We start from the raw sequence: 57,671 nt of genomic DNA, 5'->3' as shown, positions 1-57,671 counted from the left end.
TGGATTTAGCTTAGCCAAAGATGGAGATAATGTCTTAATTTTTTCTTATGTAGGAACCAACGATGGCGAAGTAGCACTCTTTGACATCGATGGAACTCTATTACGCACCTATACAAACCCTAGTCCAGCTGCATTTGATAACTTTGGTCGCCAGTTATCAATAAGTGGAACAAATGTTCTTTTGGCATCCGAAACCGATGATACTCTCGGATTCGATATAGGACAGGCTTACCTCTTTGATACTAGTGGCAGTTTATTGCGCACATACAACAACCCAAACCCAGCACCCAATGCCAGTGACAATTTTGGTCGCGCATTGGCTATAGAGGGAGATAATCTTCTCATTGCGGCTTGGCGTGATGATACAGATGCAATAGATGCTGGAATCGCTTACTTATTTGATACGAATGGTAATTTGTTGCAGACATACAACAATCCAAATCCCGCCTTTGAAGATAATTTTGGTATCACCCTAGATATTGATGGGGACAACATTCTTATTGGCTCCCAACGTGACGATATCGGAGCTACGGATACAGGCTCTGCCTATCTGTTTGATAGGGCTAGTGGAAATTTACTACAAACCTTTAATAATCCCAACCCGGCAAACGCAGATTTGTTTGGTCGAGCTGTCGCGATAGATGGCACCAATATCCTTATTGGCGCCATCTTGGACGATGTTGGAGCTGTAGATTCCGGAGCAGCCTACCTATATAGCTTAGATACAACTCCGACTCTTTTTAACGATAATCCAGACGGTAGTTTCACCTTTGATGCCGATCTAATTACCAATGTCACAAACACTGGCACCGCCTTTTCCCTCCAGGCAAACAACGACATCTCCATTAATGAATCAATCATCAGCAATAATCCCGTTGGTGACGGTGGGGCTCTTACCTTTCAAGCTGGCCGCAGTATCATCATTAACGCCAATATTTTTACGGACAATGGCAGTCTCACATTAACCGCAAATGATCCGAATGCTCTACTAACCTCTCGCGATGCCGGTAGTGGAGACTTAACTATTGCTTCCGGGGTGACACTCGATACTGGTAATAGCGTAATGAATCTTTCGGGAGAAACGCTTTCGGGTGATGGCAACCTTCAAAGTACATTCGGAAATATTAATCTCAACTTTAGTGATACGAGTTCTGTGGATTCCGTTATTACTGCCGGAGGGAATGTCGATATTAGTGCGACCAATAACCTAGCAGTTAATAGTATTACGACGGCAGGTGGAAACATCAATCTCACAAGTAGTCTTGGGGAAGTAATCGCTGGAACTCTGAATACCTCCAGTGGCAAAGGAGGCAACGTATCGCTCATTGCGCAAGAAGCCGTCACAACAGGAACCATTAATACGAATGGCACTACTGGTAATGGGGGAAATGTTTTTATTGATCCAATAGGAGATGTAGAAGTTGCTTATATCGATGCCCAAGGGGGAAGTGGTGGAATTGGGGGCACAGTGGACATCACGGCAGGACAATATTTTCGCGCAACTGGGACATTTATAGATCAGAATGGACAGCCTGCAAGTATTGCAACCATCGGTAGTTTAGGTAATGGTTCAGTCACTATCAGGCATGGTGGCCAAGGAGTGATTCCCTTTGAAATTGGGAATTCAAGTACCAATGGCACAGCAGGAATAATTAGCAGCGGTGCTTTTAGTTTTTTGCTTTCGGAATCATTTCTATCCTCGATAACAAGAGGGGATTTGATCTTGAGCACAACTTCCTCTGCCACTCCTCAACCAACTACACCACCTTTAATCTCAACACCCTTAGTCACAAACCCTGTCCTAAGTTTTGATTTCTCGAATATCACCCTGGATTTAGATGATTCTATTTCTAAAATTCAAGAAGGAGTTGATCCGACTTTTCAAGATGCAATAGTCTTCGTTCCTCTGTCAAAAGTCAAGATTCAAGAGAATTCATCAGTGATTGCGGAACGAGCCGATAATTTTTTCACTAGTGCTTTTAATAATTATTTTGCCTCGGGTAAAACTGCCACAGCGCAAACATCAAATATTGCGACGAATAATACCAATAATGGTTCTGGGGCGATCGCCAATAATTCTTCTACACCGACCTCCAGTAATACGATTAGTAATGGAGGGGCGATCACCAACAGTATTGCAACAACAGATTCTTCATCCTCTGCCTCGACTCAGTCTAATGGATTTACTAATGACCCGAATACAATTACTGATGGCACCACTCAGGCTAATGCTGCAACCAACACACCGGCAGAAGAGTATCACTCAGAAAGCAATAGCACCATAGCCTCAACTGCCAATGAGGAAATCACAGAAAGCAGCTCTGGCAAAACTTCACTGAATGACGAAACTTCACCAAACGCGAGCAATCCTTCTGGTTATAGCGGCATTGATTTACAACAATCAGGGACCTCATCCAACGCAATAGATGAGGAAGAATTATCCACTGCGGCCAAGACAGCAGATGATGACGATGATGACGATGAGGGATTATCCATTGCAGAAGCCCAAGCTCAATTCAGAAAAGTCCAAGATTCAACAGGTATAACGCCAGCAATTATCCACGCTATTTTCATCCCCACGAAAGGCGAACTCAAAAACAAGGATCAACTCCAACTAATCTTGACGCCTACTGAAGGAGAACCATTGGTCTTTCGTGTCGATGCCACAAGAGAAGAAGTTTATCGTCTAGTAGCAAAATTACATCGAGCCGTTTCCAACCAACGTTTGCCAGCATCTCAGATTTGGAAACCCTCTCAAAAACTTTATCAATTACTCATCGAGCCTCTGCAAGCTGATTTAGAACGTTTAAATATCGAGCATATTGCGTTGTCCGTCGATCATGGACTGCGATCACTTCCTTGGGCTGTATTGAATGATGGCACAAACTTTTTGGTTGAAGACTATAGTTTGTCTCTAATGCCATCTTTGATGCTTACTAATCTGGAATATACAGATGTCCGCAATCTAGACATTCTTGCTATGGGAGCTAGTGAATTTGCCGATGCGAGCCCTCTACCAGCTGTCCCGCTCGAACTCAATATCGTGAGTGACGTGCTTTGGGAAGGGCAATCATATCTCAATGACGGCTTTTCCATTGACAATCTCAAAACCATTCGTAATGAAATCCCGTATCGCCTTCTCCATCTCGCAACTCATGGTGAATTTAAGCAAGGTTTACCCAATAATTCATACATTCAATTTGGAGACCAAAAATTAGGACTTAACGAATTGCGAGAATTAGGGCTCCATAAGCCACCTGTAGAAATGATGGTACTTAGCGCCTGTAAAACAGCCATTGGTGATTATGAAGCAGAGTTAGGTTTCGCAGGCTTAGCGGTGATGGCAGGAGTGAAATCGTCGCTGGGAAGCCTATGGTACATCTCCGACGAGGGCACGTTGGGATTGATCGCAGATTTCTATCAGCAGTTACAGGAAGCACCGATTAAGTCAGAGGCATTACGGCAGACCCAACTGGCAATGCTGCGGGGTGATGTGCAGCTTAAAGCCGGGGAGTTAGTCACTTCAAATCAATCTTTCCCACTCACTGACGAACTAAAGGAATTCGGCGATCGCCAACTGACTCACCCCTACTATTGGAGCTCTTTCGTAATCATCGGAAACCCTTGGTAAATCAAGAGAACCATCTCAAATCCAAAGCAAATCTAAAGCCTTATGAGAACAGCTTTACAAAACTAAATATTTTCGTTAACATAACCACATACATAAAAAACAGTTCTGAATTTATTCGGAACGTACCTTGAAAATTTCATAGCAATCATAAACATATGACTACTACTATCCAGCAAAGCAGCAATGCTTCTTTGTGGGAGAAGTTCTGTCAGTGGATCACTAGCACCGAGAACCGCATTTATGTCGGTTGGTTCGGCGTTCTCATGATCCCTACTCTTCTCACTGCAACAACTTGCTTCATCATTGCGTTCATCGCAGCTCCTCCCGTTGACATCGACGGTATTCGTGAGCCCGTAGCAGGTTCTCTTCTTTACGGTAACAACATCGTCTCTGGTGCTGTTGTTCCTTCTTCTAACGCAATTGGTCTCCACTTCTACCCCATCTGGGAAGCTGCTTCTCTTGATGAGTGGTTGTACAACGGTGGCCCTTACCAGTTGGTAATCTTCCACTTCCTCATTGGCGTTTTCTGCTACATGGGTCGTGAGTGGGAACTTTCCTACCGTCTCGGTATGCGTCCTTGGATCTGTGTTGCTTTCTCTGCTCCCGTAGCAGCTGCAACTGCAGTCTTCATGATTTACCCCATCGGTCAGGGTTCTTTCTCTGATGGTATGCCTTTGGGTATCTCTGGTACGTTCAACTTCATGATCGTATTCCAAGCTGAGCACAACATCCTCATGCACCCCTTCCACATGCTCGGTGTGGCTGGTGTCTTTGGTGGTTCTTTGTTCTCCGCTATGCACGGTTCTCTCGTTACTTCTTCTCTCGTTCGTGAAACAACTGAGACTGAGTCCTTGAACTACGGTTACAAGTTTGGTCAAGAGGAAGAGACTTACAACATCGTTGCAGCTCACGGCTACTTCGGTCGTTTGATCTTCCAATACGCTTCCTTCAACAACAGCCGCTCCTTGCACTTCTTGCTTGGTGCATGGCCTGTAGTTGGAATCTGGTTCACTGCTCTTGGTGTATCCACCATGGCATTCAACCTCAATGGTTTCAACTTCAACCAGTCTGTTCTTGACAGCCAAGGTCGTGTAATCAACACTTGGGCTGACATTCTTAACCGTGCAAACCTCGGTTTTGAAGTAATGCACGAGCGTAACGCTCACAACTTCCCTCTCGATTTGGCTGCTGGCGAGCAAGCTCCTGTTGCTCTTCAAGCTCCCGCTATCAACGGTTAATATCCGCAAGGATTTAATCTAGTCGAAAGGCTTAGTTGAAATGCAAATTAATTTGATTGCTCTGAAAAGACAATAGAATACTTTTGCTAAGCAAGAACCCTCATCCGTAACGATGGGGGTTTTTGCTTTTTCGATATTTTTTCAAAAACCAGATCAAGCACTATGGCGATCGCCAGATAACAGGTGACAGCTTGAAATAAAAATTGTTTAACCGAAAATAGCACTCACTACGACATTAGTGCTGAAGAACATTGAACTAATCAATAGCAAAAGAATACGAGAACTCGCTAAAGGAATGGTACCCCTAACCAAGATTAAGAGCACCATGATGAGCATCTAGAAATCATTTGCTAATCTATCGCATTACAAAGCCAAATAAAAGCTCTTAAGTGAGAAATATTATTATATTAATATCCGATTTCTTGATAGAGATACTGAATTCAAACTATTTCAGACGCAAACATTTATTGGTTACCAATTCTATTTCCTGATATACACGGGTGCCAATCTTTTTCCCTCTATACTCTAAATCTCTTTCTAAATAAGATTTTCAAGACAATCCCGCCCATTCCTTTTCGCACAAAACCTCCAACAGAGCAAAGTAAGCCCCGCTCCCAAAAAGCTCTCAATATAAGTTAATGTTTTTCTTAATGCGAAAGATTCTGATGTATTGTGAGATCACTTTATTGAAAATAAAGGTCAATAAAGAGTCTGAGACTATGTTCTGCTCACAGTGGAATGCACAAAGCCATTTGAGTTTTGTGATGTTTTGGGCTTTGACTATAAGGAGCTGATATGGCTGTAAATGGACTCTTCTGGAATCCCTTTATGCGATCGCTGGGCTGGTCTTTTAGGGAAACATCTGAGACACAGATTTCTTTGTTCTCAGGTAATGACCAATTTAAAGATCTCTCTGGTCGTTTATTAGGGGCACACGTTGCTCATGCAGGTTTAATTGTGCTGTGGGCAGGGGCAATGACACTGTTTGAACTGTCTCGCTTCGACCCGACAGTGCCAATGTTTGAGCAAAATCTAATTTTGTTACCTCACCTCGCTACGTTAGGTTTTGGGGTTGGTGCTGAAAGGGTGATCATTGATACTTATCCCTACTATGTCATCGCTATTTTGCATCTTGTCAGCTCTGCGGTATTGGGAGCAGGCGGGTTATACCATGCGGTTCTGGGTCCTGAGAAACTCAGTGAACAGGCTTTCGGATATGACTGGAAAGATGGCGGCAAGATGACGTCAATTCTTGGCATTCACTTGGTAATGCTAGGCATTGGTGCTTTGTTACTTGTTCTGAAGGCAACGCATTTTGGCGGTATCTATGATCCGCTCGTTAATGATGTTCGTCTCATTAATCCGAATTTAGATCCTGCACGTATTTTTGGGTATTTGTTTGGTCTTGATGGTACTGGCTGGAATATTGCTGGTTTAGCGAGCGTCAATAATCTCGAAGATGTGATCGGTGGCCATGTCTGGGTCAGTGTTCTCTGCATTGGTGGTGGTATTTTTCACATCGTCACTGAGCCATTCGCTTGGGCAAAGGAAAGATTAGTTTGGTCTGGTGAGGCTTATTTGTCTTATAGCTTGGGCGCTTTGGCGATCGCCGGATTCAGTGTTGCAGTGTTTGTTTCCGTGAATGAAGTTGCTTACCCAAGCATATTTTATGGCGAAGTAGATGCGATCGCCTCAACTCGAGCCGCTTTATCTAGTGTCCATGCAGCCTTTGGATTTCTGGCATTGCTCGGACATTTATGGCATGCATATCGGGCCATATGTGAAAAGCAAGGTGAGCCTCAAGGCACATTCTTTGATTTCGCAGCAGATCGGCAGCCTAGCACCGTCACTAGTTCGAATTAAGTGCAAGGTTTTTCAACCAATGAGTTGAATGTTGGGCTATTTCTAGCAGCATTCCATCACATCCAGTTTTTACAAATTTTCTATATGAAAGGAGGACTCTGTCATGGCGATCGCCGCAGACAGTATTAACTCACAAATTCCATGGCGAGCCGGAAATGCACGGCTAGTCGATCTTTCCGGTAAATTACTTGGTGCCCATGTGGCCCATGCTGGTCTTATCGTGCTTTGGGCAGGCGCAATCACATTGTTCGAGCTCAGTAATTTTGATACATCCCAGTCAATGTTTGAGCAAGGTTTGATTGTCCTGCCGAACCTCGCAAGATTGGGTATTGGAGTTGGCGAAGGCGGTATGGTGACGGATACCTATCCCTACTTTGTCATTGGTGCAATTCACCTCATTAGCTCTGCATTCCTCGGTGCTGGCGGAATTTTTCATGCTCTTAAAGGACCCGAAAAGCTAGAAAGAACTTCTGGATTTTTCGGATATAAGTGGGACGATACCGATAAGATGACCACTATTTTGGGTATTCATCTTGTTTTATTAGGCGTTGGTGCTTTTATGCTTGCGGCTAAAGCAATGTTCTTTGGCGGTTTGTATGACTCCAGCATTGAAAATGTACGCATCATCACCGATCCAACCCTAAGCCCAGCGAAAATCTTCGGATATTTCTTGGGTACAGAAGGTAACTTTTGGTTAGCGGGCGTTGACAGCTTAGAAGATGTTGTTGGTGGTCACATCCTTCTTGGTTTGACCTTGATTGCTGGTGGTTTCTGGCATATCAAATCAAAGCCACTGTCATGGACAAAAAATCTATTTGTATGGTCCGGTGAAGCTTATCTTTCTTACAGCATTGGGGCAGTCAGTTTGATGGCATTCATTGCCACCTTATTCGTCTCAGTTAATTCTCTTGTTTTCCCCACAGAATTTTTTGGCCCAACATTAACCCTTAACTTTGACCGCTTCCCGGTATTCCTTAGTCCTGACGGCGTCAATACAAGTCGTGTTTGGTTGGCGAATGCTCATTTTTGGCTTGGTTTCTTCTTCTTACAGGGACATATTTTCCATGCACTCCGGGCAGCTGGTTACAGCTTTAAGGAAGGTCGTGTGATCGAATCTACTCGTGGAAAGGCTGCTTAATTATGACAACAACAATTGATAAAAATCCGCTTCAGCCGCTCGGGTTTACGGCAGATAAAGCGGATCCGAATGCATTCGTTGCAACCTCTCAAGATCCTTATTCTTGGTGGGCGGGGAATTTTCGCTTTGCAAATCTCTCCGGTAAACTCCTCGGTGCCCATGTGGCCCATGCTGGTTTGATTGTCTTGTGGGCTGGGGCAATGACACTCTTTGAGCTGTCTCGCTACGATGCCAGTTTGCCGATGTACGATCAGGGCTTTGTGTTGTTGCCCCACATCGCAGCATTGGGTATTGGTGTGGGTGCTGATGGTGCCATTGTGAATACCTATCCTTATTTTGTGATCGGTGCAGTTCATCTCATCAGTTCTGCTTTTCTCGGTGCAGGTGGTATTTACCATGCTGTTTTAGGGCCTGAGAAGCTTGATATTAAAGGCTTTGGTTACAAATGGGAAGATGGCCAAAAAATGACCAGTATTCTCGGTATTCACCTTGTCCTGTTAGGTATTGGGGCATTATTCCTTGCCCTCAAGGCGAGTCTATTCGGAGGTCTCTATGATCCGGCGATCGCCGATGTACGGTTAGTGACAGATCCAACCTTTAATCCGCTACGCATCTTTGGATATGTCGTTGGTATTACACCTGATGGTTGGACACTCCAGGGAATGGCTGCGGTTAATAACCTTGAGGATGTTGTCGGTGGACATGTCTGGATCGGTGCGATCTGTGTTGTCGGTGGTCTCTGGCATATTCAAACCGAGCCAACAAAATGGGCAAAAGGTTTATTTGTCTGGTCTGGAGAAGCATACCTCGCCTATAGTCAAGCGGCGATCGCCTACATGGGATTTTTCGCAGCTTATTTTGTGTGGGTGAATGACACTGTTTTCCCTGAAGTTTTTTATGGTCCCGTCGGTACAACCACAGCCCACGGCATCATTACACCCCGAACTTGGTTAATGCTGTTCCAATTGATTTTTGCTTGTTTGCTGATGGCGGGTCACTTCTGGCATGGTCTTCGTTCTCGGGCGATCGCCGCAGGTTACAGCTTTAGCAAAATGAGCTTTAATCCCGATGCACTCTATGGTGATCGGCAATTTAGCGGTGATGCCACTGTGCTTGAAGGCCTTGTATTGCCTCCTCAAAATGACCCACAGCTCGGCACATTCGATACACCGATTACGGCTAGTCCCCTGACTAAAACTTGGATTAAAAATCTACCAATCTATCGTGATGGCCTTGCACCGATTGTCAGAGGTCTCGAAATTGGCATGGCTCACGGTTACTTTTTGCTCGGCCCTTTCCTCAAGTTAGGCCCATTGCGTGATAGTGATCAGGCCTTTATCGCTGGAGAAGGTAGTGCGATCGCCCTCGTTGTGATTTTGAGCTTCGGTCTATTCCTCTACGGAATGGCGATGTTCCAAGAGCGCGAAGCACCAATAGGAGTCTTGCCAGAAAATCTCCAGAACTATAAAGGCTGGAGCTTCTTTACCTCAGGCTTCCTGGTTGGTGGCGTTGGCGGCGCAATCTTTGCAGGATTTGTACTGATGGAAATTGTCCGTGCAGGACTCGTTTAAGCCACGTTTCATTTTTTATAGTTTTTAAGTTTTGCCAATCCATTTGGTCGTAGAGGCAGAGGCAACTTTGTCTCTACAGCCACTTTCTTTTACTTGAACTTTTTAGACATTCACATTTTTCCCATGACTATTCCTACACTGGCATACAATCCCACAAGTCGAAATCACAGGGTCAAAAGTTTTGATAAGCAGTGCGGCGAAGAACAGCCGATCCAATACACACTCGAAACCTCACCCTCCAATGCAGAACTGGACAACATGATTCGGGTTGCTTATCGTCAAATTTTCAACGAGCAACAACTGCTCAAAATCACTAGACAAAGGGAACTCGAATCGCAGCTACGTAATCGGCAAATTACGATGCGTGATTTTATTCGTTGTCTCCTTTTATCAGATTCATTTCGCCACCTAAATTTCGATACCAATAGTAACTATCGTTTTGCAGAGATCTGTATCCAGCGGGTGTTGGGTCGAGCTGTTTATAACGAGCAAGAGAAATTATCTTGGTCAATTGTGCTGGCAACTAAAGGGATCCAGGGCTTTGTTGATGCGCTGCTCTCAACAGATGAATATTTAGAGGCTTTTGGTGAAGATACAATTCCCTACCAACGCCGTCGGGTTTTACCGCAACATGAAAGCGGGGAATTACCTTTTGCTCGGATGGCTCGCTATGACAGCAACCACCTCGATCAGCTTTATCTAACAGGTCAATTGCGGCCAATCAGTCGTGGCCCAATTGATCGTAGTACGGAGATCTATCGTCGTGCTTTAGTCGGTGTTTCGGCAGCTGCAACGGCATTGTTATTAACCACAGTGGTTCTTATCATTTCAGTGTAGTTAGAGCCTAGTTTTCAAGTTTTCTGCGATCGCCTTATTCCAGTAAAGGTATGCTCAAATCGGCGATCGCTTTTCTTATTTTTTCGTACGTCAATTTTGCGAGTGAAATTCAACTATGAGCCAACCTATCGCCGTAGTTTGCGGTTTTTTAGGCGGTACAATTTTATCGGTTCAGGGAGGTTACCGTGTTTTAGAACATCCCCGTCCAGACAAAGTCTTTCCACGTATTTCTGAGGCGCGTTGGTTTCTAGCAGTGCGATGGTGCGATCGCCTTGCTGAGCCCGCTGCTATTTTGACCCATGATGGTCAATTTTCGTTTCAAAACCAAGCAGTACTCTATGATGCCGCAGACTTTTTATTACCGATTGAACGAACTGAAATTTTTCAATATAGCAGCCAGTTAAATCTTGGTGAAAGCGCCACTTATACAGTGACTGTCACCGGTGATCGTCCTGCATTGCAAGTACAACTCATGCCCTTAGAAATCGATCCGCGTTATGGCCGAGTAACGCTGGTATGGCAAATGACACAGACTGCGGCGATCGCTTAATTATTGTAGTTACGAAAAAGAATGAATCTAGGCTTAGTACTTTACTCTCACAATTTCAAACGATTAGCGAAATTTTATAAATTTGTTTTCCGCTTGGCGATCGCCGATCAAAATGACGGCCATATACGTTTGGCGAATGATCAAATGGAATTAGTCATTCTCCAGGCTCCCCGAAGATTTCAGGATATCTCTGGTACACAACGCATTAATGTTGCGATTAAACCTGTCTTTTTTATTAATGTGCCGCTCGAAAGGGTCAGAGCACGAGCGCTAAAACGTGGTGGTTCCCTCAATGCCGTGACAGCAGAGTGGCAATTTCAGTCGCATACTGTTTGCGATGGCCATGATTGTGATGGCAATATTTTTCAGGTGCGATTTCCTTTACCTGAAGATTGAGTCTTCCTTAATCTTCAGCTCTCTGCCATGACAATTACTGCTTTACTGAGGTTTTTGCCAGACTGTCAGCAATACGCCAAACATTAAATATTCATGGGAGACCGTTTCAAGCCCTGCGATATTACCCATTTCAGTGCGTTCTTGGCGAGAATAAAATCGAATGCCGCCTGGGGAGAAAGGAGTTCCGCTGCCTTGAAATAATTCACCTTTGGCATAGTCCGCTAAATAGAATTTGCCACCAGGTTTAAGAACACGGGCGATTTCTTCTAAGACCTTTTGAGGATTTGGATAGTGGAGAAAGCTAATAGTATTGAAAGCTGCATCAAACGTATTCTCTTCAAAGGGTTGGGATTCTGCGTTGCCTTGTTTGAAGGTTAGGCGATCGCCCCACAGATTTTTCTCTCTCGCTTGCCGCAACATCTCAGGCGATAAATCGAGACCCACTCCCGTCAACTCCGGATAAAGCTTACCCAACCGTTTAAATAATTTCCCTGTGCCACATCCCAGATCGAGAACATGACCATCCACTGGAAAATCAGTATATTCCAACATTCTTTTGTGGACAGCCTGATAAAACGGTGTCGTGAAAATGATGTCGTAGTTTGGGGCCCAGCGGTCAAAAAAAGTTTGTTTTCTATCAAAAAAGAGGCGATCGCCCATCATCCAAAAATCCCACTCAATATTGCTTACGACTTATCCATCATCGTATCTGTAGTCAAAAAAAACTCCCCAGAGAACTGAGGAGAAAATAGACCTTTTTAATTAAAATTTAGACCTTTGAGATTTTATACAAACCACTCATCCATTGCTTCTTCCTTCGTATTGGTATTGCGAGAAGGTGTTTCTCTGTCGAAGGTCATGTGGATAGAACGAGTTTGCTCACCATCTGCCGCCACTGCAACGATTGGGTAATCGATGTTGCCGTCTTGGAAAGACATTTGGAAGCGGAAAGTACCATCGGGGTTGAGCTTAATAGGCTGACCACCAATTGTGACTTCTGCATCAGGCTCAGTCGCACCGTAAACGATGAGTTCAGCATCTGCAACCAACCAGAACTTCCGGGGACGTGCAGGAGGCATAGACGCAAAACCAGCACCAGACATATTGAGACCAGAGACGTTGCTGAGACCAGAAACGTTTGGCACAGCCCACATACCCATGCCAGAAGGGAAGACATAGGAACTGATGGATTCTTGGGGAGGAACAGAACCAGCAACATGCTGCATCGAACCTGCTATGTGACGTCCTTCGAGAGACGACATATCACCAAAGATTTCGTCGTAGATAGCGTTTTTCTTGGATGCTGCCGCTGCTGCCGCTGCTTCCTCAGCTTGCTTCTTCGCAGGGGGAACGAGATTGTAAACCGTCTTGCCTTTAAGATCTTCGTCCCAATTTACGGTGACAAAAACGTCTTCTACCCAGTCACTGGGGTAAACGGGCGGTACACGGATAGTTGTAGATTTCGCAAGGCTTAACCAGCGGCCATCAGCACAGCGGTAACCAATATCAAGAATGTAATCGCGATCACTCACGGGGATGGGGAAATACCATTCACGAGCCATCTCATCACAGAGATATTCCTGCACGTTGTGGGGCGATTGATGGTTAATGTCAATGTCGGTTACGTCATAGAGGCGCAATGCGATTTGTTGACCACCTTGATTGCGGAGGTATTGCTTGTGATCGTTGGGGATGTCCCAGTAAGCGTAAGCCCATTGAGGGTCACGGGGAAGCAAAACGATGCGGCTTTGACCATAACCACCAGGAAGATCACCAAGATCTTCATCAGCTGTTGCTAAATCTGTTTCAACAGGATTGTCTTGACCAAGCTCAAATTTTGCGGCTTCCACTAGGGTTTCCTCCTCTTCACGATTAACGGGATTAACAGTTTCTTCTGTGATTGCTTTCGCGGCTACTGGGCTAGGGCTCGTGTAGTTCGCTTTTTGTTTAACTTCTGCAAGAAGTTGATCCTTACGCATGCGGCTATAGCGACTAATGCCAAGCTTGCTTGCTACTTTACGTAGCTGCCTTAGGGTCATTTCTTCGAAGTTATCTTCGAATCCATTGCTATTTGCGATGGTCATTTGGTTGCTCCTCCGTTGCGCTTCGGATTGAATGTCGATGACGCATAGTTTGACTTCGACGCACGGCGATCGCCTGCTTACAAATGTTGTAACAAAGAACGAGAGTCATGGATCTCCCAATTATCATATATCCCTGACATTCAACGCAAAACCTTCATTTCAGACATTTTTTAAGTCATGAGATTTTAACTTTTGAGTTCATTTGAGTGTTTGTACTCAACGAAAAGTGTTGTGAGATCACAATATTTATCATCGTGAATAGTCAATACTTGGTGAAATTCGGTAATATGACATCGCTCATTTCAGTACAAGGCCAACATGATCCGTCTCGACGAAGTTTCTTCCCATCAGCAGCTTGTAATTACACCGCCTCAGTCTGGCTTGAGCCTTCAAGGAACAGTCACTATTCCTGGTGATAAATCGATTTCTCACCGTGCACTCATGTTGGGGGCGATCGCCGAAGGGGAGACAGTCATCGAAGGATTACTTTTAGGAGAAGATCCTCGGAGTACAGCAGCTTGTTTTTCAGCGATGGGTGCAGAAATTTCAGAGCTCAATTCCACGGAAGTACGAGTAAAAGGCGTGGGTTTAGGTAATCTTCAGGAACCGGACAATGTATTAGATGCCGGAAATTCCGGGACAACGATGCGGTTAATGATGGGTTTACTAGCTTCATCCTCGGATCGATTCTTTGCGGTCACTGGTGATGGCTCATTACGATCCCGGCCCATGTCCCGTGTGGTTAAACCTTTACAAGAGATGGGCGCTCAGATTTGGGGAAAGAAAGGTGGGTCACTCGCTCCCCTCGGTATTAAAGGTACGCAACTTAAAGGAATTCATTACCATTCGCCTATAGCCTCAGCCCAGGTGAAATCATGTGTTTTATTAGCAGGTTTGTTGGCAGAAGGCAAAACAACAGTAACGGAGCCTGCTCTTTCTCGCGATCATAGTGAAAGAATGTTGCGGGCATTTGGCGCAAATTTAGAGATTGACTCCGAAACGAATAGCGTGACGCTTGAGCCTCATCCAACATTAGTTGGCCAAAAGGTGGTTGTGCCGGGAGATATTAGTTCAGCGGCATTCTGGATGGTAGCGTCAGCAATCGTGCCTGATTCAGATTTACTGATTCAAAATGTCGGCGTTAACCCAACTCGTACAGGCATTATCGAAGCGATGCAATTGATGGGGGCAGATATGACTCTTGAGAATTCTCGTGAAGTAGCAGGTGAACCTGTGGCAGATTTGCGGGTGAAATATTCTCAACTTAAAGGTTGCACTATTGGTGGCGAAATTATTCCGCGTCTAATTGATGAAGTACCAATTTTGGCAGTGGCGGCTTGCTTTGCAGAGGGAACCACAATTATCAAAGATGCCGAAGAGCTAAGGGTAAAGGAGAGCGATCGCCTCGCAGTAATGGCAGCAGAACTCGGCAAGATGGGCGCAAATATTATCGAGCATCCCGATGGTTTAGAAATTACGGGTGGTGCCACATTAAATGGTGCAGAAATGGATAGTTATACCGACCACCGCATTGCCATGAGTTTGGCGATCGCCGCGCTGAATGCGAAGAGTGAAACTAAGATTCATCGAGCTGAAGCTGCATCGATTTCCTACCCAACCTTTGTCGATACTCTCAAAGATGTATGTCAGATTGCTTAAATTTTGATGCCTAATTCTGAGACTCTAGCCTTGGTAAATATTGCCCTGAAGCGAAATCTTTTGGGCAAGGCTTTCCACTGCCATTAGCAGCGAATTAGATAAAGCACGTTTTTCCTCAAAGTTTGCCGGGACAAGATTTGAGACACGACCATCTTCCACAAAACCCCATGCCCTTCCCCAGCGATCGCGCCGTTCATTATCGTAAACTCCTATCGCAATCCCTCCACCTTTTCGCACGAGAGAAAAACAAGGAATATCGGTATAGCCATCCCCCACAAAAATCATTTGATTCAAAGGGATACGCGATCGCCCCGAAGGTATTTTTCGATTAACTTCAAAGGGTTTGCCTCGCACCGCATCCGCCGATAAGCCTTTTTTAATGTGAAAAATATAACGAGTTTTATCGGTAAAGCTCACCACTTTCTTCGGGTAGGCGATCGCCTCGTTTTCGTCATAGGAAAAATTTGACGCCCAAATATCATGGAATTCATGGGCAATTTCTGTGTGATGAAGGACATCTTCGATGCCACTACTAATCAAATAAAACTCAATAGAAAGACGTGGGTTAATCTTTTTCGCGTGGTCACGAATCCGCTGAAAAATAGAGTTCACTCCAGTATGAAGCGGTAATTCTTTCCCCCAATCTTGCAATACTTTTTTTGTGATTGTGGGGACTTCACCATTGCGAGATTTTTGGATCATTTTCACAAGATAGGCTGGCACTGGATCCCAGTCATCACGAATCAATGGTTCGACTTCATCACGCCAAAACAGTTCAACATCCACCCCTAATTTCTGTAATAAACCTGAAGTACTATCTGGCGCAAGGGTATCGTCAAAATCGAAAATGACAGCGATAGTTTCTCGCATAATGTCTACTGTATTGATGAATTTTTGAGGAGAAAAAGCCTTATTTCTACAGTTTAACCTTCGCTACTAAGTCGAATCAGGCTGCATAGTAGGAAATACTCAGGCTTACTCATTTTTTCTTGAATTTATGTTCTCGACAGATTTAAAGAAAAGCATTCGGGTCAATTGTGCTGGGAATAGTAGCTGCAGGCACATCATCTCCAGCATCCCGGAAAACGACATTGAGTGCTTCTTGGAGTGTTTTTTCCATCACAATTTGATTGTCATAAACGACGATAACGCGCGCTAAAGTTGGCACACTATTCTCATCTGCTTCAAGGTATAAAGGTTCTACATAAAGTAGCGATTGCTCAATCGGAATCACAAGTAAATTTCCCTGTACAGCTCTCGAACCTTCTCGATCCCAAAGAGATATTTGTTGAGAGATAATCGGGTCTTGTTTAATCAGTGCTTCGATTTGATCAGGGCCATAAATCAGCTTTTGTTTTGGGAATTGGTAGAGCAATAATTTTCCATATTGATCACCGTCAGAACGTCCCGCTAACCATGCAATCAAGTTTGGACGACTGGTGGGTGTGTAGGGATGCAACAGAATAAATTCTTCCGATTCTGCGGTTGGCAAACGCATAATCAGGTAATAGGGAGAAATAGCCTGAGATTCATTACCATAGGTTTCTTTGGGGATCTCCCATTGATCCTCGCGGTTATAGAAAACCTGTGGATCGCGCATGTGATAAGTGAGAAGTCTTTCCGACTGAACGCTAAAGAGATCCTTGGGATAGCGCAAATGATCACGCAATGCTTCCGGTAAATCAGCAAGAGGTCGATAGAGACTCGGAAAGACTTTTTGCCAAGTGCGAATCATCGGATCGCTCGCATCCGCCACATAGAAATTCACGTTGCCGTTATAAGCATTGATTACAACTTTGACTGAGTTGCGAATGTAATTAAAACGGTTCTCCCCCGGATCTGAATAGGGATAATGATCACTTGTGGTGTAAGCATCGAGAATCCAGTACAAATAATTTTTGTCGCCCAGTTTATTGGTCTCTCCTACATCTGCACTCACCAGGTAGGGATCACGGTCAAAATACAAAAATGGGGCGATCGCCCGTACCCGCTCATTAATATTGCGACGCATGAGCAACTTAGTATCTGGGATTAGATCATTTGAGAATAAAATCCGCCAATCCTTGAGATAGCGCGCAAATAAAAGGCGTTTAAACGGATTGCCAAACGTAATGCCGCCCTTGCCATCATAGGTGTTGTAACGATTATCTTCACCACTCGGATAATCCAATTCTTGGAGCTTCGTGGAAGTCATCACATACGTATTTGTCAGCTCACCGTAATAAATACGTGGCTGTCCGATGGGAATCGCATCACGGATTTCCGGCGTGAGAGTCGTTAAATTTCCAGCTTCTGCATCCTCACCAACCCCAATATCCTGCACATAATATTGCGGCAAGCCTGTCTCTTCCGCTTTGTTCACCGGACTAACGGTAAAACCATAACCATGGGTATAAACGAGATGTTCATTTACCCAAGTTTTTGCTTGCTCTGGCACCGCCTCATAATCGAGTTCGCGGGGCGCCATAATCAATTGTTCTTTAGCAAGAGGCATCTCTGGTTCTAAACGGAGAGTGTAGCGATCAATATCTGCGTCAGAAAAACGATAATACAGTCGAATTTGTTGCAATTGACGGTTGGTTTGGAGAACAGGGCGAGTATCCCAAAGCCGAATATTATCGATGGTGAGGTGATTTTTATCGATATCGGCAGCAGTGAGTTGGCCTTCGGGATTAAAGGTTTTGGATTCGATCTGATCTAGGCCAAAGGCATCGCGAGTATATTTAATACTATGTTCGAGGTAAGGGATTTCCCGTACCAATTCGTTTGGCTGCACTATCAATTGCTGGGTACCGGTTTTCAACAAAAGTGCCGCGACCATCACACAGATATAGAGAACCACACCTTTTAAGACTTGAGGTTGTCGACGACGGATCGACACAGTTCGGCGGTAAGGGTAACGCCAAAATTGCACCAAACACCACACGGCGATCGCCACAGCCATCAGCGTGAGGATCTCTTCGGTATGCTGTTCAACCTTGATATTGGTATAGCTGGCACCGTAAACCACCCCGAGTTTGGAGTAGAGCAACTCATAGCGCATCAGCCAATGGCGACCAGCCACCGCTAAAAATAAGAGACCTGAGAGGAAATTCAGATGGCGCAGTTGGGCGGGACTAAAACCAGGGAATTTGCCCTGGGAAAAGCTATTACCAGAAAGCAGATAACTGAGGGTGACACTGATCAGACTGTAGAGAAATAATCCCTCAAACCAAAAATCGAGGATTTGCCATAGGGGCAGAGTAAACACAAAAAAACTAATGTCTTGCCCATAAATTGGGTCTACTTGTCCAAATGGAGTCGCCGACCACCCTTGGAGCACCCGTACCCAATTACTAGAAAGGACAATACCAAAACAGAGGCTCAGAATTACGGCGATCGCCCGCAAAGCCCACCACCGCCGCCAGAGCATCATCGCAAATAAAAACCCTGCAATCCCAATGCGCCAAAATTGCTGTTCGAGCATCGTAAAAATTGACCGAACAGAAACGAGAGCCAAGGGGTCGGGCAATGCTGGTGTAATCAGTGGCAAACTCAAATCGAGTTGTCTCGTTTCCCAAACGACAGAGCCATAATGGAACAAAATCAAGACAATCAGTAGCCCAAAACCCAGCATCAACAACAGTAGCCAACGGAAGCCAATTGTGGGAGACTCAGGAATTTTTGTGTGGTAGGGAATCGGTTGCGGCAGGATTCGTTGCCACCATTTCATCGGGAGACGGGGAACATTTTCGAGACGATCATCTCCCGATTGATCCGGTCGCTCTTTCCAGTCCTGACGATCAACCACTCGATAATTGACCCAGAGAAAACCGAGAGAACTGACAAAACCTAAGCTCCATAAGCCCAGTCGAGTAAACACTTGTTTCACGAAAACGGTTTGGTAGCCGATTTCATCGAACCAAAATTTTTCTGCAAAAAAAGTCGACAGCAGACCGGAGAGTCCCCAAATTACGGCTAAGGAGAGACCCAAATAAATGAAGAGTGACCGTTTTTTTCCCATGTTGCCGATTCTATCGACTTAAGGGGAATTTCTGTTGGAAGATTTTTTGCGATTAATTATGGTCATTTGCATTGTGGTGAATGCGAGATCCTTGCCATTGAAGCTTTTCACGGATAGTCCGGTAAAAAGAATAGCTTTTTCGCAGCACAATAAATTTGCAATAGCAGCGCGCTTTACGAATATTGACCCACTGCCCTGGCCAAATCGATGTACCCAATGACCCATCAGCCCATAATTTATTATTCAGTTCATAGGGACCCAATGGCCAAATATCGACGCTTGTTCCCGCAGGTAACACAATCGGCCGACTGGATAAGCTCAACGGACAAATTGGTGTGACGGCGATCGCCTCCAAACCAGGGTGCATAATCGGGCCATTAGCAGAGGCTGTATAACAAGTTGAACCAGTCGAAGTAGCCACTAATAAACCATCACCATGATATTGGTCAACGATGGTATTATCCGCTTCCATCTCGAATACCGCTGTGGGCATCCGGTCTACGGCAGCCGGTTTTACACACATTTCATTCAATGCAAAATATGGCTCACTAACAATCTCAGGGTCGTGGCGATCGCCTTCGCAAATTGACGCTTCGAGCATCATCCGTTGCTGTACAGCATACACATCAGTTTGTAAGCGTTCCCAAAGCTTTTCACTATCTTGAATTTGCTCAATTGGCTCCGTTAAAAAACCCAAATGCCCACCCACATTCACCGCCAAAATGGGAATCCCTTCAACGGATAAATGTCGCGCTGCGGCCAACACAGTGCCATCACCACCGAGCACAATTGCGAGATCAATGGGTTTGGTGACAGAGGCCAGAAAAACAGGATAGGGATTATCTTTGAAACCACTCGGCCCCATCAAAACCTTACAGTCAAGGGCTTCAAGCTCCAATGCACATCGTTGCGCCCATGTTTTTGCGAGGCTATTGCCTGCCTTATAGGCGATGATGACTTGACCTAATTTCACAATTTATTCTGACTCAGTGAGAATCTCGACGCTATAACTGATGCGCTCAATTGTGTTTTCTGCGAGCGACTCACCACCACTATAGGTGAGAACCCAAAAGTCTTCAGTGCTGGGATAGACATAAATTATTTGCTGTTGGTCTGTTCCAGTCAGACGCAACTCTCCAACCTTGCCGTCTCTCTCAACTATCTGTGACTCAACCACAATCCCTGCTGCTTCGAGCCTTGAGACCTGTTGATCTAAATAGTTTTCTAATGTTTCTTCTGGCGATCGCCCAGCACGAACAACATTAAGGGTCGCAAGTTGATCGCCACTTTTCTGAAACGCTAACAAATCAATCTTTTCTGCGTTTTGCGCTAACCAATCTGTACGATCATCAAATCCTCCAGCAACCAAACTTGCCTGTAACTCTTCCAGCTGGAGTCCAGGCACACCCGCCACAAACCCTGGTGGAATTTCTAGCTGAATGCCTTCATTCTGCAAAATTTGCCATTGCTCATTAGGGGCGATCGCCAAAGAAGAATCAGGAGGACTCATACTTCCAGCACAACCCCAAAGACTTCCAACTAGAGCGACAGCCGCAACCCACTGAAAAGAAACACCGTTCTTCATCAGCTTACATCCGCTCTTCTAGAGGAATATAGGGCTGATCATGGACACCCGTATATTGCTGCGTGGGACGGAAAATACGATTCACACCAAGCTGCTCTTTCCAGTGCGCTAACCAACCAGCTACTCGGGCGATCGCAAACAAAGGCGTAAATAAATCACTCGGAATTCCTAATTTCCGGTACACCAAACCAGAGTAGAAATCGACATTGGCATAAATACCCTTTTGACCGTATTTCGCCTCAACAACTTTTTCGAGCTCTAAAGCAACTTTGTAGTAAGGATCTTCACCCTCTAGCTCAAACAACTGCTCTGCTAAACCTTGCAGAATGACCGCGCGGGGATCTTTCACCTTATAAACACGGTGACCAAAGCCCATAATTTTTTGCTTATTTGCCACACATTCATCGACATAGGACTGCACATTATCAATGGAGCCAATCTGTTCGAGCATCAGTAACACTTCTTCATTCGCACCACCATGAAGCGGCCCTGCTAATGTGCCCACAGCCGAAGCCATTACCGCATAAGGATCAGTTAATGTCGAGGCTGTCACCATCGCGGAGAATGTCGAGGCATTCATCGTGTGTTCCGCATGGAGCGTTAGACAAGTATCAAAAATTTTTGATTGATAGTCATGGGGACGTTTCTCTGTCATCATGTACAGAAAATTTGCCGCATAGTCCAAACTGTCATTTGGCTGCACTGGATCGTTTCCCTCGCGCATGAGGTTAAATGCAGCGACCATGGTCGGAATCTTTGCCAGTAGACGAACGACTGCATCGTAAATATAGTCGGGTTTATCAAGGGCACGTCTCGAATAAAATAAACCTAAAGCCGCCGCAGAGGTTTGGAGTGCATCCATCGGATGTCCCGTCTCAGGAAAACATTTCATCATGTCCCTAATCCGGTACTTAATCCGTCGATGGTTCAAAATATCAGACTTAAATTGTTCAAGCTCGCTGTCGGTCGGTAATTTGTTCCAGATGAGGAGGTAAGCAACTTCTAGGAAAGAGCTTTTTTTGGCAAGTTCTTCGATGCGGATGCCCCGATATTCAAGGATACCCTGTTTACCGTCAACAAAACTGATACTGGATTGGGCGGCAGGAATCCCTTCCAAACCGGGTTTAAATTCACAACCAGTTGTCATATGCGATACCTGTACTTGGTCTTAATAATAGATGGCTTCATAAGCCTGACTGCTCAGTGCCTGTGGCTCAACTAACCCATTTTTCCTTATATTAGCCATTTTGGCGATGTGAGCAAAAAGAGTTCATGACATGAGGCGGGTTTCGTCAGACGGTCGAGATGAATGCCTATAATGCCTGCTTTTTTCACCACGAGGCGATCGCCCATTTGTCCCCACAGAAGTTGTTCGGCCCAATTCCCCAGGTTCGGTTGATGTCCAACACAGACAAGATTAGCGAATTCTTGATGGCGATTTTGCCATTCCTTTAACCACTCAAGACCTTCTACAAATGATCCCGTGGGTGCTAGAGGCGGGAAGGAAATGGGGCGATCGCCGAGCTTTTCCTCATGAAGAATATCTGCCGTCTGCTGGGCACGCAATAAAGGACTCGTCACAATCTCATCAAACTGTACCCCAATTTGCCGCAACCGCTTTGCAACTTGCCGAGTACGACGCTGACCTTTGGCAACCAGAGGTCGTTCCGCATCATGAATCAGCTCAGAACGCTCCGCAGCAATCCCATGGCGAAATAAATATAAATCCATAGTTAATGATGGCCTTGGCTAAAAATCATCAACAAAAAATCCCCGTGTATTGCTAAACAGTCATTACAACAGGGATATCATTCAAACTTGACTTAAAAAATAGTTCTGAAATTCTCAGACAAGGCGATGGAATAAATTCCTATGCTTCAGACTCGATGTACTTGAAGAGAAGACCCAAGACAACAAAGTTAAGAACAGCCATCATGGGAACCATCATAGCGGGAAGAAAAGAGGCTGCATATGTTCCAGTCATATCAAAATTACCTTATTTAAATAAGTGGATATCAAGATACTTTTGAATGGTACTTTAGGGCGCTTCGAGATCAGAAGGACATTACGATTCTTTACAAAAGATAAGCAAAAACCCTTTAAATACAACTAATGTTGCCATTTACTAAGAACGCCTGTAATCCTCGCAATATCTCTTATAATCCCTTACAAGTATTCATTTATATGAGATACGAAAGCTCTTCTGAGTTTGTTTGTTTTGAGAGGAATCTAATCGTTCAATGGATGTTATTACACATGGTGGCGACCCCCAAGTGGGCAACCTCGCAACCCCTGTCAATGCTTCTGCTTTTACTAAAGCTTTTCTAAATAATTTACCTGCTTACCGCAAAGGTCTCTCGGCGCAACGTCGTGGTCTGGAGATTGGTATGGCCCATGGCTTTTTTGTCTATGGTCCTTTTGCTGTGCTTGGTCCTCTACGGGACAGCGACTACGCAAGTATTGCTGGTCTTTTAGCGGCAGTAGGTCTAGTTTCTATTTTGACTGTGGCTCTGTCCCTTTACGGTAGCGCTGGTGTTAGTACTCCCGCTGCGACTTTGACAAATCCTAACCCTCCTGAAGATCTCGGAACAGATTCTGGTTGGAGTGAGTTTGCGAGTAGTTTCTTACTCGGCGGTTGTGGTGGTGCGTTCTTCGCGTACTTCCTCTGCGGCACACCTTTTGTTGAGCCTCTAGTACAAATCGCTAGTGGTGTTTGGTCATCATAGTTTTAGGATAATCTGCGGCTTAATTCTTTTTAAGTCAAAATATTCGAGCTTTAGATAAGCCTATTTAGGTTAATCATTATTTTTATTGAGTTTGCTGTTTTACTGAGCCTAGCGGATTTCTGCTGGGCTTTTTCACGGCGATTCGATCTGGATGAGATAATAGGGACAATTCATTTTTATTTTTGCTTCGAAAAACAATCATTCTGTTTTTTTGTCTGAAAGTAAGGCGATCGCCAGATATTTTTTGAAGAATCATAAGTTCCGCAATAATTTGGAAAGATAGAAACAGTCATTATGATGAGTCAAACCAAAACCACCAAAAAGTGGAAACAGGTAGGTCTATGGCTGGCATCAATGGTGCTAGCTTTTGGCGGCTGGGTACTGCCGGCCCATGCAACAGGTGTTTATGATATTCCTTATGCCACTCCGGAGCAGCCTATCTGGCTAGTGGATCAAGCTGATTCGATTAGTCGTGCAAATGATAGTCGTCTTAACCGCGAACTAGAAGAACTCGCAGCGTCAACAGGTAAAGGTTTGCATCTTGTTGCTATCCGTCGCCTTGATTATGGTCAAACCATGTCTGAGTTTGCAGAGAAAGTTTTTGCAAAGTGGTTCCCTGATGCGGCTGATGGTGCAGATGAAATGGTGATCACCCTCGATGTACTCACAAATAATGTGGCGATCGCCCTCGGAGAAAATCTCAAAACAGACTTCTCCTCCGAAATCATTAAAAGCATTGGAGAACAAACCGTTGGTTATCCTCTGCGCAATAGTGCCTATAACCAAGCATTGCTAGATGCTAAAGCACGAGTGGGTACAATCTTTGCAGGACAGGAAGATCCTGGTCCTCCACAAATTGCGGAAATCAATGTCGAAAGCACCTTTACAAAAGCAGAAGATACAAAAACAACCAGCTCAACTATTTGGTTAATTGTTCTGCTTGTACTAGCAACAGCAATTCCGATGGGAACATATTGGTGGTATGTCCGCTAAATTTCTTAGCACAGATTCCAAAGTTGGTAGAGAGAGAAGAAAAAACTTCAACAAAAAATTTTCTCTCTTCCTATTAGCTCAATATCCAATAATCTACAAATAAACACTTAATTACGATTCTTTTGCATATCTTATCCATCTTGGTTTCTTGTTAAGAGCTTGCTCTCAGAAAGCAGATTTATTATGTTTAAGTAAATCAACAATACCAAAATCTTAGAGGATGTCTGAAAAGTCTTTATGTACGCTAAATACTGTGTGATTTCCACTAGATTGATCGCCTGAAAGACTTGTTTTTTCGTTCAGGTCATTCCGATAAAAGTTACGACTAGACCCTTTTCAGACATCCTCTTACTGTATATATCTAATGATCTACACATAGAGGATATATTTCCCTGAGCAAAGAATTTACTTAAAGCGATTTTTCTCACTTGTAAATACAAACTTAGCTTTAGTGTTTAAACGAAGAAATTCATGAAGATCAATACAAATAGTTCTATCCTCATTACAGGAGGTACAGGCTCTTTTGGCAAACAATTTGTGGCAACCATCCTTAAACAATTCCCCGAAATCAAACGTTTAGTTATTTATTCCCGGGATGAGTTGAAACAGTTTGAAATGTCTCAAGTTTTTTCACCTAAGCAATACCCAGGGTTGCGCTATTTCATTGGTGATGTTCGTGATCAATCTCGTCTGACTAGAGCGTTTGAACAAATTGATATTGTTGTCCATGCAGCTGCTCTTAAACAGGTCCCAACTGCAGAATACAATCCGATGGAGTGTATTCGTACCAATGTGCTTGGTGCCGAAAATGTCATTCAAGCAGCTCTAGATACCAGAGTGAAAAATGTAGTGGCACTTTCCACTGATAAAGCGGCTGCTCCAGTGAATTTATATGGAGCAAGCAAACTTTGCTCAGATAAATTATTTATCGCTGCGAATAATGTATGTGGTGGTAGAGATATCCGATTTAGTGTAGTTCGCTATGGTAATGTTATGGGCTCTCGGGGTTCAGTAATTCCTTTTTTCCTGAAAAAACGCAGTGAAGGCAAACTACCCATTACAGACAGACGTATGACCCGCTTTAATATTTCCCTTGAAGAAGGAGTCAAGATGGTTCTATGGACGATCCTCAATGCTTGGGGAGGAGAAATATTTGTTCCTAAGATTCCATCCTATCGAATCACTGATGTAGCAACAGCGATCGCCCCGGATTGTGAACAAGTGGATGTTGGCATTCGTCCAGGAGAAAAGATCCATGAAGAAATGATTACAGCTTCTGATTCCTATACAACAATTGATCTAGGTAAATATTACGCAATACTTCCTATCACTGAACGTTATACCGTCGAAGATTATTGCCATCACACAGAAGCTAAGCCAGTGCCATTGGGCATGAACTATAATTCCGGTGACAATAAGACATTTTTAACTATTGAAGAGTTACGAAGCCTCATTAGAGAGCATGTAGATTCTAATTTTATAGCCTAGTTACAAAGTATAAAAATAGATGAAAAAAATCACTAAAAAACAATATTATTCTTTGCTCGAAGAGGCGAGAAATATTTATCGAAATCAAGGTAATATTACTGAATTTTTGAGAGAGACTTTAGACTTATCTGAGAACAGTCCAGAAATCATTGAAATAGCATATGATTTGCAAGCGGGTAGTTACGTTCAACACATCAAGAAAAACCCATCACAAAATCATGCTTACTGTGAAGAAATCGCGAAACATATAGAGCCTTTTTTGGAAGAAGATTCGCTATTAGAAGTAGGTTGTGGAGAAGCAACCACTACATTTGGGGTTATTCAAAATCTGATTAAAAAGCCATCTAAGATTATTGGTTTCGATATCTCTTTTAGCAGAATTCAAGTAGCTAAATCTTTTTGGGAAGAATCACTTAAACTCTATCCTTTCGATATACCGCTCAATATCTTTGTGGCTGACTTATTCCACATCCCTCTCAGAGACAACTCTGTGGACTTAGTGTATACCTCTCATTCAATTGAACCAAATGGTGGAAAAGAGCTAGAAGCTCTTAAAAGTATTTTCCGGATTGCTAAAAAAAGAGTTCTTTTATTTGAGCCTTATTTTGAAGGAGCAACGGTTCAAGGACAGGCTCGCATGAGTAGTCATGGTTATATCAAAAACTTACCTACTTGTATTGAACAAGCTGGCGGCATACTACAGAATATCATTAAAATAGAAAATACAGGAAATCCATTAAATCCCACATACCTATTTGATATTGAAATCACAGACAGTCAAACAGTAAAAGATTCATTATTTTGGGTCGATCCAGTTACTTTATTTCCTCTAGAACAGCGGAACAATTATTTTTATTGTCCAAAATCTGGACTTGCATATCCAATACTCACTGGCATTCCTTGTTTGAGACCAGAGAATTCAATTCTTGCAACTGGCCTATCAGCTGATTAAACAATGAGTTTTTATATTCCCTATGGCAAACAAAATATTAACCAAGAAGATATTGATGCTGTGGTCGATGTCTTGCAATCTGATTGGTTAACCCAAGGCCCAACGATTAAGAGATTTGAACAAACAGTTGCCAATTATTGTGGAGCAAAATATGCAGTTGCGGTATCTAGTGCGACAGCTGGTTTACATATCGCTTGTCTCGCCGCAGGCCTAGGGATAGGGGATTATTTTTGGACTTCGCCGATCACTTTTGTTGCTTCTGCAAATTGTGGCTTGTATTGTGGAGCGACAGTTGATTTCGTAGACATTAACTCAAAAACTTATAATTTAAGTGTTGATGAATTAGAAAAAAAGCTGTTTCAAGCAAAAAAAGAAAACAACTTACCGAAGTTAGTTATTCCAGTACATCTATCAGGACAATCCTGTGAGATGAATCGTATTCATCAGCTTTCACAACAGTATGGATTTCAAGTTTTGGAAGATGCATCTCATGCTATTGGTGGGGAATATAAGAGAAAACCAATTGGGTGCTGTGAATTCTCAGATATGGCGGTATTTAGCTTCCATCCAGTAAAAATCATAACAACTGGTGAAGGGGGAATCGTTATTACTAACCGCCAAGATTTATATCAAAAATTAATTCGGCTACGCTCCCATGGCATTACTCGAGCCCCAGACTTGATGACAGACTCTTCCCATGGACCTTGGTATTATCAACAGCTTGAACTCGGTTTCAATTATCGTATCACTGATATTCAAGCGGCTTTAGGTGTGAGTCAAATGAAGCGATTAGATGAATTTGTGGAAAAAAGGAGGTCGCTAGCCGGAAGATACAATCAAATATTAAAAGACTTACCTATTCAATTACCAGAACAACAGGCAGATACAAATTCAAGTTGGCATTTATATATTATTCGGTTGTATTTAGAGAAAATCTCAAAAACTCACCGCCAAATTTTTGAGGAATTACGCTCATTAAATATCGGCATAAATTTACATTATATACCTATATATTATCAGCCTTTTTATCAACAATTCAACTTTAAGAAAAAGCAATTTTTACAGTCAGAGTCTTATTACCAAGAGGCAATTAGTTTGCCTTTATATTTTGATTTACAGGAATCTTCACAAGACTATGTGTGTGAGCAATTATCTAAAGTGTTATTAAATTAATAGATAATGCTATTAGATTTATGAAAATCTCTATTATTCCAGCTAGGGGAGGAAGTAAAAGAATTCCTCGAAAAAACATCCGTAATTTTGCGGGAAAACCAATGATTGCTCATGCAATTCAGATTGCAAGAGAATCACAATTATTTGACCATATTATTGTGTCTACAGATGACATAGAAATTGCAGCTATTGCTCGCCAATGGGGAGCCTGTACTCCCTTCGAGCGCCCTGCTGAGTTGGCAAATGATTTTGCCGGAACAACAGAAGTTATTGCTCATGGAACGGAATGGGCGATCGCCCAAGGTTGGAAGCTAGAAGCCGTATGTTGTTTATATGCCACGACTCCTTTTGTGGAGGTTGATGATTTAGTAGCTGGCTGGAAAGCTCTAAAATCAGATAAATGGTTTTATTCTTTTGCTGTGACTGAGTTTGCTTCGCCTATTTTTCGATCTTTTCAACAAACGAAAGAAGGAGGAGTCAAAATGTTTTTTCCGGAGCACTTCAGCAAGCGGTCTCAGGATTTACCTACAGCTCTCCATGATGCCGGACAATTTTACTGGGGGCTGCCTCAAGCTTGGCTTGAACAGAAACGTCTTTTTGAACGACACTCTATTCCTGTCTTTATTCCGCGAGATCGTGTTGTGGACATTGATACAGAGGAAGATTGGCGACAAGCTGAATTGATGTGGGATGTGATGCAACGAAGAAACAAAACAAAGTAATATTTTAGTCATTAGCAGCTCACTCGGATTGATGAAATGCTTGGCTAATGATGAACGAAAATGCCAAAGGCTTATGATAAAAAATCTAGAATATCTTCCTAATCAGACTTACCAGAAAACTTGTAATCTCTCAATTTTTGAAATAGCACAACAGTAGCAATCGAAGCAGCAGAAATATTTATGTTGAGGCTACAAATTTTATGAACATTGTCATTCGTGTTGACTCATCGCAGCAAATAGGCTCAGGACATCTTATTCGCTGTCGAACTTTAGCAGAAGAATTACGCCGCAATGGTGCAGAAGTTAGATTTATATGTCGAGAACATTCTGGACATATAAGCGAATGCCTAAGTCAATCGGCATTTCCTGTCACTCTCTTACCAGCCCCTCCTAAACCAGAAAAACAGAGTGACGATTATCAAGCTTGGCTCGGGGTTTCTCAGGAAACGGATGCAGCTGAGACTATTGAGGCTTTAGGTCAGATCAAAGCAGATTGGCTAATTGTTGACCATTATGGTTTAGACCAAATTTGGGAACGGAAGTTACGCCCCTACGTTAATAAAATATTTGTCATTGATGATCTAGCGAATCGTCCCCATGATTGTGAAGGATTACTAGATCAGAATGAAAATATAGAAGGCGAAACTCGCTATCAAGGATTAGTACCAGAACATTGTTTTGTTTTGGTTGGGTGTCGATATGCTCTATTGCATCCTGAGTATGCAGAGTATCGTAAAAGATTGAAACCTCGCACGGGGGAAGTTAAACGTATTTTCATCTTTTTTGGAGGAACTGATGCTGACAATATGACAGGGATGGCGATCGCCGCACTATCGAGTCCAGAATTCACCCATATTAATCTCGACGTTGTCATTGGCATGACAAACTCTAATCGGAGGCAATTAGAAATACAAGCCAATAAACGAGGTAAGGTAAGTATCTATGGTTCACGTCCTCACTTAGCTGATTTGATGGCTCAAGCTGATTTGGCGATTGGTGCGGGAGGCACAACAACATGGGAAAGATGTTGTTTAGGGCTGCCTACAATCGTAATTAGCGTTGCTAATAATCAGCTCTCAACTTGCAAATTCCTGGATCAATCTAGAGCGATTTTATATGCAGGCTTATCTAGTCATATAGACGCATTAGAGTTAAGAAAAAAGATCAGGGAAGCTATAGAAAAAAGAAGTCTTTTACTTGAGCTTTCTTTCCGATCTAGCCAGCTGATTGCTGGATTAGGGAGTTCAGCAATTACGCAAAAATTATACAGTTCTAAGCCTAGTTCTTTTAGTGAATTAAACAATGTTTGATCTAAACAAATTCTATTTGCGTCCAATTAACATAACAGATAAAGAGCAGGTTTTCAGATGGAGAAATCAAGAAGAAGTCAGAAAATATATGTATACAGATCATCCTATTTCAAAAGAAGAGCATGATCTATGGTTTAATATAATGCTCGATGATAATGACATGTATTACTTGGTTTTCGAATCTAACTATAAACCAGCAGGACTAGTTTGTTTTACAAACATCGATCAAAGAAACGAAAAAAGCGATTGGGGTTTCTACCTCGGAGAAGCAGATATCCCAAAAGGCTCAGGATTCGTCATGGAATTTTTAGCCTTAGAGTTTGCATTTGAAACGCTTTCCTTGAGGAAATTATGTTGTGAAATTTTCAGTTTCAATACATCAGTAACTAAAATGCATAAGCGTTTTGGTTTTGTTGAAGAAGGAGTCTATAAATCCCATATTTTAAAACAAGGAAAATTTGAAGATGTCACCCTCATGGCTTTATTTCGCGAACATTGGCTCAAAAATAGAGTAATGATTATCAATAAATATTTTTCATGATTTATGTTAGCATCAGCAAACTTATAGCAAGCAAGGAGTTGATTAAGACAGAATTAGGATAGAAACAATAAAATGGATTCCATGCCTACTCCCCATAGTCTTGATTTACACCTAAAAGTTTTTGCTGTCTTCGATAAAGGTGAACGAGAAAGTGACATCTGTCGCTTCTTTGGTATTAGCCGAAATACTCTAGACCTCTGGCTGAAACGACGAGAGAAAATTGGTTCAGTTGCTCCGAAGACAAATTACCGTCGAGGTCCTCAAGCGAAACTTAATGAACGTGAGTTCTGGATAAGGAAATGAGACTCTAATTGAGTTGGAGAGAAGGTGTCTTAGGCTGATGGCAGTAGGCAATGAGCCCGTAAAGCAAGTTAACACAGAAGTTCACTGGACTACGATGTCTAGAGTGCTCAATCTGAGAAATATTCTTCAGCTGGTCAATGACCGTCTCAATTAAAGCTCGCTTACGGGCAAGGATTTTGTCATGCCAAAGCATCAAGTGATTCTTCATATTGCGCCGAGGCTTAGCCATCAACGTCACATCATGCTCTTCTTGTAAATGCTGTGCCAGAGGTTGAGAGGTATAGCCTTTATCTGCAAAAACCTTGCCAAATAAATTCTGCAATAGTTCCAGCACTGGCTTGCGGTCATCAGTGTTGCCGGGGGTGACTTTCACTTGGAGTAACTCGCCACGGTCATTGATTACTAGATGCAGCTTGAAGCCAAAGAACCAACCAACAGATGTTTTACCTCGAGCAGCATGACCTTCAAAAACGCGATGTTGAGAGATACGGCGATTATGGCAAACCTTGATACTGGTGGCATCAATGAAACTAATACCAGTGCATTGACCATAACAGTGCTGTAGATAAATGCATAGAGGAACTAACACTGAAGGCATCCACTCCACAAAACGTTGGTAACTCACTGCTGTGGGAAAAGCTCTACGCCAATGGTGACGCACATTAATGAGATAGAAATACTTGAAATTACGATAGTGGGATTGATGAAAGGCAATAAGTATAGTCATTATCTCACTCAAGCTCAGACTTCTGGGGCGCCGCCGCCCGTTTTTGTTTTGAAGCCATCTGTTGCTGTTGCCATTGAGGTTCAAAGACTTGGCAGAAATCATCAACAGAGCAGAACAAAGATTCTAGACTGGTCATGGGAGAAGATGGTGGGCTGTTTATCAACTTCCACAATATGCACTTTCTCCTTTTTCTTCCTTATCCGAACTCACGTTAATGAGCTAAAAGCTTTTCGTGCTTTTCCAGACGAATATGGGCATCTAACCCAGAAGGAAATGGCATAGAAATAGCCAGAGCCTATTAGAGGTTGTCTGAAAAGTCTTTATGTTCGATAAATGCTGCGTAAATTCCGCCAGGTTGATCGCCTGAAGTGCTTATTTTTACGTGCAACTCATTTCGACAAAAGTTACGGTCAGACCCTTTTCAGACATCCTCTTAGTGATGCATCCATAAGTGAAGCTCTACGGAAAATTGAATTTACTCGAAAAAAAGACCTATCGATATCCAGAGAGAGATAAAGACTTATAGCAGTCGCCAAAAGAATTAAGAGGATGTCTGAAAAGTCTGGTTTCAGGCTAATCGTCTTAATAGTAGACGCATAGAAGCAATTGACCTCCTGCAAAAGGGATGAGAGTAGGTAAAAAAGAGGAAAGTAACAGAGCCATAGCGATAAAAATGCAAACTTACGAACAGCTCCAACATTTATCGACAGAACAATTCAGGAGAGCCTGTGGAGTTAAGCTTCAGACCTTCAATCGTCTGGTAGAAGTCCTAGCAGAAGCTAAAGTAAAGCAAAAACCCGGTCGTCCCAGTATTTTATCCCTGGAAAATCAGTTACTCCTCATCTTGGAATATCTGAGGGAATATCGCACTTATTTTCATATCGCTCAATCATGGGGCATTCATGAATCAACAGTTTGTCGCATGGTGCAAAAAACAGAGAATACACTCATCAAAGAAACCGATTGCCACTTACCCAGCATGAAACAGCTCCATGGTTCAGAAGAGTTATCTCTGACAGTAGTGGTGATGGATGCCATAGAACAGGCGATTGAAAAGCCCAAAAAAACAACGTCTTTACTACTCAGGGAAAAAGAAACATCATTCCCTTAAAGCTCAAATAGTTATTGCTTGGCAGTGGGCACAGATTATCTGTTGTGACTGTGAGAAAGGTAGCACCCATGACTTCAAACTACTCAAAAAGAGTAGAGTGCATTTTCAGCAGGGACAATTCTGCCTTGCCGACGCCGGATATCAAGGTCTACACAAGCGGCATCAGCGGAGTCACACTCCTCACAAGAAGCCTAGAGGAGGAGAGTTTACTGCGAGCAGAAACAGGAGAATCAGCTCTTAGCAGCTCAAAGAATCACCATTGAGATGGTATTCAGAATGCTCAAAAGATTCCGCATATTATCCAGTCGATATCGTAACCGCCGTCGGAGATGGGGATTAAGACTCAATCTCATTGCGGGTCTCTACAATTTTGAATTGCCATAACCTTTTGCAAGAGGTCAACTGACTAGCCCAGAGGAAATCTCCACGCCATACATTTCTTACATTTGGGCTTGAATATCTCTGGTACTTATACCTCGACTGTACAAAGCCAGTATCTTCTTTTCTAGCCCTTGAATACGCCTCTGAGCTTTGGGTGCCAAGATAACGTGAGTTCGGGATAAGGAATAAAGGTTCTAATCAAGTTTTAGAGAAGGTTTCTTGGGCTGATGACAATAGGCAATGAGACCGCAAAGTAGATTGACACAAAAGTTCGCTGGACTGCGATGGCGAGAGTGTTCAATCTGAGAAATATTCTTCAGTTGGTCAATGACGGTCTCAATTAAAGCTCGCTTACGAGCAAACACTTTGTCACGCCAAAGCATCAGGTGATTTTTCATATTGCGACGAGGCTTAGCTAGAAGTATCACATCATATTCTTCTTGTAAATACTGTGCCAGAGCTTGAGAGACGTAACCTTTATCAGCAAAGACTTTTCCCGATAACTCTTTCAAAAGCTCCACTACCGGCTTTCTATCATCGGTGTTGCCGGGGGTGACTTTCACATCGAGTAATTCGCCATGGTCATTGATAACCAGATGTAGTTTGAAGCCAAAGAACCAACCAACAGAGGTTTTACCTCGAGCAGCATGACCTTCAAAAACGCGATGTTGAGAGATGCGGCGATTGTGACAAACTTTGATACTGGTGGCATCAATGAAACTGATTCCTGTGCATTGACCATAACAGTGACGCAAATAGACACACAGCGGTACTAATGTTGAAGGCATCCACTCCACTCCACAAAACGTTGGTCACTCACGGCTCTGGGAAAGGCTCCTCGCCAGTGATGACGCACATTGATGAGATAGAAATACTTGAAGTTACGATAGTGAGATTGATGAAATGCAATCAATATCATCATTATCTCGCTGAGACTAAGGCTTCTGGGGCGACGCCGCCGTTGTTTCGAGGCCAGTAATTGTTGTTGCCATTGAGGTTCAAAGACTTGGCAGAAATCATCAATGGAACAAAACAAAGGTTCTAGACTGGTCATGGGAGAAAGTGGTGGATTGCTTATTAACTTCCACAATATGCACTTTCTCCTTTTCTTCTCTTATCCCGAACTCACGTTACCAAGATAGGTTCAAATTCACTTTTCCTATCCCTTGGGATGCTGATATCCATTTCCCATTGGGTTGTATTTGATTGTTTTCTTGGAATAGCCGTTTCGACTATTCTGCTTTCCTGCTTCTTTGGCTTGATTCAGATGATGACTCAATTCCCCTTGCAAGGCTCTTTCAATTAATCTCTTACTCAACTGCTGTAGCAAGCCTGATTCTCCCAGAATTGATTCCGAGTCTGGACAATCTTGCAGTCATTCATCAATCAGTTCATCGGCTCTATTGGTTTGATTCTGTTTTTTCATGGGTCACGGTCTCCTTAACCATTTGTTGATTTTGACCGCTTACACAAATTAATGTACATACCCTGATGAGTCGGGAATGGATGAGCGAGATGGGAGCTACGATTATGGCTATAATCTCGAAGGAGAAAGAGTTTACGACCTCAAGTCAGGAAGTCGTCGGGATAGAGTCAATATGATTGCAGCATGGCATGGCATCAGGGTAGATTGTGTGCTCCCTTTACGATGGAAGGCTCTTGTAATCGCCATGTGTTTGAGCTGTGGCTAGAGAATTGTTTACTGCCAGGATTACAACCTCATCAGGTGTTGATTTTGGATAATGCCACATTCCACAAGGGAGGGAGGATTACAGAAATCCTTGCGCAAGCGAAATATGAGGTGTGGTATTTACCTCCTTACTCACCAGATTTAAACAGAATTGAACAGTGCTGGTCTTGGTTGAAAACTCGTATCAGAAAGCAACTCAAATATAGTCAATCTCTCAGAGAGGCAATGGAGATGACTCTTCGTGATGCTATGTCTTAACTCTTTTGACCACTGCTATAGCAGCGAAGGAGAAGGTTAGGACATAGAACAGAAGGCTATTCTGATGGCATCGAACAAATCCTCAGTCTTCTTGATGAGCTTACTTACCTCCTTCTTTAACCTCCCCCAAAACTTCTCTATCTTGTTCAGGTGTGGTGAGTAGGGTGGCAAAAATATCACTTCACATCCTGCCTTCGCCACCAATGTTTGTATTCTTTCCTTTGGATGAACACTGGCATTATCCAGAATAATAATTTGACCCGGAATCAACTCTGGCACTAAGCAATCCTCTACCCATTGGCAAACTAAGGCGCTGTTGGCATAGCCCTCAAATACCATCGGTGCTATCTGCTCTCCCTCTCGCCATCCTCCAATCACGCTAACTCGTTCTGTACGATGACCTAACTTCTCTGCGATAAACCTCTCTGACTTATGGCAGTAGCCATACCCATAATCTAAGGTATTATCAAATCCACTTTCATCGATATATACGAGTCGTTCTTGGACATACTGCTTCAGTTGTGCCACAAATGCTTTTTCTAATTCTTTATCTCTCTCTTGATATCGATAGGTCTTTTTTTCGAGTAAATTCAATTTTCCGTAGAGCTTCACGTCTGGATGCATCACTAATAGACTCTGGCCATTTCTCCGCCATTTCCTTCTGGGTTAGATGCCCATATTCCTCTGCAAAAGCACGAAAAGCATCTAGATCATTAATCTTCGGTTGAGGGCCTCGACGGTAATCTGTCTTCGGAGCGACTGAACCGATTTTCTCTCGTCGTTTCAGCCACAGGTCTAGCGTATTTCGGCTAATACCAAAGAAGCGACAGATATCACTTTTTCGTTCACCTTTATCGAAGGCGGCAACAGCTTTTAGGCGTAAATCAAGACTATGGGGAGCAGGCATGGCATCTATGTTTATTGCTTCTATCCTATTCTGTCTTAACCCACTCCTTGCCTGCTATATAGATGATTTGTTCGGGTTTTAATCTTTCCAACCCTTGTTTGAATGCTTGTCGCTTCTGTTCATTCCTTTCTCGATACCCATAGGTCTTTTTTTCGAGTAAATCCTATTTTCTCCAACATCCTCGATATGTGTGACGACTCACTTTAACCGGTCACTGCTCTGCCATTTCTGCCTGGATTTTATCTGGATGCTCTTGCACAAAGCTTTTGAATGCCTCCCAGTCTGCGATTTTGTTCTGATACCCTGTTTTGGTGCTGTAGCTTCTTGTTTGCCTTTGTCATTTTATCCAGAGAGAAAGGCTACTGCGGCTAACATTAAACATGTCACATACATCTTTTTGAGGAACGCCTCGTTCCACTGCCGCAATGGCTTTACAGCGTAGGTCATCACTATAAGCAGCTGGCATTTTTGTAGTCCTAAAAATGTAAGGATGAGAGAGAAAGGAGCAAGAAAAAAGTCCTCACGAGAATGCCCCATTGCCCAAACTGTCAGTCTACTAATGTCGTTAAAAATGGTCGTATCCATAACGGCAAGCAAAACCATAGATGTCGTGACTGTGGTAGACAATTTGTCGAAAATCCTCAACAGAAAATCAGCTCTGCTGAAACCAAGCAATTCATTGACAAGCTACTCTTGGAAAAGATTCTTCTGGCTGGTATTGCCAGAGTTTGTAACGTTTCAGAGCTTTGGCGACAGAACTATGTCAATCAAAAATATGAAGCCATACCGAAACAAGTGAATGTGTCATCGAAAAAAAAGGCGATTGATAGTTCAATGCAATGAAATGTGGTCTTTCGTCGGTAACAAACAGCAAAAATACTGGATTTGGTTGGCATTGGATATCGATACCAGTGAAATTGTTGGACTTTATGTGGGAGCTCATGACGAGTTTGGGGCAAGACAGCTATGGGCATCTTTACCTCCGGTCTATCGTCAATGTGCTGTGGCTTATACGGACTTTTGGCAAGCCTATGGCATGGTATTCTCGGACAAACGTCATAAGGCTATGGGTAAAGAGACTGGTAAAGCCAGCTCTATCGAGCGTTTCAACTGTACTTTACGTCAGAGAGTTTTACATCTGGTCAGAAAAACGTTGTCTTTCTCCAAGAAAGTAGAGAACCATATCGGAGCTGTCTGGCTTTTTGTCCATCACTACAACGCATCCTTATCTCGTTAGGACTACCGGCATTTTTTACTTCATACAACAATTTCCGGCGTTGCAGAATAGAGGTATGAATGGAGGTTGTTGACTCAATGGAATGTCCAGAATGCCAATCTACTCATATCCGTAAGAACGGAAAGAAAAAAGGCAAACAGAATCACATCTGTGTAGATTGCGGTCGTCAGTTTATCGACCACTATAGTCAGCTCGGCTACTCAAATGCCTTCAAACGTGAATGCCTCAAAATGTATGTCAACGGTATGGGCTTTCGAGCCATTGAACGAGTGAAAGGAGTGCACCACACTACCGTCATCACTTGGGTCAAACAAGTCGGTGCATTGCTGCCTGATGCTTATGAACCGGAAGAGATGCCTCAGGTCGGGGAACTCGATGAACTTCAAACATTCGTCGGTGCTAAAAAAACAAGGTCTGGCTCTGGACAGCAGTAGACCACTTTCAACCAGGTATTCTTGCTTGGACTATTGGTGACAGAAGTGCAGAGACATTCAAGCCACTATGGGCAATCGTTAGTCTCTGGAGATGCTTCTTTTACGTCACAGATGGCTGGAAAGTTTATCCCATCTTTGTACCCGATGGGGACCAGATTGTCAGTAAGACCTATATGACTCGAGTCGAAGGAGAGAACACTCGATTGCGGCATTATCTCGCTCGACTCCATCGAAAGACCTTATGTTATTCAAAGTCTGTGGAAATGTTAGAGCATTCGATTCGATTGCTGATTCACTATCTCAAGTTCTGGGATGTTCCTATCCCTCGACCCTCATAGATTCATACCTCAATTCACCAACGCCCAATTTCCATACTACGGCCTAAGCTATCTGGCCATTGCTATAGTAGTAAACCGTGGAAGCAGGAGAAAAATCTTTGGGGAGATAAAACCATTGACAGCAAGTTTTCAGAAAATAGCATTGCAGACCTGTCTCATTTTCTGTGGTGCGGGGATAGCCACCAGTCTTGAGGGGAGAAATCAGAGGTTTGAGCAACTGCTATTCGGCATCAGTTAAATCGCTAGGATACACTTTGTCGGTCATCAGCAAGTCCTCTCAAAGGCTCTACTCGTAACCAATCTAGTCACATCTTCTTTCTAGGACACACTTCTTTTACTTTTTCTTTATAAACAGCCTCTAAGAGGTTGTATGAAAAGGGTCTAGTCGTAACTTTTATCGGGATGATCTGAAAAAAGAATTAGTCTTTCAGGCGATCTACCTAGTGGAAACTACACAGTATTTAGCATACATAAAGACTTTTCAGACATCTTCTAACATTGATCAGAAGACAAACAAGCTCAAGAAGAAAAGAGAGAGCAAAGGACAGTGTCTCGACAAAACAATACAGAAATGTCACGGTAATCAGAGCATTGAGTCTTCCAGGAATGTTAGCCAAACGCCTCATCTATGGATATACAGATCGTTCTATCTTTGAAGGATTTATCATCAAAGATTTAGTCCTATAATTATGGAAAGAAACCTGTGTGATCATGGATGATGCTCGCACCCATGGAGAGGAAATGGTGCATCATTTTATCGAATCTCAAGGAGTATAGTTTATATTTCCTCTCCTCAATTTGCCAGATTTTTCATTCATTGAAAACCATTGGTCGAAAATTAAAAATTCCTTGGGAGGAGATAAACCTCGCAAATATCTTCAACTGCTAGAACCTTTGAAGACTATCTCTAACAAGTTACTCTATCCAATATTAAGCACTGCTTTACTCATTGTGACTATTGTCCCTAACTCATTAAAAAAATGCTATAAGCAAATAAAATAATGATCTCACAAAAAACACTCACATACTCGTTGATTCCTTTCAAAGGGATGATTTACTTGTGTTTATTGCTTGCTGGAGTTATCTATTTCAAAATATGGAAAAAGACTCCGCACAAATCATATATAGCAATGAGAAAGCTATTTGTTTTAAGTGATGGCAGATTTAATGATTGTATTAGTACTATTCAAAAAATCAGACATCCTAAATATACAAACATAATTCCAAATGGTATTCTTGGTAACTTATCTAATGAAAATATTAAAAGTATAGCTGCTCAAATAAAAAAAGATGGCTATTTTATTTCATCTCAAAAACTCGATCAGAATACTATCGATAGAATTATTTATTTTTCAAAAAATACTCCATTATCTCATCTCAAGATTTCATCTCAGGAACATCAGATATTATCAGATAAAAAGAGTCTTTTCAATTCAAAAATTCCACTTTCACCAATTTATAGGTTCAATATGCAGCAGATTTATGAAAATTCAGATTTGTTAGATTTGATATTAGATCAATCATTATTAAGTGTGGCTCAAGAATATTTAGGATGTAGTCCTGTTTTGGATTTATACTCATTGTGGTGGAGTGCTCCTTTTAATGGAAAAGGAACCTCAGAGGCAGCCCAAGAATTTCATTTCGATATGGACCACATTAAGTTCTTGAAAATCTTCATCTATTTAACAGATGTCAATACGAATAATGGACCTCATTGTTATGTCAAGAAATCTCATATAAGAAAGCCAAAATCTTTGTTGTCGGAAGGAAGAAAGTCTGATGAGTTTATTCAATCTCATTACCCAAAATCTTGTATTCATGAACTGTGTGCACCAAAAGGAACAATCATCTTTGCTGATACTAGAGGATTCCATAAAGGCAAAGCATTAAATGAAGGAAATAGACTTTTATTTCAAATTGAATTTTCCAATAGTTTATTTGGAGAAAATTACAAAAAAGTCAAATATAAACATGATTATCAGCATTCAAACTTGAATAAATTACTTAAAAAATATCCTCGCACTTACAGTCAAATATTCACTGAAGTCAGTTCTCAAAGATGATGACAAGTTTCAAAAAAAAAGTTACTGTTTTTTTGTTAAAGTCAAATTAGTTGCTCGACAACTCAATTTAAGACATTGGCTAAATATAAAATATTGGATTTTCTGCTTTTATAAAGAAAGGAAATATAAGCTTAGAATACATCCCGATGCTACGGTGAAAATCAAAGGAAAACTTTTAGTTGGGCAACGCATATCTATTGGCCAATTCTCAAAAATATTAGTAGCAGAAAATTCGACACTGATTATTAACGATGATGTCTGGATTAATGACAATTGCCACATAGAAACTTGTTCTGGTCAAGCGATCAAAATAGGTAGTAAGACGACTTTACAAAGTAGATGTCAAATCAGAGGTGATATAACTATTGGAGAAAACGTTCTTTTTGCCCCTAATGCCTTTGTTTCTTCAGGAACCCATCTTTACTCATATATTCCAAGCTTAAGTATTCGGGAACAAGATCAGCGATACCAAGAAAATCATGGCGGCATTTACTCTAAGCCTATAATCATTGGAGAGGATTGTTGGTTCGGTATTAATGTCGTTATCTTACCGGGTATTACTATTGGGAATAATTGTGTAATTGGAGCAAATTCAGTTGTCACTAAAAATATTAATACAGGTCTCGTCTCTGCTGGAGTACCAGCAAAAATAATCAAAAATAGATTTAAAGAAACTTAAATACCAAATAAAGCCGATTTCTAAATCGAATTACTATGAATCTAATTGAGACTTGTGATAATAGTGGATTTTTACAGAATACTCATCCTTTAATTATTGCCGAAATGTCTGGCAATCATAATCAATCTCTGGAAAAGGCTTTAGATATTGTCGATGCAGCAGCAGAATCAGGAGTTCAAGCTCTTAAAATCCAGACTTATACTGCCGAGACAATGACTCTCGATTGCCAAAAAGAAGATTTTTTCATTAATGATCCTAATTCTCTTTGGCATGGCCAATCTTTATATATGCTTTATCAGCAAGCCTATACTCCTTGGGAATGGCATCAACCTATTTTTAAACGCTGTCAAGAATTAGGAATAATTGGTTTTAGTACACCATTTGATGAAACATCTGTTGATTTTTTAGAATCTCTAGAAGTTCCATTTTACAAAATTGCATCTTTTGAAAATACAGATTTACCTTTAATTCGCAAAGTGGCAAGTACAGGTAAACCAATGATTATTTCTACAGGTATGGCATCCATTGCAGAACTACATGAAACAGTGAATGCAGCGCGAGAAGTTGGTTGTCAAGAATTAGTTTTGCTCAAATGCACCAGTACCTATCCTGCTACACCAGAAAATACAAATATTCTTACAATTCCACATCTTAAGGATTTATTCGATGTTCAAGTTGGTTTATCTGACCATACTTTGGGCATTGGTGTGGCGGTTGCAAGTGTCGCTTTAGGAGCAATGATGATTGAAAAACATTTCACTTTAAGCCGCACTGAAGGAGGAGTTGATTCTGCATTTTCGATGGAGCCTCATGAAATGAAGCAGCTTGTTGAGGAGACAAGGCGAGCATGGCAAGCTTTAGGCAATGTCACTTATGGTGCAACGGAAGCAGAGAGAAAATCCTTGGGATTTAGACGATCACTTTATATTGCAGAGGAGATGAAGGCAGGAGACAAATTGACTTCTCAGAATCTTCGTTGTGTTCGTCCTGGATACGGGCTAGCTCCAAAGTATTATGATCTAGTCATTAACAAAGCTGTAAATCAAGACTTACAGAAAGGTACTCCTCTGAGTTGGGATCTACTGTTATAGATATTGCTCGGTATCAATAAGTCGCAGAAATTTATGACAAGTCTAAGATCTTGGAAGCAAAAAATAAAAACCATTGCCAAACAGCATGTGAGTAATCCTGCGTATAGGGTTGTTTTGGGCACAATTAATTACAATCGTGGTTTGATTGCTCTAAATTTCAATGCAAATTTGATTTCTGCAATTTTTGAGGGTAGTAGCTTTGGTCTGATTTTTATTGCTCTACAGGTTATAGAATCTCCAGATATTTCCTCTCATTTACTGAATAACGGTTTGTTACAAGCAATTGGTGTGGCTTCATTGCTAGAACAAATGAGTCAGGGTCAGTTATTTGTTAGTTTGATTGTTTTGGCGATCGCTTTACAGTATTTAAGGAATGCTTTGGAGTATCTCGGAGCTGTATCTTCTGATTACCTTTCAGCTCGCATCCAAGCTCAGATGACTGAGAGAATTTTTCGGCATGTGATGTCTTTTAGTTTCACTTGTGCCAGTCATTATAAAGTCGGGGATTTAACAAATTATATTAATCTGGCTGCTCCAACTGTTAGAAATGAAATTTATTATTGGAATATTTTCATTGTTAACTTGATGACAGCGATCGCTCAATTAGTATTATTATTGACGATTTCACCATTCTTATCACTTGTCACAGCTGCAATTTCCGTTGGTTTGTTTGCATTACAAAGAGTTCTCATTCCTAAAATTCGTCAGACAGCTCAATCAGCAACTCAGGCTCAAGTAGGAGTAGCAAAGCACATCACTGAAAGCATCCAAGGGTTGCGAGTTATTCATACCTTTGCAACCCAAAAACGTGCAATACAGAGTCTTCATGAATTGGAAGAAAAGCTTGTCCCTCAACTCGAAGCTCAAGGGCGTTCTTTTAGGTTGATTAGACCTTTAGGGCGTGCTTTAACATTAACAAGTATTGGTTTGATTCTTTTGATTGGCTTCAGCATTTTACAAAATCAATCGGTTATGCTGTTATCTTCTCTTGTTACTTTTTTAGCTGTATTAAACCGCTTGACAACTTACTTGAATACAATCGTAAATACGTTTGGGAATATTGCCCAAAATTCTGGTGACTTCAATCGACTCGCTAAAATTTTAGACAACCAAGATAAAGAATTTATTAGAGCTGGCAATGAAACCTTTGAGGCATTACAAACAAGTATTCAATTTAAAAACATTTCACTCCAGTATGATTCAACAGAGCAATTCGCGCTAACTGACATTTCATTTGAACTACCCAAGGGTAAAGTTATTGCTTTAGTCGGGGGATCTGGTGCTGGTAAATCTTCAATTACAGATCTTCTAATCGGCCTCTATCAACCGACTACTGGTGAAATCTTAGTTGATGGTAATAATCTACAAAAATTCACCCTAGAAAGTTGGCGCTCACACTTGGGTGTCGTCAGTCAAGATACATTTATATTTAATGAAAGTATTCTGGAAAATATTCGCTACGGGAATCTCAATGCATCTGAGAAAGAAGTTAGAGACGCAGCGATAGCTGCCCAAGCAAATCAGTTCATCAACGAACTACCGGATGGATATTCCACAGTAGTAGGAGAAAGGGGTTATCGACTTTCTGGTGGACAGCGTCAGCGCTTAGCTTTAGCTCGCGCAATTCTTAGGAAATCAGACATTTTGGTTTTAGACGAAGCTACTAGTGCACTAGATAGTCATTCAGAAAAACTTGTCCAGGAAGCAATCTCACATTTAAGGGAAAACTGCACGATTATTCTTGTTGCTCATCGATTATCAACGATTAGTAGTGCCGATGAAATTTTGGTTATTGAAAAAGGCCATATCGTCGAGCAAGGAAAACACAAAGAGCTTTTGGCTTTTAAGAAACATTATTATCAATACTGGCAAAAACAATCACAATAATGACATTATCAAAGTAAATTTTGCTAATATCATGGTCACTCTAGTGGCTTAAGTATATTTTATGAAAATTCAGAATATTCTCTTTTTTAATCCCTATGGTGTTTACCCGATTCACTTTGAAACCGATTTAGAATTGATCAAAAATCACCTCTTAAAGGGAGATAAAATCACCTATTTAGTTTGCAATGGAGAGTTGCTCAGTTGCCAAGCCAACCCAGATCATCACCAATATCGTTGTAATGACTGTATTGCCAGACGAAAAAAAGGATTTAGTCTATTAGATTTAACAGATAAAGTTGATTTTTTGCCTTGGAAATATTTATCTAATGAAGACTATATTTTTATTCAAAAAGAATCAGATAATACGATTAAAACACGAGAAGAATTGACTGATTTCTCTATTAACCAATGTGATATTGGCATGTCTGTTTTATCTTCATTAATTGATGTCACAAAAGAAGCACATCCTGATATTACTGCCCAAATATTTTTCATAGAAAAAAATAGACGAATGGCGATGGAAGTGTACTTTTCCATCAAAAATCATTTATCAAACAATCAATATGATCTTTTTTATCTCTTTAATGGCAGGACATCGACAATGCGTCCAGCACTGCGAGCAGCTCAAGAACTAAAAATTCAGACTTTTGTACATGAGCGATCGGGAATCATCAACAAATATACACTGACCGAAAATGATTATCCTCACAACTTATCTATTCGAAAACATCAACTTGATTTGGCTTGGAATAATTCAGAAAAGACTCAACAAGACAAAAGAGATGTAGCATCAGTTTGGTTCCAGGCCCAAGCATCGGGAAAAGATCAAGCTTGGTTTTCTTTCACAAAAGATCAACAAGATAAACTGCCCATATCTTTTAATTCTCAAAACACTAACATTGTTATTTTCAATTCTTCCGAAAACGAAGTTGCTACTATTCCAGGTTGGAAAAATCCTTTTTATCAAGATCAAAATCAAGGCATATTAGAAATAGCAAAAAACTTAGAACCTATATCAGATCTTAGCTTGTACTTGCGAGTACACCCAAATTTAAAATACAAGGAAAATTCACAGACGAAATTTATTCAAAAGCTGAAGAATAAATTTCGTAATTTGTATATTATTGAGGCTCAGGATTCATGCAGTTCTTATAAATTATTAGCGGCTTGTGATTGCGTTATTACATTTGGATCAACAATTGGTATTGAGGCTGTTTTTCATAAAAAAACATCTATCCTAGCTGGAAAGTCAATATATGAGGATTTAGGTGCTTGTATTGTGCCCAATTCTCACGCAGAACTAATATCAATTATTCGGGGAAGAGATTTCCAGTTGAGTGACAAAGAATTAGAACAGCGAAAAGAAAATTCTCTTAAGTATGCTTACTATATGGCAACCAATGGTATTCCTTTTAAGTTTTTTCAACAAGAAAGTATTTTGGACATTAGTTACAATGGGCAATATATTACAACCAAACCATATTATCTAGTGAAAGTGGTGCGAGACTTCAGAAAAAAGTTAAATAGAATCAGAGATTTCATCTCTTAAATAATTTAGTGCTTTACCAACCAGAAATAATCACAAGATTTATATGTAGCGAGAACGTTGAGATTGAGTTTTATTTAAACTGCTAGCGATCACCTCCCAATTTTCCTCTTCAATTTTGTTGATTATCTGTTCTAATTCCTGTTGATAGGCATAGAGAGATCGCCGCAGAGCGTCTTTATTATATTGAGCCATCATTAAACCGAGTTCTGGATTGCCTCCCCCGACTCGACTAGTATCACGAAAGCCTGAGCTTGCAAGAGATTGTGCCATTTCAAGAATTTCTGGATCTTCTTCGCTCATACAAGCAGCAATTAAACTAGCACTCACAAATACAGGTAGGTGTGAAATCCATGCAACTGATTGATCATGAACTTCTGGAGAACATGAATAATAGCGGCTTTGGAGATGTTTAATAAGTTCTTGCAGTGTTGCAATTGTTTTTTGTGAGGTCGTTTCTATAGGCGTTAAGACATAAGGTGCATCAACAAATAAATCCTCAAGTGCAGCATTAATCCCTTGTTCTGCGGTACCTGCCATTGGATGTCCGCCTACAAAATTTGGCCATAATGGGGCGATCGCCTGGACGATTTCTCCTTTGACTGAGGCCACATCTGTCAAAATTGCATCGGGTTTGAGGTGAGGGATTACAGCTTTTGCTGAGTCAATCACATAATCAATTGGTGTGCACAAAAAAACGACATCAGCAGTTTTCATTAAGGCTAAATCAGTGCCTGCTTGAGCAACAATTTGACGGTCTAGGGCTGTTTGGCAAGTAGAGTCTTTTCGAGATACACCAATTACTTCTAATCCAGCTTTTTTGAAAGCGATCGCCAACGAACCACCAATCAAACCGAGTCCAACAATACCGATTTTCATACAATATGCTCCAACAACAAAAAACCCCAATACTCAGTAGTATCAGGGAAAAGTTTGTAAATTAGTTACTGATTAATAAAAACGCAACTTTCGATTACATTGCACCACGAATTTCTTCAACGATGCCATCACGGACAAGGATTTCAACATTTAGCTTTTTGACAAGGTTGTCACCTTTTTTGATTTCAAAGAAGCTTTCCATCTGACCTTGGAAGAACTCTTGCTCTAATTCAAGGGTCTGGACTTGTTGGAGTTGCTGAAGTGCTTGATTCTTTTTCTCGAGAATCTCGCTCTTCTTTTTGTTGACCTGCATCTGAATATTTTCAATTTGCTGGGCCACTTGAGGGGGCGTGGGGCTAATACTTTGCTGTTTTAGCTCATTAATTGTGCGATTACCCTGAACATCAATTTGCTCAAGCTGAGAATCAAGGTTGGTGATTTGTCCCTGCAGTTGCTGTTGGACTTCTTGCTTCCAACGGGGGGTGACGATAACTTTGAGGTTTATTGGCCGCTTTAGGGTCACAGAAAGATCTTGATTTTCGTCCATTTGAATTGTCCTAGGGTTTATAAAATTTCTGTTTCTATTACGCTTATCAACACGCAAAACATTTTCAGGTTAGCATCAATATCCGATTGCAAAGCAATTTCTTCATTGAGCTTCTGTAAAGATCTACGAAACGCGATCGCCTAGATCCCGATATTTATTTTGGCCAAGACGAGGAGATTAAGCATAAAGTTCATCAATTAGAGCTTGATATTTCTGCGTCACAATGGGACGTTTCACCTTAAGGGTTTGGGTCATCAAGCCATTCTCCATCGAGAAAGGCTCAAGAATTAACGCAAAATTTGTAATGCGATCATCCGCACGATAGCCAGGACGATTTTTCACTTCTCGGGTAATTTCAGTCTTGAATAATTTCAATACAGCCTTGCTATATAAATCAGTCTGATGCAAAGTCTCTAACGGTGTTTCAGCGCTAGGAATTTTTAGGCCTGAGTTGCTTTCAGCTGCCCATTTGTCGAGAGCTTCGAGGTTAGGCACAATTAATGCGCCTAGGGATTTTTGATCTTGGCCAACCAACATAATTTGGTCGATATAGGCGCTGCGGGCGCAGGCATCTTCAAGGGGCTGAGGTTCAATATTTTCGCCATTGCTAAGCACAATCGTATCTTTTGCACGACCAGTGAGTACGAGGTCACCTTGGGGAGTGAGCCAGCCAATATCACCACTATCGATCGAACCAACCATCTGCATCAATGGCCTTCGCTGTCGCTTCAGGTTTACGGTAGTAGCCCTGCATAATTTGAGGGCCACGGAGAAGCACTAAGCCTTTTTCGCCTTGGGATAAATTTTGACGGGTCTCAAGATCGACAATGCGAACTTCCGTACCGGGAAGTGCTGGGCCTGAGCTACCACGCACATTACGCTCTGGGCGGCGAGCATTGGTTACGGGGGACGTTTCAGTCAAGCCGTAGCCGACTAAAATCGTCACACCAACAATTTCAAAAAAGGTATCGATATGTCTTGCTAGAGAACCGCCACCGCTGACGACATAGCGGATTTTGCCACCTGTTGCTTCACGGATTTTGTTGTAGACGAGTTTCTCGCCAAGAAGATGGAAAGGTAATAGGGCGATCGCCTTAAGTTTATTAATAAACCTTTCCCCAGCAGAAACATAAAGATGATCGAGACTGAGATTTTTTGCAATGCGATTCGCGTAGACATATTTGGTGGAGAGATCGAGGAAAAAGTTGACTAACTTTTGTTTATTGGGTGGTTGCTCTCGGAAATTTTTCTGAACGCCTTCATAAATTGATTCCCAAATACGGGGGACTGCAACCATATAGGCGGGTTTATAAGCTTTGAGATCTTTTTTGATGTGGCGAATGCTCGTATAAATCTGGGTACAGCCCTGGGATAGCAAGTAGTACTCAGAGGTTCGTTCATAGGAATGCCACGTCGGTAAAATGCTCAACACTGGATCGCCAATCCGTGGCCTCATCACCGTATCGAAATTGCGCAGTTGGTAAAGCAAGTTGCCGTGGGACAGCATCACACCTTTAGGCTTGCCCGTTGTGCCTGAAGTGTAAATCAGCGTCATTAAATCGTCGGGCGATCGCCGAGCCATCGACAATTCATTGTCCGTACCCAATGCCATGAGTTGCGAGAAATTGAGGATTTTAATCTCGCTATCTGGCACATCCTCATCGGAGAGCAAAATCACCCCTCTGGGTTGCATTCCAGAAATTTCGGGGTCAAGACGTTGAAACGTTTTTAGATCTTCAACGATTAAAAATTGGCTTTCGCTATTTTCGTAGATGTAGAGCAACTCATTCTTTTCGGCCTGGGAAGAGCGCACCGCATTGACCGCACCTGTAGCGATAGTGCCTTGGTCAGCGATAAACCAGCGGGGGCTATTATCCGCAATCAAAGCCACTTTTTCGTCGGGCTGGATCCCTAACACCTGTAGTCCTGCTCCAAACTGCTGGATATTCTCCCAGAGCTGTTGGTAGGTAAACTTAGTTTCCGGCTTGCTGTGAGGATCGTACAAGGCCAAAACATCACCGTACATATCGGCGGCGATCGCCCAGACTTCTGACAAAGATTGGATTTTAGCGTAGGCGGAGTTACTCATGACAAATACTTATACAGAAAAGAAACGAAGCCGGAATCGTGGCTTTAATCTTACTTTAAGAGTTTTTGCCCCACATCACTCCCAACAGTGGACAGTTAAAAAATCGTAATGGTGTGAGATTCGCTATCAAAATTTCTTGACTTGGTTCATTAACGGCGGATTTCGGCGCAAGTTGGCGAAACGAGCAGCTTATAATAATTTTTTCGTCACACAGGAATGAATTAGGTATGAGTTCACTACAAGGTCGGGATTTGCTGAGTATTGCGGATCTGAGTTCCACAGAAATGATGGAGGTGCTCAATCTTGCAGCAGATCTTAAAGCAGGAAAAATCAAACCTACCTGCCCAAAAACCCTTGGTTTACTTTTCTATAAGGCTTCTACCCGTACTCGTGTGTCCTTCTCTGTGGCGATGTATGAACTAGGTGGCAATGTCATCGACCTCAACCCTAGTCGAACCCAAGTGGGCCGTGGCGAACCACTCAAAGATACTGCCCGCGTCCTTGACCGTTACCTTGATATTTTGGCGATTCGGACGTTTGACCAACAGGATCTCGAAGAAATTGCAGATTATGCCGATATTCCGATTGTAAATGCTCTAACTGACCTCGAACATCCCTGTCAAATGTTGGCAGATCTCCAAACGATGCAAGAAACGTTTGGCAAGCTCGATGGGTTAACGATGACCTATGTGGGTGATGGCAATAATGTGGCACACTCGATTTTGCTGGGTGGTGCGCTGGTCGGTATGAACGTCCACATTGCTACACCAAAGGATTATGAGCCGAGCGCAGAAATTGTGGCTCAAGCGAAAAAGATTGCTGGCGATCGCTCTCGGATTTTAATTACCCATGATCCTAAAGAAGCCTGCGAAAATGCCCATGCCATTTACACCGATGTGTGGGCCAGTATGGGTCAAGAAGATTTGGCGAATACTCGCATCCCAATTTTCCAACCCTATCAACTCAATAGTGACCTAATGGCTATTGCTGATAAGGAGGCAATCGCCCTCCACTGTCTCCCAGCACACCGTGGAGAAGAAATTACCGATGAGGTGATGGAAGGCAAGCAATCAAAAATTTGGGATCAGGCCGAAAACCGGATGCATGCCCAGAAAGCACTCATGGCATTACTTTTGGGTGCGGTCTAAAGTTTGCACCAAAATTCAACATTATCGCGATCCAATGCTCAAAAATTGGGTCGTTTTTTTGAGCATTGGGGCGATCACAGCTCTGAAACAACCCGTTAAAATAAACATCAGCAATAGTCGGGCGGAAAATCCTATGGCGACAAACCTACTCATCAAAGGAGAAACATCAGGTTGGAGTGTGGTTGTGCCCAGAGCCAAGCCGATGAGTCGCGACGAATTTCATGAATTTTGCATTGCAAACCGAGATTTACGCATCGAACGCACTGCCACAGGAGAAGTAATCGTTATGCCTCCCGCTTTTTCTGACACAGGTAATCGTAACTTCAATCTCGCTATGCAGTTGGGCATATGGGCAGAGAAAGATGGTACTGGTTTAGGGTTTGATTCCAGCGCTGGATTTACGTTGCCGAATGGGGCCACGCGATCGCCAGATGCTTCATGGATTCGCACAGAAAAATGGGAGGCTTTAACAGAGGAGGAAAAAGCGTCTTTTGCACCAATTTGTCCTAATTTTGTAATTGAGTTGCGCTCAAAAAGTGACACGCTCAAATCACTAAAGGAAAAGATGGTCGAGTATATCGACAATGGTGTTTCCTTGGGTTGGCTCATTGACCGAAAGAACCGATCTGTCTATATTTATCGTCCCAATCAAGAACCACAAATTCTCAAAAATCAGGAAGTGCTCAGTGGCGAACCGGAACTTAAAGGCTTCCAATTACCCATGACAAAAATCTGGTAATCCATCAAAGTTTCTGGGCATAGCGATCGCCTGTTTTCCCGACGGCAAATTGGAGAGATGATTTCACATATTGATTGCCTTGGGTAAGGAACAATACAAAAGCAAACAGCGATAATCCAGCGGCGATCGCAAACCCTCCTTGATAACCGACCGTTTGGGTAACAGTGCCGAGGAAAAAGCCAGCTGCCGCAATCCCCACATCAAATCCCCCGATACAGAGCGAATAGACTTTACCGCGCTCATTACTAGACGATCGATCCGACATCAACGCAATCATCATCGGGATTAGGGTTCCAGCACCGACCCCTTCAATTGCCCCAGCCAAAATAAACAACGGCGGCTGATCCGCATTGGCTAAACAAATCATCGTCAAGGCATAGCAGAGCAAACTGCCGCTAATAAATAATCCCCGCCCCAATTGATCTGAAGCTTTACCGATTAAAATCCGAATCGAAAAACTCGAAATCGCAGCAGCCCCATAAAACAAGCCTGTATTGAAATCGATACCCAGCTCTCGGATATGTAGCGGCAAAAACGTTACCAATGTGCCGAATACCAAGCCAATACAGAGCATGACTAAAGCTGGAATATAGAGGCTTTTTTCGGCCATCAGCTCCCGAAATTGACGGTTTGTTTCTAATTTTGGTTTATCTAGAGATAGGCGATCGCCTGGGCTCTTATCGGCAGCCGAAACTCGCGGTTTTTCCTTCGCTTGACTCGCAAAAATAAACGCCGTCATCCCACACAAAGCCGACACAGAAAAGATCACCGGATAACCGACTGTTCCGAGTAGATATCCTCCGAGCACCGGGCCAATAGACATCCCAATCGGAATCGCCAAACTCATATAACTGACAATTTCACCACGATTTTTTGCCGGCGCTAAATCCACAACCAACGCACTATAACCAGTTGTAAATGCCGCGATACTTAGGCCGTGAAAGGCTCGCCATACCATCATTTCTGGGATCGAATCAAGAAAAATATAGCCCCACGGTGCAATGCCCACCACCGCCGCGCCAATCATAATTACTAATTTGCGGCTTTTCTCATCGGCCATCTTACCCAATTGAGCGCGGGAGAGCAGAAGACCAATAGCAAAACACCCCATCACAAAACCGACCTGCTGATCCGATGCACCAAGGTCTTGGATATAAGCGGGTAATACAGGTAATAAGCTGGTCATACTGAGCCAAAATCCCAGTGCCGCTAAAAACAGAAAAGCTAAATTAACCTGCGTCTTGCGCTCTAGTTGTAAAAAAACCTTCACAACTTATCCCCTTGAATGGTGCCTTTCAATTGTAAAGGAGTGTTACAAGGCTTGAGGGAACCTCCACCGCTTGAAATGCGCTACAGTCTTAAACGACAGTCGTTGCCGCAGCCATATGGTTCTCTTTAAAGTCCCGCCTTCCTATTCGATTTCTGAAAATTTGGTGACCGCCGAAGGGTCCTATTGGAATCGTCGTAAGTTTATTCAGACAGTGATTGGGGCAGGAATTGGCGCAACGTTGATGGGCTGCCAATCGAAAGACGACCAATATGCAGAACTGAAAAAAACTCTCGATTTACCAAAGTTATCGGCAACGAAAAATAAAGCGTTTCAAGTGGGCGATCGCCCGATAACCAAAGAACTTTTTGCGGGTCAGTACAACAACTTTTATGAGTTCGGCGGCACCAAAGGCATTTGGCAGAACGCCCAAAACTTACCGACCAAACCTTGGCAAGTAGAAGTGGGTGGCTTGGTCAATAATCCTCAAACCTACGACATTGACGATCTCAAAACAAAATTTCCCCTAGAAGAAAGAATCTATCGGTTCCGGTGCGTTGAAGCATGGTCTATGGTCTTGCCTTGGACTGGCTTCCCAATGCGCGAACTCATTAAGGCAGTTAACCCCAAAAGTAACGCCAAATTTGTAAGTTTCTCTACCTACTACGACGAAAACGTCACTTATGGGCCCGGTTTTCACCTCGGTAGTTTGCCTTGGCCTTACACAGAAGGTTTGAGCATCGAAGAGATGAATAACGATCTCGCCTTTTTTGCCCTCGGTATTTATGGCCATGATTTACCGAAACAACATGGTGCGCCATTGCGGATGGTCGTGCCTTGGAAATATGGCTTTAAAGGGGCAAAATCTATCGTCAAAATTGAGTTTCTCGCCGAGCAGCCTAAAACCTATTGGAATACTCTCGATTCTCACGAATATAAATTTGAGGCCAATGTCGAACCAGATGTACCGCATCCCCGCTGGTCTCAGGCGACAGAGAAGTTTATTGGCAATAGTAGCGAGTTCAGTTGGGAAATTAAAGAGACTTTACCCTACAACGGTTATGGAGATTATGTCGGGGCGTTATATAGCTAGCGGCAGTGACCATCCTCAGGCATAATATCGGCGATCGCCACCATTGATATTGATTCTGTAGCCGTATCTTGATATGGCAGATTAGTCGCTATGGTTGAATCAATATGTCGAGAGAAAAATCATAAAGTTAATGGGGTCAAGCAGACTATTACCATTACTGTGTTTCGGCGGGCTATTGGTTGTGCTCGAAACACAAGCCACAGCACAGATCGTGGCAGCTGATGGTACTGTCGGGACAGTAGTGAGTGGAATCAGCTCTCTGGATATTACTGGCGGAACTCAACAGTCAACAGCGCTATTCCATAGTTTTTCTGAATTTTCGCCAGGGTTTGCCGACGTCACCTTTAATTTGAATATGAGTCAAAACTTGGTCGATATCGTTATCGGTCGAGTCACAGGCAACAATCCATCATTTATTGATAGCAACCTGATATTGACTGGTGGTAACAATCCAGATTTATATCTGCTAAATCCAAATGGTATTACCTTCGGCCCAAGTGCAAGCTTAAGCTTACCCGGCTCCTTCATCGCAACGACGGCCGATAGTCTTGTCTTTAGGAATAATCTAGAGTTCAGTGCAGCGACAGCTAACCCAGCTCCACTATTGACAATTTCAACGCCAATGGGATTACAGCTAGGAACAAATCCCGGCGAGATTTTTATTGATGATGGCGTTTTAGAAATTGGCTCTGGACAAACTATCGGTTTTGTCGGAGGAACGGTCACCCTTGATGCAGGAGTACTGGAGGCATCAGAAGGTCGAGTCGAACTCTTTGCCGCCGCCAATGCCTTTGTGCCCCTAACAATGGCCAATAATCAACAAGCCTTGGGTACCCAACCAACCGTCGGCGAGTGGCGTGATATTACGCTGCAAAATGATTCTGATATTTTTAATCGCGGTAATGGTGGCGGTGCTGTCCAGATCCAAGGTCGAAATATCACCTTAAAAGAGCAATCAAGTATCCGCGTTATTAATGACGGGGCGATCGCCGCTGATGATATCAGTATTTATGGGTCTGAACAAGTATTGCTTACCGATGAAAATACCTCTGGGAGCGAAAGTCTAATTTTTAGTGAGGTTGATGATGATGCCACAGCCGGAGGAGAAGGAGCTGATATCAATATTTTCACGGAACGTCTACTCGTCCGCGATGGAGCATCCATCTTCTCGCAGACAGAAAGCGTTGGTACAGGCGGCAGTATCAATATCGATGCAGATTACGTCGAAGTCAGTGGACAGGGAGTCGCTGATGGTTTTAGTTCCATTCGCTCAGAAGTTGACGATGAAGTTGGTGCAACGGGTCGAGGTGGCGATGTCATCATCAATACGCAAACATTCTTAGCTGATGGAGCTGTTTTGGGAGCAGAATCTGAAGGTCCAGGGGACGCCGGAGACTTTAGACTTACGGCAACAGGAGATGTCATCCTACGTGGAGTTCAAGCGGATGGTTTAGGGACAATTCTTACCCTTGAAACAGAAGAAAGTGGCGCTGGGGGCAACCTATTCTTGCAAGCAGATCGGCTTTTCCTCATGGATGGCGCTCTCATTGATGTAGATACAGAAAACACTGGACAGGGCGGCAACATTCAGATTGGAGCGAGCCTAGTTTCCTTGTCCGGCATCAATGATCGCGGTTTTGGTAGTGCTATCACCACAGAAGTCGATCCAGATGCTTTGGCGATCGCCCAGGGCGGAGATATTTTTATTGACGCAGAACGCTTGGAGTTGAGAGACGGCTCTGTAATCAATTCATCTGCACGGGCAGCAGGCACGGCTGGCAATGTTTTGATTAATGCTCAAACGGTTGAACTAGATGGCGCCATTGAGTCACTGCGAGGAACTGCCTCAATTAAATCTGGTGTGATTGGCAATGTGGCGGGAACAGGAGGGGGGATTACGCTAAACACAAACACATTAACCCTACAAAATGGTGCAATCATTGATGCTGCAACGGAAGGCTCAGGCAATGGCGGCAGTATCGATGTGCAGGCACAGACAATCAATATTAGTGGCCAAACTCTAATGGGTAACCGTGGTGGTTTCACCACAGCAGTTCGTACTGGAGCAACGGGTCAAGCGGGTCAAATTAGAGTCCAAACCAATGATTTAACTCTACAAGGTGGTGATATTACAGCGAGTACGGCTGGCGGCAATAATGCAGGGCAAATCGAGATTACGGCAACCGGTTTAGTCAAAGTTTCAGAGACGGGAACCATTCAAAGTCAAGCGTTACCAGGGTCAATTGGCAATGGTGGTGATATTAACTTGAGTGCTGGTGAATTAACGCTGACTGATGCCAAGATTACTGCCAATAATTTATCTAGTGGAGGGTCTGCCGGAGATGTGGCGATCGCCGTCCCAACAAGAGTGACATTAGAGAGAGGACAGATCACAGCACTTGCAAATGATGGAGATGGTAGTGATCTCACAGTGAATGCGGGTGAAGCTTTGCTTTTAAGAGATAACAGTTTGCTATCGACAGCGACCCGTAATGGTAACGCTGGTGATATTAATTTGACAGCACCGTTAATAGTTGGTTTGCCTTTAGAAAATACTGACATTGTCGCTCAGTCATTAACTGGAAATGATGGTCGCATTAGCATTACGACACAGGGCTTATTCGGCCTTAGGTTTCGTCCTCAACAAACCCCTAAAAGTGACATTGTCCCCGGTGCTGAATTAGGAGGGAGCCTCGGATTTGGAGTGAGTGGCATTGTAGAAATTAATAGCTCTAAAGGAGAACAAAATATATTTTGGATCGCCTTGCTCAATAGGTTAAAGGCTCCAGATAAAGAAATCTCCTATACTTGCGACAACAGTAAGGGCAATACTTTTACTATCACTGGACGTGGAGGTCTTCCACCAAGCCCTGTCGGAACATTGATTCAAAATCGCCACTTCTGGATCGATATGCGTACCGTCTCTTTTGAGAATAATGGTGACGCTAAAATACCCTCTCTTTCTTCCGACCAACCGGTAACACAACCTCTAACTGCCACCAATGGCTGGCATCGAACTAATGCTAGCGACATTGAATTAATTTCAACAGCCGCTAAACCTCCGATATTGACGAGTAATGCAACTTGTTCTGGGTTCGCTTCAATTTCTCGATAAACAAACTGTTCCTCTCTCCTTGGCGATCGCCTCGTTTTTAATGATCGCGATATTATTCAAACTCTTGGGGCATATAGCCAGTGATCATCATGAATTTATAAACGAGGGTGCTAATTTACAAAAAAATCTCCCATTGACATGAATTCCACGCAAAATGGTAATTAGATAAGAAATAATTCGGTATTTCCTGCTACTTTTTATTGACTGATTTTAAAGGCATTAAGAAGAATTAGGTTCTTAGCTGCTCCATATACCGACTAGGCGGTTGTAATTTTGCCACTTTCCATCCAAAAATTTTGGCGATCGCTCCCGTTGCGGACAGTATTGGTTGTGCCGTTTGTACTACAGATTATGGGTACAGTCGGAGTTGTAGGGTGGCTATCTTTTCGGACTGGTCAGAAAACCGTTAATGAATTATCAACACAGCTCACCTCAGAAATCACATTTCGGATTGAGGAGCGGTTGCAGAGTTATTTATCGATTCCCCATCAGATTAATCGGTTAAATGCAGACGCAGTGCGTTTGGGAATTCTTGACCCAAATAATGTCGAGCAATTAGAAAAAACTTTTTGGCGACAAATGCAACAATTTGAGCCTGCCACCTATATTTACTTTGGCTCACCAAAACCTGAGTTTGTTGGTGCAGGAGAAGAAAACAGTGGTATTACCCTTGGCTATTCAAATTCGGCACCACCGGATAAATCCTTTGATACCTATACGACAGATGCCTTAGGTAATCGGTTAGCGTTGCAGAGTTCAGTGCCAGGCTATGAGATGCTGGGACGTCCTTGGTACACAACGGCGATCGCCGAAAAACAACCAGTATGGGGAGACCCTTATCTTTGGTATGCCCCCTACCCAAACTTAGCATTGCCAGCGGTGACAGCCGTTTATACACCAGAGTTACAGGGAGTATTTGCAGTCGATTTCTCACTATCGGATATTAGTGATTTTTTACGGCAAATCCGCGTTGGCAAAACAGGTCAGACTTTCATCCTAGAAAAAAATGGCCTGTTAATCGCGAACTCTGGGGAAGCAGCAGCCTTTCGGGAAACTGACGAAAATGTCGAACGAATTTTAGGGACAGAAAGCGACAATCCACTGATTCGCAGTACCAGTGAATATCTCAACGCAAATTTTACAGATCTCAATCAGATTAGCTCGGTAGAACAGCTCGATTTTCAGCAGGATAATCGCAAACAATTGGTGCGAGTCAGTCCATATCGCGATGAGTTTGGGTTGGATTGGCTCATTGTGGTGGTCATCCCTGAAGCGGACTTTATGACGCAAATCTATGCGAATGCCTATCAAACGGTAATTTTATGGACGATCGCCCTGTGTGTCGCTTTGGCGTTGGGAGTGCTCACCAGTCGTTGGGTACTGGCGCCGATTTTACGGTTAAACAAAGTGACCCAAGGGTTAGCCCATGGCGAGTGGGAACAAGATATTAAGAGCGATCGCCAGGATGAATTAGGGCAGCTCACCGAGGCGATCGCCCAGATGGCAGAGCAATTACAAAGCGCTTTTACGGACCTTGAAGACCGGGTCAATCAACGTACTGCAGATCTCGCCCAATCCAATGAAGCGTTACTCGAAGCAAAGGAAAAAGCAGAAGTTGCAAACGAAGCGAAAAGCAAATTTCTCGCCAATATGAACCATGAATTGCGGACACCTCTCAATGC

Annotated in this window: 43 protein-coding genes and 9 pseudogenes (2 of these 52 cut by a window edge); 32 read left to right on the top strand and 20 right to left on the bottom strand. The window is 42.7% G+C overall.

Features of this window, described 5'->3' with window-relative positions:
- From LEPTO7376_RS24165 to LEPTO7376_RS00500, 8 genes are all read left to right on the top strand, one after another.
- Nucleotides 1-3,631, top strand: the 3' portion of a protein-coding gene (locus LEPTO7376_RS24165) for a CHAT domain-containing protein (RefSeq protein WP_216700274.1). 1,934 nt of this gene lie to the left of the window's left edge; only the last 3,631 of its 5,565 coding nucleotides appear in the window; the start codon falls outside the window, past its left edge; it ends in the stop codon at nt 3,629-3,631.
- Nucleotides 3,632-3,786: 155 nt separating this feature from the next.
- Entirely contained in the window at nt 3,787-4,869 is a 1,083-nt protein-coding gene (gene psbA / locus LEPTO7376_RS00530) for a photosystem II q(b) protein (RefSeq protein WP_015132342.1), read from the top strand.
- A gap of 795 nt (nt 4,870-5,664) precedes the next feature.
- Nucleotides 5,665-6,732 (top strand): chlorophyll a/b binding light-harvesting protein, encoded by a 1,068-nt coding sequence (locus LEPTO7376_RS00525; RefSeq protein WP_015132341.1) that lies wholly within the window; start codon nt 5,665-5,667, stop codon nt 6,730-6,732.
- Nucleotides 6,733-6,835: 103 nt separating this feature from the next.
- Complete coding sequence (locus LEPTO7376_RS00520; protein ID WP_015132340.1) at nt 6,836-7,870, top strand: chlorophyll a/b binding light-harvesting protein; 1,035 nt, start codon at nt 6,836-6,838, stop codon at nt 7,868-7,870.
- A 2-nt stretch (nt 7,871-7,872) separates the two neighbouring features.
- Nucleotides 7,873-9,441, top strand: coding sequence for a chlorophyll a/b binding light-harvesting protein (locus tag LEPTO7376_RS00515; RefSeq protein ID WP_015132339.1), 1,569 nt, complete (start codon nt 7,873-7,875; stop codon nt 9,439-9,441).
- 123 nt (nt 9,442-9,564) lie between these two features.
- Nucleotides 9,565-10,278, top strand: a complete 714-nt coding sequence (locus LEPTO7376_RS00510) for a phycobilisome rod-core linker polypeptide (RefSeq protein ID WP_015132338.1) — start codon at nt 9,565-9,567, stop codon at nt 10,276-10,278.
- A 115-nt stretch (nt 10,279-10,393) separates the two neighbouring features.
- Entirely contained in the window at nt 10,394-10,828 is a 435-nt protein-coding gene (locus LEPTO7376_RS00505; RefSeq protein ID WP_015132337.1) for a hypothetical protein, read from the top strand.
- A 21-nt stretch (nt 10,829-10,849) separates the two neighbouring features.
- Nucleotides 10,850-11,224: a hypothetical protein gene (locus LEPTO7376_RS00500; RefSeq protein ID WP_015132336.1), complete on the top strand. Its 375-nt coding sequence runs from the start codon at nt 10,850-10,852 to the stop codon at nt 11,222-11,224.
- A gap of 42 nt (nt 11,225-11,266) precedes the next feature.
- Here the strand turns inward: LEPTO7376_RS00500 and LEPTO7376_RS00495 are convergent, their stop codons facing one another.
- The 3 genes from LEPTO7376_RS00495 to LEPTO7376_RS28195 form a co-directional block, all read right to left on the bottom strand.
- Nucleotides 11,267-11,884, bottom strand: coding sequence for a class I SAM-dependent methyltransferase (locus LEPTO7376_RS00495; RefSeq protein ID WP_015132335.1), 618 nt, complete (start codon nt 11,882-11,884; stop codon nt 11,267-11,269).
- Nucleotides 11,885-12,009: 125 nt separating this feature from the next.
- Complete coding sequence (locus LEPTO7376_RS00490) at nt 12,010-13,308, bottom strand: DUF4912 domain-containing protein (RefSeq protein WP_015132334.1); 1,299 nt, start codon at nt 13,306-13,308, stop codon at nt 12,010-12,012.
- Nucleotides 13,292-13,417: a hypothetical protein gene (locus tag LEPTO7376_RS28195; protein ID WP_264308947.1), complete on the bottom strand. Its 126-nt coding sequence runs from the start codon at nt 13,415-13,417 to the stop codon at nt 13,292-13,294. The genes LEPTO7376_RS00490 and LEPTO7376_RS28195 overlap by 17 nt, the downstream gene beginning before the upstream one ends.
- A gap of 209 nt (nt 13,418-13,626) precedes the next feature.
- On the opposite strand from LEPTO7376_RS28195, the gene aroA reads away from it, so the two are divergent.
- A complete protein-coding gene (gene aroA / locus LEPTO7376_RS00485; RefSeq protein WP_015132333.1) occupies nt 13,627-14,967 on the top strand; it encodes a 3-phosphoshikimate 1-carboxyvinyltransferase in 1,341 nt (446 codons plus the stop codon).
- A 24-nt stretch (nt 14,968-14,991) separates the two neighbouring features.
- Here aroA and LEPTO7376_RS00480 read toward each other — a convergent pair whose 3' ends face one another.
- The 7 genes from LEPTO7376_RS00480 to LEPTO7376_RS28570 all read right to left on the bottom strand — a co-directional run bounded on the left by LEPTO7376_RS00480 (nt 14,992) and on the right by LEPTO7376_RS28570 (nt 22,539).
- Entirely contained in the window at nt 14,992-15,837 is an 846-nt protein-coding gene (locus LEPTO7376_RS00480) for an HAD family hydrolase (RefSeq protein WP_015132332.1), read from the bottom strand.
- A 142-nt stretch (nt 15,838-15,979) separates the two neighbouring features.
- A complete protein-coding gene (locus LEPTO7376_RS00475) occupies nt 15,980-18,970 on the bottom strand; it encodes a UPF0182 family protein (RefSeq protein ID WP_015132331.1) in 2,991 nt (996 codons plus the stop codon).
- 52 nt (nt 18,971-19,022) lie between these two features.
- Nucleotides 19,023-19,943, bottom strand: a complete 921-nt coding sequence (locus tag LEPTO7376_RS00470; protein WP_015132330.1) for an NAD(+) kinase — start codon at nt 19,941-19,943, stop codon at nt 19,023-19,025.
- A 3-nt stretch (nt 19,944-19,946) separates the two neighbouring features.
- A complete protein-coding gene (locus LEPTO7376_RS00465; RefSeq protein WP_015132329.1) occupies nt 19,947-20,555 on the bottom strand; it encodes a hypothetical protein in 609 nt (202 codons plus the stop codon).
- A gap of 4 nt (nt 20,556-20,559) precedes the next feature.
- Nucleotides 20,560-21,702 (bottom strand): citrate synthase, encoded by a 1,143-nt coding sequence (locus LEPTO7376_RS00460; protein WP_015132328.1) that lies wholly within the window; start codon nt 21,700-21,702, stop codon nt 20,560-20,562.
- Between the two features lie 86 nt (nt 21,703-21,788).
- Nucleotides 21,789-22,286 (bottom strand): phosphohistidine phosphatase SixA, encoded by a 498-nt coding sequence (sixA, locus tag LEPTO7376_RS00455; protein WP_015132327.1) that lies wholly within the window; start codon nt 22,284-22,286, stop codon nt 21,789-21,791.
- A gap of 139 nt (nt 22,287-22,425) precedes the next feature.
- Nucleotides 22,426-22,539 (bottom strand): photosystem I reaction center subunit VIII, encoded by a 114-nt coding sequence (locus LEPTO7376_RS28570; RefSeq protein WP_015132326.1) that lies wholly within the window; start codon nt 22,537-22,539, stop codon nt 22,426-22,428.
- 256 nt (nt 22,540-22,795) lie between these two features.
- Between LEPTO7376_RS28570 and LEPTO7376_RS00450 the strand changes: the two genes are divergently transcribed.
- From LEPTO7376_RS00450 to LEPTO7376_RS00410, 9 genes and pseudogenes are all read left to right on the top strand, one after another.
- The gene (locus LEPTO7376_RS00450) at nt 22,796-23,281 is read left to right on the top strand and encodes a photosystem I reaction center subunit XI (protein WP_015132325.1); all 486 of its coding nucleotides are present in this window, start codon (nt 22,796-22,798) and stop codon (nt 23,279-23,281) included.
- Between the two features lie 294 nt (nt 23,282-23,575).
- A complete protein-coding gene (psb32, locus tag LEPTO7376_RS00445) occupies nt 23,576-24,274 on the top strand; it encodes a photosystem II repair protein Psb32 (protein WP_015132324.1) in 699 nt (232 codons plus the stop codon).
- 471 nt (nt 24,275-24,745) lie between these two features.
- Nucleotides 24,746-25,762, top strand: coding sequence for a UDP-N-acetylglucosamine 4,6-dehydratase (inverting) (gene pseB, locus LEPTO7376_RS00440; RefSeq protein WP_015132323.1), 1,017 nt, complete (start codon nt 24,746-24,748; stop codon nt 25,760-25,762).
- A 19-nt stretch (nt 25,763-25,781) separates the two neighbouring features.
- Nucleotides 25,782-26,714, top strand: a complete 933-nt coding sequence (locus LEPTO7376_RS00435) for a methyltransferase domain-containing protein (RefSeq protein WP_015132322.1) — start codon at nt 25,782-25,784, stop codon at nt 26,712-26,714.
- Nucleotides 26,715-26,717: 3 nt separating this feature from the next.
- Nucleotides 26,718-27,887 carry a UDP-4-amino-4,6-dideoxy-N-acetyl-beta-L-altrosamine transaminase gene (pseC, locus tag LEPTO7376_RS00430; RefSeq protein WP_015132321.1) on the top strand — a complete coding sequence of 390 codons (1,170 nt, stop codon included), beginning with the start codon at nt 26,718-26,720 and terminating at the stop codon, nt 27,885-27,887.
- A 20-nt stretch (nt 27,888-27,907) separates the two neighbouring features.
- Nucleotides 27,908-28,609: a pseudaminic acid cytidylyltransferase gene (gene pseF, locus LEPTO7376_RS00425; RefSeq protein ID WP_015132320.1), complete on the top strand. Its 702-nt coding sequence runs from the start codon at nt 27,908-27,910 to the stop codon at nt 28,607-28,609.
- A 200-nt stretch (nt 28,610-28,809) separates the two neighbouring features.
- Nucleotides 28,810-29,919, top strand: a complete 1,110-nt coding sequence (pseG, locus tag LEPTO7376_RS00420; RefSeq protein ID WP_015132319.1) for a UDP-2,4-diacetamido-2,4,6-trideoxy-beta-L-altropyranose hydrolase — start codon at nt 28,810-28,812, stop codon at nt 29,917-29,919.
- Nucleotides 29,912-30,460, top strand: a complete 549-nt coding sequence (pseH, locus tag LEPTO7376_RS00415; protein WP_015132318.1) for a UDP-4-amino-4,6-dideoxy-N-acetyl-beta-L-altrosamine N-acetyltransferase — start codon at nt 29,912-29,914, stop codon at nt 30,458-30,460. Before pseG ends, pseH begins: the two co-directional genes overlap by 8 nt.
- 81 nt (nt 30,461-30,541) lie before the next feature.
- Nucleotides 30,542-30,739, top strand: a pseudogene (locus LEPTO7376_RS00410) (IS630 transposase-related protein); the annotation flags it as partial.
- Nucleotides 30,740-30,767: 28 nt separating this feature from the next.
- On the opposite strand, the pseudogene LEPTO7376_RS00405 reads toward LEPTO7376_RS00410, so the two are convergent.
- A pseudogene (locus LEPTO7376_RS00405) lies at nt 30,768-31,626 on the bottom strand (IS982 family transposase).
- A gap of 537 nt (nt 31,627-32,163) precedes the next feature.
- On the opposite strand from LEPTO7376_RS00405, the pseudogene LEPTO7376_RS23100 reads away from it, so the two are divergent.
- A pseudogene (locus tag LEPTO7376_RS23100) lies at nt 32,164-32,985 on the top strand (IS5 family transposase).
- A gap of 191 nt (nt 32,986-33,176) precedes the next feature.
- Here the strand turns inward: LEPTO7376_RS23100 and LEPTO7376_RS00390 are convergent.
- Both LEPTO7376_RS00390 and LEPTO7376_RS27030 read right to left on the bottom strand, forming a co-directional pair.
- Nucleotides 33,177-34,036, bottom strand: a pseudogene (locus LEPTO7376_RS00390) (IS982 family transposase).
- Between the two features lie 77 nt (nt 34,037-34,113).
- Nucleotides 34,114-34,357: pseudogene (locus tag LEPTO7376_RS27030) on the bottom strand (transposase); the annotation flags it as partial.
- Nucleotides 34,358-34,466: 109 nt separating this feature from the next.
- Here LEPTO7376_RS27030 and LEPTO7376_RS00385 point away from each other — a divergent pair.
- Nucleotides 34,467-34,930: pseudogene (locus tag LEPTO7376_RS00385) on the top strand (IS630 family transposase); the annotation flags it as partial.
- Between the two features lie 36 nt (nt 34,931-34,966).
- Here LEPTO7376_RS00385 and LEPTO7376_RS28815 read toward each other — a convergent pair.
- Both LEPTO7376_RS28815 and LEPTO7376_RS25465 read right to left on the bottom strand, forming a co-directional pair.
- Nucleotides 34,967-35,837: pseudogene (locus tag LEPTO7376_RS28815) on the bottom strand (IS630 family transposase).
- Nucleotides 35,838-36,174: 337 nt separating this feature from the next.
- Nucleotides 36,175-36,303: a helix-turn-helix domain-containing protein gene (locus LEPTO7376_RS25465; RefSeq protein ID WP_083891025.1), complete on the bottom strand. Its 129-nt coding sequence runs from the start codon at nt 36,301-36,303 to the stop codon at nt 36,175-36,177.
- Nucleotides 36,304-36,365: 62 nt separating this feature from the next.
- On the opposite strand from LEPTO7376_RS25465, the gene LEPTO7376_RS25460 reads away from it, so the two are divergent.
- Nucleotides 36,366-37,074, top strand: a protein-coding gene (locus tag LEPTO7376_RS25460; protein WP_225901154.1) for an IS1 family transposase whose coding sequence is annotated in 2 segments (ribosomal slippage) — nt 36,366-36,658 and nt 36,657-37,074 — 711 coding nt in all. Because the reading frame shifts where the segments join, the coding sequence is not laid out codon by codon here.
- A gap of 77 nt (nt 37,075-37,151) precedes the next feature.
- A protein-coding gene (locus tag LEPTO7376_RS24140) for an IS1 family transposase (RefSeq protein ID WP_015132314.1) occupies nt 37,152-37,846 on the top strand; the annotation gives its coding sequence in 2 pieces (ribosomal slippage) (nt 37,152-37,476 and nt 37,476-37,846; 696 coding nt in all).
- Between the two features lie 64 nt (nt 37,847-37,910).
- Here the strand turns inward: LEPTO7376_RS24140 and LEPTO7376_RS24135 are convergent.
- Nucleotides 37,911-38,063: pseudogene (locus LEPTO7376_RS24135) on the bottom strand (transposase); the annotation flags it as partial.
- Nucleotides 38,064-38,904: 841 nt separating this feature from the next.
- On the opposite strand from LEPTO7376_RS24135, the gene LEPTO7376_RS00350 reads away from it, so the two are divergent.
- From LEPTO7376_RS00350 to LEPTO7376_RS00330, 5 genes are all read left to right on the top strand, one after another.
- A complete protein-coding gene (locus LEPTO7376_RS00350) occupies nt 38,905-39,909 on the top strand; it encodes a phytanoyl-CoA dioxygenase family protein (RefSeq protein WP_216700273.1) in 1,005 nt (334 codons plus the stop codon).
- A 154-nt stretch (nt 39,910-40,063) separates the two neighbouring features.
- Nucleotides 40,064-40,588, top strand: a complete 525-nt coding sequence (locus LEPTO7376_RS00345; protein ID WP_015132312.1) for a DapH/DapD/GlmU-related protein — start codon at nt 40,064-40,066, stop codon at nt 40,586-40,588.
- Between the two features lie 35 nt (nt 40,589-40,623).
- On the top strand, nt 40,624-41,679 hold the full coding sequence (pseI, locus tag LEPTO7376_RS00340) for a pseudaminic acid synthase (protein WP_015132311.1): 1,056 nt from the start codon (nt 40,624-40,626) through the stop codon (nt 41,677-41,679).
- A 33-nt stretch (nt 41,680-41,712) separates the two neighbouring features.
- A complete protein-coding gene (locus LEPTO7376_RS00335; RefSeq protein ID WP_015132310.1) occupies nt 41,713-43,566 on the top strand; it encodes an ABC transporter ATP-binding protein in 1,854 nt (617 codons plus the stop codon).
- 61 nt (nt 43,567-43,627) lie between these two features.
- On the top strand, nt 43,628-45,115 hold the full coding sequence (locus LEPTO7376_RS00330; RefSeq protein ID WP_015132309.1) for a hypothetical protein: 1,488 nt from the start codon (nt 43,628-43,630) through the stop codon (nt 45,113-45,115).
- Nucleotides 45,116-45,154: 39 nt separating this feature from the next.
- On the opposite strand, the gene LEPTO7376_RS00325 is transcribed toward LEPTO7376_RS00330, so the two are convergent.
- From LEPTO7376_RS00325 to LEPTO7376_RS00315, 3 genes and pseudogenes are all read right to left on the bottom strand, one after another.
- Entirely contained in the window at nt 45,155-45,991 is an 837-nt protein-coding gene (locus tag LEPTO7376_RS00325; RefSeq protein WP_015132308.1) for a prephenate/arogenate dehydrogenase, read from the bottom strand.
- Nucleotides 45,992-46,085: 94 nt separating this feature from the next.
- Nucleotides 46,086-46,538, bottom strand: coding sequence for a YlqD family protein (locus LEPTO7376_RS00320; protein ID WP_015132307.1), 453 nt, complete (start codon nt 46,536-46,538; stop codon nt 46,086-46,088).
- 177 nt (nt 46,539-46,715) lie between these two features.
- Nucleotides 46,716-48,627: pseudogene (locus LEPTO7376_RS00315) on the bottom strand (AMP-dependent synthetase/ligase).
- Between the two features lie 227 nt (nt 48,628-48,854).
- On the opposite strand from LEPTO7376_RS00315, the gene argF reads away from it, so the two are divergent.
- Together argF and LEPTO7376_RS00305 are read left to right on the top strand one after the other, a co-directional pair.
- On the top strand, nt 48,855-49,775 hold the full coding sequence (argF, locus tag LEPTO7376_RS00310) for an ornithine carbamoyltransferase (protein ID WP_015132306.1): 921 nt from the start codon (nt 48,855-48,857) through the stop codon (nt 49,773-49,775).
- 133 nt (nt 49,776-49,908) lie between these two features.
- Nucleotides 49,909-50,514, top strand: a complete 606-nt coding sequence (locus tag LEPTO7376_RS00305) for a Uma2 family endonuclease (RefSeq protein WP_041764543.1) — start codon at nt 49,909-49,911, stop codon at nt 50,512-50,514.
- Nucleotides 50,515-50,518: 4 nt separating this feature from the next.
- Here LEPTO7376_RS00305 and LEPTO7376_RS00300 read toward each other — a convergent pair whose 3' ends face one another.
- Complete coding sequence (locus tag LEPTO7376_RS00300; protein ID WP_015132304.1) at nt 50,519-51,784, bottom strand: MFS transporter; 1,266 nt, start codon at nt 51,782-51,784, stop codon at nt 50,519-50,521.
- A gap of 115 nt (nt 51,785-51,899) precedes the next feature.
- Between LEPTO7376_RS00300 and msrP the strand changes: the two genes are divergently transcribed.
- The 3 genes from msrP to LEPTO7376_RS00285 form a co-directional block, all read left to right on the top strand.
- Nucleotides 51,900-52,874, top strand: coding sequence for a protein-methionine-sulfoxide reductase catalytic subunit MsrP (gene msrP, locus LEPTO7376_RS00295; protein ID WP_015132303.1), 975 nt, complete (start codon nt 51,900-51,902; stop codon nt 52,872-52,874).
- A gap of 130 nt (nt 52,875-53,004) precedes the next feature.
- Complete coding sequence (locus LEPTO7376_RS00290; RefSeq protein WP_083891021.1) at nt 53,005-55,989, top strand: filamentous hemagglutinin N-terminal domain-containing protein; 2,985 nt, start codon at nt 53,005-53,007, stop codon at nt 55,987-55,989.
- 273 nt (nt 55,990-56,262) lie between these two features.
- Nucleotides 56,263-57,671: the 5' portion of an ATP-binding protein gene (locus tag LEPTO7376_RS00285; protein WP_160148346.1), read on the top strand. 1,102 nt of this gene lie beyond the right edge of the window; only the first 1,409 of its 2,511 coding nucleotides appear in the window; it begins with the start codon at nt 56,263-56,265; the stop codon falls past the right edge of the window.

The sequence above is a fragment of the [Leptolyngbya] sp. PCC 7376 genome, from assembly GCF_000316605.1.
Lineage (GTDB): Bacteria > Cyanobacteriota > Cyanobacteriia > Cyanobacteriales > MRBY01 > MRBY01.
The sequence above is the reverse complement of the archived record's forward strand: the minus strand, read 5'-3'. Positions and strand labels throughout refer to the sequence as shown.

Bases quoted from the DNA above. Each gene is read 5' to 3' on its own strand.
- psbA (WP_015132342.1), top strand. From the start codon at position 3,787: ATGACTACTACTATCCAGCAAAGCAGCAATGCTTCTTTGTGGGAGAAG.
- LEPTO7376_RS00525 (WP_015132341.1), top strand. From the start codon at position 5,665: ATGGCTGTAAATGGACTCTTCTGGAATCCCTTTATGCGATCGCTGGGC.
- LEPTO7376_RS00520 (WP_015132340.1), top strand. From the start codon at position 6,836: ATGGCGATCGCCGCAGACAGTATTAACTCACAAATTCCATGGCGAGCC.
- LEPTO7376_RS00515 (WP_015132339.1), top strand. From the start codon at position 7,873: ATGACAACAACAATTGATAAAAATCCGCTTCAGCCGCTCGGGTTTACG.
- LEPTO7376_RS00510 (WP_015132338.1), top strand. From the start codon at position 9,565: ATGACTATTCCTACACTGGCATACAATCCCACAAGTCGAAATCACAGG.
- LEPTO7376_RS00505 (WP_015132337.1), top strand. From the start codon at position 10,394: ATGAGCCAACCTATCGCCGTAGTTTGCGGTTTTTTAGGCGGTACAATT.
- LEPTO7376_RS00500 (WP_015132336.1), top strand. From the start codon at position 10,850: ATGAATCTAGGCTTAGTACTTTACTCTCACAATTTCAAACGATTAGCG.
- LEPTO7376_RS00495 (WP_015132335.1), bottom strand. From the start codon at position 11,884: ATGGGCGATCGCCTCTTTTTTGATAGAAAACAAACTTTTTTTGACCGC.
- LEPTO7376_RS00490 (WP_015132334.1), bottom strand. From the start codon at position 13,308: ATGACCATCGCAAATAGCAATGGATTCGAAGATAACTTCGAAGAAATG.
- LEPTO7376_RS28195 (WP_264308947.1), bottom strand. From the start codon at position 13,417: ATGACTCTCGTTCTTTGTTACAACATTTGTAAGCAGGCGATCGCCGTG.
- aroA (WP_015132333.1), top strand. From the start codon at position 13,627: ATGATCCGTCTCGACGAAGTTTCTTCCCATCAGCAGCTTGTAATTACA.
- LEPTO7376_RS00480 (WP_015132332.1), bottom strand. From the start codon at position 15,837: ATGCGAGAAACTATCGCTGTCATTTTCGATTTTGACGATACCCTTGCG.
- LEPTO7376_RS00475 (WP_015132331.1), bottom strand. From the start codon at position 18,970: ATGGGAAAAAAACGGTCACTCTTCATTTATTTGGGTCTCTCCTTAGCC.
- LEPTO7376_RS00465 (WP_015132329.1), bottom strand. From the start codon at position 20,555: ATGAAGAACGGTGTTTCTTTTCAGTGGGTTGCGGCTGTCGCTCTAGTT.
- LEPTO7376_RS00460 (WP_015132328.1), bottom strand. From the start codon at position 21,702: ATGACAACTGGTTGTGAATTTAAACCCGGTTTGGAAGGGATTCCTGCC.
- sixA (WP_015132327.1), bottom strand. From the start codon at position 22,286: ATGGATTTATATTTATTTCGCCATGGGATTGCTGCGGAGCGTTCTGAG.
- LEPTO7376_RS28570 (WP_015132326.1), bottom strand. From the start codon at position 22,539: ATGACTGGAACATATGCAGCCTCTTTTCTTCCCGCTATGATGGTTCCC.
- LEPTO7376_RS00450 (WP_015132325.1), top strand. From the start codon at position 22,796: ATGGATGTTATTACACATGGTGGCGACCCCCAAGTGGGCAACCTCGCA.
- psb32 (WP_015132324.1), top strand. From the start codon at position 23,576: ATGATGAGTCAAACCAAAACCACCAAAAAGTGGAAACAGGTAGGTCTA.
- pseB (WP_015132323.1), top strand. From the start codon at position 24,746: ATGAAGATCAATACAAATAGTTCTATCCTCATTACAGGAGGTACAGGC.
- LEPTO7376_RS00435 (WP_015132322.1), top strand. From the start codon at position 25,782: ATGAAAAAAATCACTAAAAAACAATATTATTCTTTGCTCGAAGAGGCG.
- pseC (WP_015132321.1), top strand. From the start codon at position 26,718: ATGAGTTTTTATATTCCCTATGGCAAACAAAATATTAACCAAGAAGAT.
- pseF (WP_015132320.1), top strand. From the start codon at position 27,908: ATGAAAATCTCTATTATTCCAGCTAGGGGAGGAAGTAAAAGAATTCCT.
- pseG (WP_015132319.1), top strand. From the start codon at position 28,810: ATGAACATTGTCATTCGTGTTGACTCATCGCAGCAAATAGGCTCAGGA.
- pseH (WP_015132318.1), top strand. From the start codon at position 29,912: ATGTTTGATCTAAACAAATTCTATTTGCGTCCAATTAACATAACAGAT.
- LEPTO7376_RS25465 (WP_083891025.1), bottom strand. From the start codon at position 36,303: ATGCCAGCTGCTTATAGTGATGACCTACGCTGTAAAGCCATTGCGGCA.
- pseI (WP_015132311.1), top strand. From the start codon at position 40,624: ATGAATCTAATTGAGACTTGTGATAATAGTGGATTTTTACAGAATACT.
- LEPTO7376_RS00335 (WP_015132310.1), top strand. From the start codon at position 41,713: ATGACAAGTCTAAGATCTTGGAAGCAAAAAATAAAAACCATTGCCAAA.
- LEPTO7376_RS00330 (WP_015132309.1), top strand. From the start codon at position 43,628: ATGAAAATTCAGAATATTCTCTTTTTTAATCCCTATGGTGTTTACCCG.
- LEPTO7376_RS00325 (WP_015132308.1), bottom strand. From the start codon at position 45,991: ATGAAAATCGGTATTGTTGGACTCGGTTTGATTGGTGGTTCGTTGGCG.
- LEPTO7376_RS00320 (WP_015132307.1), bottom strand. From the start codon at position 46,538: ATGGACGAAAATCAAGATCTTTCTGTGACCCTAAAGCGGCCAATAAAC.
- argF (WP_015132306.1), top strand. From the start codon at position 48,855: ATGAGTTCACTACAAGGTCGGGATTTGCTGAGTATTGCGGATCTGAGT.
- LEPTO7376_RS00305 (WP_041764543.1), top strand. From the start codon at position 49,909: ATGGCGACAAACCTACTCATCAAAGGAGAAACATCAGGTTGGAGTGTG.
- msrP (WP_015132303.1), top strand. From the start codon at position 51,900: ATGGTTCTCTTTAAAGTCCCGCCTTCCTATTCGATTTCTGAAAATTTG.
- LEPTO7376_RS00290 (WP_083891021.1), top strand. From the start codon at position 53,005: ATGGGGTCAAGCAGACTATTACCATTACTGTGTTTCGGCGGGCTATTG.